Raw genomic sequence first — 57671 nt, 5'->3', positions numbered from 1 at the left:
AACCGGTCGCGAGGATCACCGGCAAGTCCTCGCGCATCTTGCGCGCCTCCGCGATCACGTCGATGCCGTTCATGCCCGGCATCGCGAAATCGACCATCAGCAGATCGGGGTTGTCGTCCTTCAGCCGGTTCAGTCCGGCACGTCCGTCGGCGGCTTCAGTCACGGTGTAGCCGAGCATGCGCAGACACTCGACCAGCATCGCGCGCACTTCGTTGTCGTCTTCCACGACCAGCACGCGCTTTTCGCCCACGGCGTTGGCTTCGACGTCCGAAGCCGTCTCGGCCTCCGGCGCCACCCGCTCGCGCAGCGGCAGCCAGATTTCGACCGTGGTGCCGACACCTTCTTCGCTGACCAGACGCGCGGTGCCGCCCGCCTGTCGCGCGATGCCGTAGACCTGGCTCAGGCCGAGGCCCGTGCCTTTGCCGATCGGCTTGGTGGTGAAGAACGGATCGAAAACGCGCGACACCACGTCGGCCGGAATACCCGTGCCGGTGTCGGCCACTTCGAGCACCACGTAGCGGCCGTCGTCGAGCGTCTGGTCGGGGGCGCTGCGCTCCTTCACGTGAATGCCGAGCTGGCCGCCGTTGGGCATGGCGTCGCGTGCATTGATGGCGAGATTGAGGATGGCCAGTTCGAGCTGGTTGGCGTCGGCCTGGGTCCACATTTCGTCGCGGTCGAATTCGTTGGTGTAGCGGATTCCTGAGCCGAGCGAGACGGTGATGATGTCGCGCATGCCTTGCAGCAGCGCCACGACGTCGACGGCTTTCAGATCCAGATTGCTGTTGCGCGAGAAAGTGAGCAACTGGCCCGTGAGTTTCGCGCCGCGCTCGGTCGCGCGTTTGACGGTGGCCGCCATGGCGCGAATCCGCTCGTCGCTGCCGACCCGCGCGATCAGTTCCGCGTTGACCATGATGACGTTCAGCAGATTGTTGAAGTCATGGGCGATGCCGCCGGTCAACTGGCCGAGCGCTTCCATTTTCTGCGACTGCACCAGCACGGCCTGCACCTTGGCGCGTTCGTGGATCTCCATCATCAGCCGGTTGTTGGCGGCGGCGAGTTCCTGGGTGCGCTCGGCGATGCGGCTTTCGAGCGAATCGTTCAATTGCACCAGCGCGTCTTGTGCCTCGATGCGCTCGGCCAGATGGCGGCGCGATTCGTATTGCCGCGCGCGCGCGCGCAACGACGACGCCACCGCGCGCCGCAGCGTTTCCGAATTGAGCGGACGCTCCAGCACGACCACGTTGCCGAGCCGTTCGAGCACATCGAGGCTGCGTTCGGAGCGCCGGCCGACGCGGTTGCCCGCCAGCAGGGTGAAGGGAAAATCGGACCACGCGGGTTGCTGTTCGAGCCAGTCGAACAGGCGCGAGGCGTGCCCGTTCGCCAACGCTTCTTCGGCGATCAGCGCGGCGCCCGCGCCTTCGTTCAAGGCATCGGTGAGGGCATTGGCGTCGCGGCACACTACACTATGACGGGCGTCTTTGTTCAGGACTTCGGCGATCACCTCGGCGTCGCGGCCGAAGGGCGCCAGGATCAGGACGCGTTGCTCCATATCGTTATTGCCGGGAAGTGTCGATGAGGCGGTCCGTTGCGCCGAACAGCGCCGTGCTGCCGCGATACGAAGGCAGGCCCGAGAGCACGCCTTCGAAATCGCGCAAGGCTTCGCCCACTTCCACGCCGCCGCTGCCCAGGCGGAACTGGCGGATCGAGCGCTCGTGCGCATTGGCGCGGCTCTTGACGGCGGTGACGGCCGTCAGCACTTCGCCGTGGTGCTCGAAATAGCGGAACAGCACGACCACATCGCTCAGGTAGCTGATGTCGATGTCGTTCTGCACTTCGCCGATGATGCCGTGCTGACCCAGCACCAGCATCGTGATCACACCTTGCTGGTTCAGATAGCCGAGCAGTTCGTGCATCTGCAGCAGCAGATAGCGTTCGCCCGGCATGGCTTGCAGATAGGCATTCAGGCTGTCGATGGCGACGTAACGCGCGCCGTCTTTCTCGACGGCGTCGCGCACGTTGCTGGCGAATTCGCCCGGCGAAATTTCGGCCGGATCGATCTGGCGCAAGGTCAGCAGGCCGCTCTCCACATAAGGGGCGAGATGCATGCCGAGCGTCGCACAACGAATCAGCAGCGTGACGAGCGTTTCGTCGAACACGTAGTAGGCGCAGCGCTCGCCGCGCTGCAGTGCGGCCATCAGGCACGACACCACCGTCGTGGTCTTGCCGACACCCGACGGACCGATCATCAATGCATTCGTGCCGGGAATCAGGCCGCCGCCGAGCAGCGCGTCGAGACCCGCCGTGCCGGTGCTCATCGCTTCGGTTTCGAACGGCGTGTGATGCTCCGCCGCGACCAGGCGCGGATACACCTGGATGCCGCCGGTGTCGAGCGTGAAGTCGTGATAGCCCTCGCGGAACTTGATGCCGCGCATCTTAGCGATGCGCGCTCGGCGCCGGTTGCCGCCGTAATCGTGGACGAGGTTGTCGAGGCTCACCACGCCGTGCGCGATGCTGTGCAGTTGCACGTCGGCGGGATCGGCGGAGTTGTCGTCGAGCAGCAGCACCGTGCATTCGCGCGTTGCGAAGTAGCGTTTAAGCGCGAGAATCTGACGCCGGTAGCGCAGCGGATTCTGCGACAGCAGGCGCAATTCCGACAGCGAGTCCAGCACGATGCGCGCCGGTTTCAGCCGTTCCACCTGCTCGATGACGTTACGAACCGTTTCGCCGAGTTCGACTTCCGCCGGATGCAGAACGGTCTGCTCGTATTGCGGGTCGAGGCCTTCGTCGGACAACAGTTCGAGAATCGTGAAGCCACTGATGTCCCAACCGTGGCTGTGGGCGACGGAGATCAGTTCGTCGCGCGTTTCCGACAGCGTGATGTACAAACCGCGCTGGTTTTCGGCCACACCCTTAAGTAAGAATTGCAGGGCGAGCGTAGTTTTACCAGTGCCGGGCGCGCCCTCCACCAGATACATCCGGTGTGGCGTGAAGCCGCCGCCCAGGATGTTGTCGATACCGTCGATGCCGGAGTGTAGGCGGGGCAGGGGGGCCGCTGTGGGTTTGGTTAGCATGGTGTGGAAAGTTAGTCTTACTAGGCCGGTATCGCCGGAATGCAAGTTGCATGCCTGTCGCGGCTCTATGCCGTGGGCCGCAGCCGCAAATGGCGGCGCGACGCCTGTCGGGCATAAGCCGGGCACGAACCGGACACGAGCCGACGTAAAGACGTGAAAAGCGTTATCCCCGAACGCGTTTCATGACGAGTTGGATGAACCGGCTTGCCGCGCTGTTATGAAGTGCGCCGGGATAGGCGAGATGCAGCGGCGCGCTGAGTCTGGCGGGGTTGGCCCGCAACGAGCAATATACCGTACCGACCTGGTCGTAACGCTGCATCGACGCCGGCACCAGCGTCACGCCAAGCCCCGCCGCCACGAGGTTGATGCCCGACACCATGCGCGGCACCTCGCGCGCGATTCGCGGCACGAAACCCGCCTGACGGCATGCCGCCAGAATGTCGGCGTACATGCCGGGCGCGCCCGGCCGGCGCACGAGAATGAAGTCTTCGTGAGCGAGCGCCTTCAGCGAAATCTGCGGGCGCCGCTTGCCCGCCGCTTTCAGCAGCGGATGTCCTACCGGCAAGACCACCACCATCGGCTCGTCGAGCAGCAGTTCGAACGCGACACCTTCGCGCGCCGCGACCGGCTTGCGCAGGAACGCGGCCTGAAGCTGGCCGGCGGCGAGCCGCTCGATGATTTCCGCCGCGTTGAGTTCGGCGAGTTCGACGGCCACCTCCGGACAGATCGCGCGAAAGGCGCGGATAGCCTCGGTGGTGAAGGGATGGAACGCCGCCGAACTCGTCAGGCCGATCGAGATCGTGCCGAGTTCGCCGCGCGCGATGCGGCTCGCGCGATCGACCGAATCCTGCAGGTTCTGCAGCAGACGTTGCGCGTCTTCGGCGAAGGCGTGACCCGCCGGCGTGAGCGTGACGCCGCGCGGCATGCGTATGAACAGCTCGAAGCCGATTTCCTCTTCGAGCGCGCGGATCTGCTGCGACAGCGGCGGTTGCTGCATGGCCAGCCGTTCGGCGGCGCGCGTGAACTGACCTTCTTCGGCAACCGCGAGGAAGTAGCGCAAGTGACGAAGTTCCATCGTGGTGTCTCCGGCAGCGTCGGCCGACGCCTCGCGATACCATATCGAAAAAATATGGATGGTGCGGAAAACAGGTATTTTACATTTACCGCGGGCAGCCCTACGATCCGTTGCATTGATTCAGAAGGCCGCAAAAAGAGGCCACGAAAGAGGCCACGAAAAGAGGCCGCTTAACATGGCCAGTTAGTGAGGCCACATAAGATTCAAGGAGACCTGTGTCGAACAGCCAATCATCCGTCAACGCCCGTGACGTCATGCGCCTGATCGCCGTGACCGCGTTGACGTCGATCCCGCTGCTACTCGCGCAACCTGCGGTCGCGGCGCACACGCACGAGTCGCCTGGGAAATCGCATCTGAAGCCCGTGTCGACGATCGCGCCGGCTCGCATGGTCGTCGAGACGCCGCAAGGCCGCGCGCAATTTCCCCTGTATCTGTCGAAAGACTGGAGCACGGCGCAGCCACAAGTGACGCGCGCGGTGATCGTGATTCACGGCAAGCTGCGCAATGCCGACGTCTACTATCGCACCGCGCAGAACGCGCGCGACGCCGCACATGCCGACTCCGACAGCACATTGCTGATCGCCCCGCAATTCCTTGCCACGCTCGATTTGCGCGGCCACGATTCGCCCGCGCCGGACAGCGCCGATCTGCTGCGCTGGCGCGGCGACGCGTGGATGGGCGGCGAGCCGGCGCGAGCGCCGTTGCCGGTCGGCTCTTACGAGGTGCTCGACCAGATCGTCGCGCGACTCGCCGATCGCAAGCTGTTTCCCAATCTGCAGCATGTGGTGTTCGCCGGACATTCGGGCGGCGGCCAGGTGGTGCAGCGTTATGCCGTGGCGGCACACAATATCGCGGCCTTGACCGACGAAGGCATCGACGTGCGTTACGTCGTGGCGAGCCCGTCCACGTACGCTTATTTCGACGCGCAACGCCCCAACGCGCAAGGCATGCCCGCGCCGTTCGATTCCGCGCAATGTCCCGCTTTCAACGAGTGGAAGTACGGCATGGACAAGCGGCCCGCGTATCTCGACGACCGCACGCCCGCGCAACTCGAAGCCGTCTACGCTGCGCGCCGCATCGATTATCTGGTCGGCGGCGCGGACGACGATCCGCAGCAGAGCGCGCTCGACAGGAGTTGTGCCGCCGAGGCACAAGGACCGCAACGCGTGGCGCGCGCACAGGCGTACTACCGGTACATGCAGCTACGGCATCCCGCCGGCCTGAACCAGCGTTTTCATATCGTGCCGGGCGTGGGGCACGACGGCGCGCGCATGCTGACGTCGGTCTGTGCGCTGTCAGCGATGTTCGACACACGAGGATGCGAGCAATGAGCGAGGCCACCTTGAATCCAGGCAATACCGCCGCTTCCACGGCAAACCCGCAGCATGCGGCGAAGGCGTTGAGTCCGTCGATGGTGCGCCGCGCGATCTTCGCGTCGGTGCTCGGCAACGGGCTCGAGTGGTTCGATTTTCTGATCTACGGCTATTTCGCGAAAATCATCGCGCAAGTGTTCTTTCCGGGCGGCGGCGGTTTCGTGTCGATCATGCTGACGCTCGCCACGTTCGCCGTGGGCTTCATCGTGCGGCCGCTCGGCGGCATTCTGCTCGGCATCTACGCGGACCGCGCGGGGCGGCGCAAGGCGCTTTCGCTGCTGATCATCTCGATGGCGGCCAGCACCTTGCTGATGGGTCTTACGCCGGGCTACGCGAGCATCGGTATCGCCGCGCCGCTTCTGGTCGTGCTCGCGCGGCTCTTGCAAGGACTCTCGGTGGGCGGCCAGTTTGCGACGGCATCGGCGATGCTCGTGGAGTACGCGCCGCCGCACAAGAAAATGTTCTATGGCAGCTTCAATATGTCCGCGCAGGCGTTCGCGCTGCTGCTCTCATCTGGCGTGGGCTATCTGCTGACCACCACGCTCACGCATGAGCAACTCGTGGCGTGGGGCTGGCGCCTGCCGTTCCTGTTCGGCGCGCTGGCCGGGCCGTTCGGTTTTTACATCCGCCATCGGGTCGCGGAGTCGCCCGAATTCGAGGAGTTGCGCGACCAGGGCGACAAGCCGCCGCGTACCGGCGTGCGTCAGTTTTTCCGCGACAACGGCGACGCCGCGATCTGTGCGATGGGCGTGATCATCGTCGGCGCGGCGACGAATTACGTGTGGCACTCGTACCTGTCCGTGTATGTCGAACGGCAACTGCATTTGCCGTTGTCGACGGCCTTGCTCGGTGCGTTCGTCTCCGGCGTGCTGAATCTGTTTCTGTTTCCGCTGTCCGGCAAACTCGCGGACCGTTACGGCGCGTATCGGCTGTTTTATCCGGTCGTGATCGCGTGGATGGTGTGCGTCTATCCGCTGTATCACTTCGTGGTGACGAACCCGACGCCGGGCCATCTGTTCATCGCGCAGATGATCGCCACCGTGTTCCTCGCGGCCATGTCCGGCGCGCATCCCGGCATGCTCGCCACGCTGTTCCCCGTGCGCAGCCGTTCGGCGGGCGTCGCCATCTCGTACAACATTGCGGTGACGCTGTTCGGCGGCATGGCGCCGCTCACCATCACCGGCCTGACACGCGTGACCGGCAGCAGTCTGACGCCGGCGTTTTATCTGATTTTTGCCGGCTTCGTCTCGCTCGCGATGGTGTACTTCACCCGCTCCGGGCGCGAGAGCGGCAAAGCTGCCCACCACGAGTCCCTAGCATGAGCCAGCCCCTGATCGCCGACGACGAACGCGCGCCGAACGAACGTCCCGTCTCCGCCGTTGCCCGCCGTTTTTTCGATGTATCGACGCCGGATGGCAGCGGTCTCGTGCCAGTCTTCGCGAACGGCGACTGGTCGACGCCGAACCCCGGCATCGAGCGTGCCGTGATCCTGATCCACGGACGTCTGCGCAACGCGGACACTTACTTCGACCTGGCAGAACGTGTGTGCGCGCTTGCCGGCGACGACGTTGCCGCGCGCACGCTGTTGATCGTGCCGCAGTTTCTCGCCACCGCCGACCTCGACGCGCATGACCTGCCGCCGTCCACGTTGCACTGGGACTGGGTCAGCTGGATGGGCGGGGAGAACGCCGAAGGTCCTGCGCCGATCAGTTCGTTCAGCGTGCTGGACGCGATCCTGCGGACGCTGGCGTCGCGCGAACAGTTCGCTTCGTTGCGCGAGGTAGTGATCGCGGGGCATTCGGGCGGCGGCCAGGTCGTGCAACGCTACGCCGTGGTGACGCAAGGCGAGGCGGCGCTGGTCGGGCGTGGCCTTGCGCTGCGTTACGTGGTGGCGAATCCGTCGTCGTATGTGTACTTCGATGCGCGCCGGCCGACGAAGTCGGGCGAGTTCGCCGCGTTCGACGCGAAGGCGTGCCCGTCTTTCAACCGCTGGAAATATGGGCTGGAAGACTTGCCGGCTTATCTGCGAAACACGGCTACGGAGATCGACGCCGCCGAACTCGAAGCGGCCTACACGCGACGCCATGTGACCGTGCTGCTTGGCGGCGCGGATTGCGATCCGCGACATCCCGCGCTCGACGTGTCGTGTGCCGCGCAAACGCAAGGCCCGAACCGGCTGGCGCGCGGGCTCGCTTATCAACGTTATATGGCGCAGCGGCATCCGGCGGGACTTGCTGCGCACAGTACGCATGTCATCGACGGGGTGGGACATGATGCACGGGGAATTTTTGCGTCGGAGGCGGGGCTTGCGGCGTTGTTGGGTGGGTCGTGATGGTTTGGTGATTGTGGGTGGGCGCGCGTAGGGTGGTGTTTTGGGGATGTTGTGAAAGGTGTGGCGTGAGTTTGACGCTGGGTGCGCTGGGTATGCCGAATGCGCCGAATGCGCCGAATGCGCCGAATGCGCCGAATGCGCCGAATGCGCCGAATGCGCCGAATGCGCCGAATGCGCCGAATGCGCCGGGCCGCGGGCACGAACCGTGCTGCCGCGCTAGCGTCTCCATTCCCAAGGACCGCGCCGAGATGAACACCATCAGGATGCTGGCCGCCGCCCTCGCGGCCGTGTGGCTCACCGCCATGTTGCCGGGCAAAGCGCATGCCGACGACGCGCCAAGTCCATGCAACTCGCTCAAGCGCATCGTCGCCGCTGCGCCCGACGGCCTCGCCGCGCTGACGCCGCAGGACGGCATGGGCGTCGCCCAACCCTACGGCGACGACGCGCAATGCTCGGCGAGTCATGGCAGCTATCAATGCCTGTGGACGCCGCATCACGACGCGGGTTCGAGCGCGGACGCGCTGCAAGGCGTGGCCGCCGATATCGCATCCTGTCTGCCCGAAGCCACGCATGACCAGAATTCACCCGGACGCCAGCACTTTTACCTCGGCGCGCGTGCGAAGCGGACCGATATCACCTTGACGCCCGCCGGTTCGAACAAGCTGCGACTGGTGGTGTCGGGCAAGTGATTGCGCCGTCGAGCCGGGCGCTTTACGACGCGGGTCGCCAGACCCACCCGCGCGCCGAGTGCCGCAACTCCACGAGTGACAGCGGCGTAATGTCGATGCGCGCAAACACCGTCGGCGACGCGCCGAGCGCATGAATCAGCGCGGCGCGTATCACCGTTGCATGCGTGATGACGAGCCCGACAGTGGCGCGGTCGGTTCCGTGCGCGGACAGATCCGCTGCGTCGAGCCATTGGCCGACGCGTTTCACCAGTTGAGAAAACGACTCGCCTCCATGCGCCGCGCAATCGGGATCGCGCATCCACGCAGCCAGGTCGTGCGGCGCCTCGGCCGCGAGGTCGGCGAGACGGCGGCCGTGCCATGCCGCGTAGTCGATGTCGTTCAGACGGCTTTCGACCGTCGCGTCCACCTCCATACCCAGCGCCGCCGCTGTCTGCCGGGCGCTCCGGGCGGGACTGACGAAAACTGCCGCTGTGCCGCCAAGCGCCGCGTGGACGCGTTCGGCTGCCGCGGCCACTTCAGCGAGGCCGCGTTCGTCGAGCGGGTCGTCAGCGGGAAAGCGGCCCGCGCGCATCGCGGCGGTCGATCCGTGGCTCAGCAGTAACAGCCGTTTGTCCATTCAGTGCATTTCCAGAGCCCGTCTCGAAGCATCATGCCGCGCGCATGTTTTGCCTTGCCGGGAGCCAAAGTTTAGCGCGTAGAATAGCGAGACTGCGAAGCGCGGAAGCCGGTGAGAGCCCGGCGCGGTCGCGCCACTGTAATCGGCAGTCATTAGCCGAAAGCCAGACCTGAACTTCGCACCCTTTCTTTTCAATCGACTATCGGGGCGCGTTACCCCTGGAGATGTCCGTCATGAACGACGCTGTTTTCGATTCCGCCGTCCAACCCGTGGCACAACCCACGCCCATCCCATTGCGCGAACTGCTGCCGTGGGTCGTGTTCGGCGGTTTGCTGTTCCTGCTCGCGCTGTATTTCGTTGGTGCAGAAGAAGGTGCCACTTCGCTGGTGCCCGGCATGTACGTGCATGAGTTCGTGCACGACGGTCGCCATCTGCTCGGCTTTCCCTGCCACTAACGGAGTCGAACATGGTTGGTAAATTGTTGGTACGCGGGATGCTCGCCGGCATCGCTGCGGGACTCCTCACGTTCGGCTTCGCCCGCGTGGCAGGTGAGCCGCAGGTCGATCAGGCCATTTCATTCGAAGAAAAAGCCGACGCCGCCAAGGGCGAAGCGCCCGAGCCGGAACTGGTGAGCCGCGAAACCCAGGCCGGCCTCGGCTTGTTGACCGGCGTGGTGACTTACGGCGCCGCATTTGGCGGATTGTTCTCGCTGGTATTTGCTTACGCGTACGGCCGGGTCGGCGCGCTGGGCGTGCGGGCGCTGTCGGCGTGGCTCGCCTTGGGCGCGTTCATCGCGCTGGTGATCGTGCCGAACATCAAATATCCAGCGAATCCTCCCTCGGTGGGCGACCCCGATACGATCGGCATGCGCACCGGCCTGTTCTTCCTGATGATCGCCATCTCACTCGCGACGTTGGTGTTTTCGCTGAAGGTGCGCCGCCGGCTCGCGTTGAAGCTGGGCGCGTGGAATGCGTCGATCGTGGCGGGCGTGGTGTTCGTCGCGATCATCGCCGCCGTGCAGTTGTCGATGCCGACCATCAACGAAGTACCGGCCGCTTTCCCGGCGACGCTGCTGTGGAAATTTCGCGTGTCGGCACTCGGTATGCAGGTGATCATGTGGACGACGATCGGTCTGCTGTTCGGCGCGCTGGTGGAGCGCAGTCAGCTGATGGGTGCTGCAAAGCGCCCGCCGGTGAAGTCGGCCTATCTTTGATCTGACTGGCAGGCAGGCGCAACCGCGAAACCGGTTGCGCCGACGTGCAGCGCGCAAGAACATAACTACATCAAGTACTTGGCGCGCTTGCTGGAATGTTATCCACAGGGCTATGAACATTTTCTGTGGACAAGTCTTACATCCGAGCTACGCGCTCCTTCCGCGCAACGCCCAATTGAAGATTCGCCGCGTGTCGCTGGCTGGCTGCGTCAAGCGTTCGGCCAGTTGCGCGACGGCGCCGTCGAGCTGAGCGAGCGCCGCGGCGTTGGACGCTGCGTGCGACTGCGTCTCGCGTTCCTTCATCGGCTTGCGTTGCGGCGCCACTGCGCCGCCAAATCGGGCGATCAACGAATCCAGCCGCGCGACGATCGAGTCGATATGCGCCGCGTCGAGCTCCGCGGCATTCAGCGCCATGGCCGACGACGCCGGCAACGACTCCGCGCGCCGCGCCGGGTCGCTCAACATACGCGCCCAATGCAGACAGCACAGCAACGAACCGGTGGCCAGTTCGACATCCGGATTCCAGACGACCACCCGCTGCGTTTGCAGCGGCTTGAGGGCCATGCGCAGTTCGTGCCAACTGCGGTCGAGCTTGCGCATGGCTGCTGCCGATGGGGCGTTCTGGCTTGCGGCTGAGATCGTACCCGCGACGGGCGTCGCCGCCGATGTGTCGGGGCGCACGACATCACGCAAAGCGGCCAGCACCGCGCCGAGTTTTGCTTCGACGTGCCGCGTTGCCGACAGCGGCATCATCAGCATCGCGACTGCGAAGGACACGAGGCAGCCGATCAGCACTTCCTCCATGCGCAACTCGACGAGCGGTCCCATTGCAAAACCCAACTCGCCGTAGACGAGGCCGACCAGCACCGTGATGAAAAACACGCCTGGCGCATAGGCGCTCAGAATGAAGTACGCCCAACCGAACACGCATAGCACCATCGCGGCGACCAGTAGCGCCGGCGAATCTTGCAAGGGCGCAACCAGCAGCACGCTGACGGTCGCGCCGGCCAATGTTCCGACTAGCCGTTGAGCGCCGCGATAGACGGTGTCGGCCCGCGAGCGCGTGCCGAGGAACACGACGAAGGTGGTAATGACCGCCCAGAACCAGCGCTCCGGCGACAACGAATGACCGATCAGCATGGCGAGAAACGCAGCCGTCGTGGCGCGCATCGCCGGCAGCCAGCAGAGTTTGGCGCGCAGTTCGGCGTAGCGGGCGGCCGCGCTCACGGCGAGTGTCGAACCGGGCGCGGACGAAGTGCGCGTTGCCTTTTTCGTGGTGTGGCGATGCGCCATTGCCTTGAGCCGTGCAATGGCATGACGCAGCGTTTGCGCGCTCAACTCGGTGTGGCTGTCTGCGGGATGAGCGCGCCCGGAAAAACCGGCAAACGCATGCTGGCCCGCGGCGACTTCCACCTCGACGATACGTTCGCGCAACGTGTCGGCGTTACCCGCGTCGAGCAGCGCCAGTTGTTCTTCGAGCGCCAGCGCCGCTTCGTTCAGCGCGGACAGATTGACGGTGCCGGGCGCGCGCAGGACGCGCTCGGCTCGCAGCGTAACCGTATGAATCGCGAGCCGCAAACTGGCCGCGACGCGCGCCGGCGCGATGACGCGGCCGACCAGCGTGACCATCAGCGGCCCGACTAGCGAGAGCAGCAGCGACTGCGCGAGATGCGAACTGGAAGGATGCAGGTACAGGCCGAGATAGAACGACACCATGCCGAGCATCGCGCAGCCGAGCGCGCGCGGACCGCAAGCCTGGCACAGCATGCCGACGAACATCACGAGCAGAAAGAAGGCGTCGCCAGCGAGCGGGTAGCGGCTCAGGAAGCTCGCGGCCGCGAAGCACAGACAGGCGCACAGATAGAGCCAGAGCAGCGTGCCGAACCAGGCGGACCGGTTCGGATTGCGCACGAACAGCGGCGCGACCATGGCGAACAGGACACCGAGGGCGGTGAGCGTGATGGGCTGATGATGGAAGACGGTCCACGCGATGCTGGCGATGCCGGTGAGCAGGCAGGCCAGCGCGCTGCGTAGCGCAGTATGGAGCCGGACGAGTCCCGGGTCTGCGACGAGCAGACGGTCGGCGACGCGCGAAAACGCGACAGCAATCATGATCGATGATATCCAGGCTGATTGACCGCTACCGGCTTTTGGCCGATTGCGGCAGGGCGGGCGTGCGGCCCGCCACCTTCGTATCGTCGAACCGGACCGGCTTGCCGGGATCACCGGCTGGCTAGTCCGTTCGACGACGGTCGAACGCTCGAACCCATGAGCCTGGCGCGCCGCGAAGGGTGGTGCGAAGTGCCAGCTGGGTTCGGGTTTTCCCGAATGATACCGGGTCAAAAATATCGCGCACGGATTTTTGCGGCGGCGCAGCAACGGTAAATGGCCGCCTAGCCGGCGCTGCTGACGCGGCGGGACTGGTTTGCGAGTGGGGAAGACCACGCGGCCATGTAATTGGCGCAAGTTAGTGCTTACTCAGCTGGCGTCATGGAAAATGACGCCGAGTGTGTGCCGCTGACCAGAGCGCAGCCGGCTCACGCCATGCCGCAAGTTCACGCGATACGCGCCGCGCGTGCCTTGCACGGGCCGATGGTGAACCGCGAACACAACGGCGTCTCCTTTGCGGAGCGGCACGACTTCGGTCCGGGATTGCATGCGCGGGCGCTGCTCCGTCATGACGAATTCGCCGCCGGTAAAGTCTTCGCCCGGTTCGGACAGCAGGACGGCGATTTGCAGCGGAAAGACGTGCTCGCCGTAGAGGTCTTGGTGCAGACAGTTGTAGTCGTCGGTGGCGTACTGGAGCAACAGTGGCGTGGGGCGTGTCTGACCGGCGGCGTGACAGCGCTCGATAAATTCGGCGTGGTCGCCTGGATAACGGACGGCGATTCCCATTGCCTCGTTCCAGCGATTCGCTACCGGCACGAGGCGCGGATAAATTTCCGCGCGCAGGTCGGCGACGACAGTCGGCAGCGGGTAGGCAAAGTATTTATATTCGCCGCGGCCGAAGCCGTGCCGCGCCATCACCACGCGGCTGCGATAGATGTCGTCGCGCGAATAAAGGGCGGCCAGCGCGTCACATTCGCGCGAGTTCAGCAATTTGGGTAGCGTCGCGCAGCCGTAAGCGTTCAACGCTTCTTCGACGTCGAACCAGTCGATTGCATCGACGCGCTGCGCAAGCGGATGGTGGTTTGCGTCACGCATCGAGCCGCGCGTTTGTTGCGGCGAATCGGCAGGCTTTTCAAGCGTGCTCATGACTGTTTCTCCGTGGGGCAAGGGATAAGCGTTGGTTGAGTGTAATCCTGCAAGTTTTGTCCTTCACCCCGACTCTTGCTGTCTAATTCCACCGTCCGCCGTTCTGGATGAAGGCAAACGCTCGCTTCGCGAATGCGAACTACACGGCGAGTTGCGACCTGAGTCATAGTGGAAGTCACGCGCTGTTGAATCCCGCATTGCAATGGAGATTTTGCCCATGTCCGGACCTTTGGAAAAACTCGACGACTGGTTAGAAAAGCAGGTGGTAACGAAAGACGACATTACCGCCTATCCGCTTGCAGCGATGGCGGCAACACTGGACCGCGACGAGAGCAACGGCACGGTGCCGCCGCTATGGCACTGGCTCTACTTTCTGCCCGTTACGCCGATCTCGGAAGTCGGGCCGGACGGTCACCCCAAGCGCGGCGGATTCTTGCCGCCGGTGCCGCTTCCGCGCCGAATGTGGGCCGGTGGCAGGCTGACTTTTCACGCGCCGCTCAAGGTTGGCGACCGTGCCACGCGCACCTCGACCATCGTCAATATCGAAGACAAAACCGGCCGCTCCGGCCGCCTCGTCTTCGTTACCGTGCAACACACGATCGAGGTGGCAGGCGAACTCAGGATCGAAGAAGAACACGACATCGTCTACCGCGACGAGCCGCAGGAAGGTGCCCGGCCACCGCAAGCGGCGCGCGCACCGGAAGACGCGGCATGGCAGCGCACGATCGATACCGACGCGGTGCTCCTGTTCCGCTACTCCGCGCTTACCTTCAACGGACATCGCATCCATTACGACTATCCCTACGTGACCGAGGTCGAAGGCTACCCGGGCCTCATCGTGCACGGTCCATTGATCGCGACGCTGCTCGTCGACCTGATGCGTCGCGAGCTTCCCGCCGCGACGCTGGAAAGCTTCGCCTTCAAGGCGCTGCGACCGGCTTTCTCCGGCCAACCTCTCACTGTCTGCGGCAAACCATCGGCGGACGGCAAGACCGTTGACTTGTGGGCCAAAGATCACGAAAGTTTCCTCGTCATGCGCGCGACGGCGGCATTGGCTGCCTGATCGATTAGTCACCATCCTGATCGGGCTCCACGGCTGGATACGATGGGTAGGCGCTCGAAATGTTTGCCTTGATGTAAGCGATGCGGGACTGATACGCGGTGAGCAGGCAAGTCTTATTGCTGCATGTGTTCCGCACCGTTTTTAACCAATTGATCTGGTCCACTCGCACGGGATCTTGAAACGAAATCTCTCGCGAGTGGACGAGCTGCATGGCCACGAATCCACGGTTCACGGTTGCATCGAGCTTGACCAGGTTTGCGTCGGCGCAAATGAGATGTTCGACGTTCGACTGGGCTTTCGCGCAGTCGAAACTCTGCTCGGCATCGACAGGCGCGTGAGTTTCGCGCTGAAAGATGTACATCCATGCGCCTGTGAGAAAAATGAGCGAGTCGGGCGACTGATAGACCATGGCATGACGTAGCCCGGAACACAGTGAAACATGGCTCTCCCCCAGCAGATAGGTTTCGTTCAGGGCAGTGGAGTTGGTGTGGAATTTATCGACGAGATAATGACCAAACTGATCTCGTGATCCGAAAGCGTTTGAGATGACCGGGTCGAAATAGAAGGCCATCTTCTTTTCCACATTCACGGAACAGTTGTCGCCCTCGTAGTGAAAGGCGACTGCTTTCCCGTCGAACGTCAGCGCGGCAGAGTTGACCGGATTGACCGGAAACGGCAGCGCGTGGGCGTCTGTGCTGGACGAATCGGGGAACTGGGCGGCGCCCGTCATGAGATACCGGTTCTCGGCATAAGCATGGGGTGAGTGGATGGCCACGATCGCCACCAATAACGCAAAAATCAAAAGTAGAAACTTGTTGTTCTTCATGTGACTTAGTGTGTCGAGTTATAGATGGCATGGCAAAACATGTCGTGTTCCCGCTGCCGACGGGTTCTGTTTTCAATGTCGAGAAACTCACCCGGTGCGCCTTCGTAGTCGCATCGATTAAGGCGGTCACATAGGTTCGGCGTTTTGCGCAGGCTGCCGAGATTGAAGGCGAGCGACATCAATGCGTCGAATTCGTGTTGAAACAGCGATGCGGTGATCGCATTTCGCACACGCCCTTCTATGATCGAGAGGTCGTTATCGAATAGCGTCTGAGATTCTTCGATAGGCATCTTGCTCGACATCGCAATGTGTCCACATTCCGCGCAGGATGCTTTGCGCACCAGATGTCCCCAACCGACGGTGCAATAGCCTTTGCTGTCGTCGTAGTAGTAGGTATGCGTTCGGGTTTCATCGAGGTGAACGCCTTCCCAACCCTTGATAAATACTTTGCCCCGTTCTGACGTACTCAACTGGTTGATCGGGATTCGCTGGCCAGTAGATACAAGTGGTGGGGCGTCGAGAAATGTTGCGCGGTAACCTTCCTGCAGGACGGCAAGCGAGTCGATCAGGTCTGCACGCCGCTGAAAGGGACCACCCAAAGATGGACCGTTCAGCTTCGCGCTTGCGTCGTACCGGTGGTCGCCACGATAGACTTCAAAATGCAGCATGGACACGTTGCTGGTTCCGACGACATGAAGTGGCGTACCACTGTCTTTCATGAGTACGCCGCTCCTGGCTAGCGTCTGACCTTGGCTTACCGTGTCGCCGATCTTTACTGTGATCGACGATGGGTCGACCTCTCCATACAACGCGATGAACTCCCGCCCGTCCGTGGTTTTATGACGAACGCTGATTTGCCATGTCTTGCAATAGAAAAATTCACATTTGATAACGACGCCCGGTGCAACAGCGACGATAGGCGTATACGTCTTGACATACAGATCGCGTGCCGCGTGCAGTCTGCCTCCCCCGCGAGTTGCGCCGAATCGCGCCTGATTGTGACCGCCTGAGCCCAAAGCCTTAACCCAGGTGTAATCAGACGAAGGCGTGCCATATGTGCCGCCTTCGTCATTCAGCGGACGGGTCAATAGAGGAAAAATGATCGGTGCGATCGCTTTGCGGAGAACCGTTGTGGGTGCGCCTCGTTCGTTGCTGCCGTGATCGGTCTTCGGTGGCGTCTTTGCTAGAGCGGGTCGCGCCGGCACGGGAGAATCCGTTTTCCTTGACTCGACCGGTGGCACTTTCAGCGTTTGGCCTACGAGAATCAAGTCGGAATCGAGGTGATTAAGGTGCTTAAGAACGTCGACGGTTGTGTGGTATTTCCTCGCAATGCCAGTGAGGTTGTCATGGCGTTTAACTGTATACCTGCCGCGCCAATAGCTTCCACGCTCCGGACTGTCGACTTTGGTCGGCAAATGGTGCAACGTCTTAGGGCTGGTGAGATGAAATGCAATCTCTGACGACGACGCGATCAATCGCGCGACCTCTTTCATTTCATCGCTGGTCCAGCGCTTTACATGCACGGAGAGTGCCGTGTCGGTATCGACTGAAAACTGAAGCGCACCCAGCGTGTCAGTTGCTGCGGCATGATATTTTCGTTTCGATGACAAATCGGTCCCCCGGATTTCAACCTGCAGATTTTGAATCGGCTCGCCGAAGTGATCTTTGAGATAAAGCGTCACGGATGAGCGCATGGTCTCGGAGTTATATCCATTGTTTGAACTGGCCATATCTTTTTGCGTAGCGCGCTGATCAATAGTCAAGCGCTTTGATAGACATAGTGACTTTCCTGATCGGAGGGCATATCGTCGTCGGGTTCATCGCGTTTATCTCGTGCGTTATCTGCATCCGTTTCAACGAGCCAGGCGCCTCGCGTGCCGACCAGAACCTGAATCGCTTCTTCCTGGTCTGTATAGACGCGCGCCGTTCTGCCGTCGTTATCGAGCGTTCCGTGCGTGAGGATTTCGCCATCGGATCTTCGGGCGATGTATTCGACCTCTTCAAACGCTCTCGGCCAGTAAATGTCGTAGACGTCGAGTCGATTGCTGAAGGCTTTTGGCATGTCGATGCCCGGCACCGACGCGGGCAATGATTTAGGACCAGGCAGCGCATGACTGCCTGCGTAGGCGACCCACTTTGCCGGTGTGCCGTGTTCGATACCAGCGCCGTTGATGCGGACATAGCTGCCGCGTGCCTGCAGCAGGATTTCTTCCGCTGCGGTGATTTCGATTCTTTTCTTTGCGCTGATCAGTTTGAGCACCTGATCCGCAATAATCTCGACGTTGTCGCTTTGCGCATGCAGTTCGACTTTGCCTCCATCCGAAAAAAGCCGAATGCCTGATCGCACGGCAAAGAGCGAAATGGCGTCTCGCACGGTCGCAAACAGGGAGCGCCCACCGGACATGCTGATGTCACGCCCGGCGGTTACTGCATGATCGTGTTGGCTTGCCTGATGCGTGCTTTCACGCGCCGTGGTCGCAATGCCAGCCGCGCTTGCTAAAACCATGTCTGCTCGAGTCATTTCCGGCGACGGGTTGCCGGACGCGTTTTGTGCCCCCTTGATTGCGTCGTTCTGGGTTCTTATGCTCAGCGTGACGTCGCTTTGACTGCGTTCTTGCGACTGTGCATCATGTTTCTGCGCGAGGTGGCATAGGTCGGCATGCTGGTCGTGCGCCTGAGTTAATCGCTGTACCGTCTCGACCATGTCGTTGGCGGGCGACGCAGTTCCCGTGCGCGCTTCGGTTGTCACCAGAAGGCCACGGTTGGAGCGCACGACGCCATGCGCTTCCGTTGCAAGTTCAAATCCCTCGCCACGGGCTTTGTCGCGACCATGATGCCCATCCAGACGCGTGTTATAGCCCAGCACAAGCCGGGACTGCGCGTGGTCGCTCGAGATCTGCACTTGCAATTGTCCCGGCGTGTCGTCAGTGACGACGCTATTCGACGACTGCCCCCGTAACTCCTGACTCCGCCAACCTGACAGTGCCTCGTTTTTCGGCAACTGCCAAGGTGCCTGATGCTCCTCCGTGGTGTGCTCTGAAATAATGTACGGGCGATCGGGGTCGCCATCGAGATATCCGACGAGCACGTGATGGCCGACGCGCGGTAACCATATCGCGCCGTGCGCGGCGCCATGCCACGGTGACGCAACGCGTAGCCAGCAACTGGCATTTTCATCTTTCGTGCTCAAGCGGTCCCAGACGAAATGGGCTTTAACGCGTCCATACTGGTCGCAATAGACTGGCTCGTCACCGTAGCCGGTGACTATCGCTGTCTCCGGGTGCGCGCGTGGCTTGCGTGCTTTTTGTGGCGTGCGATAGAAGGAATTCGCCGGTATTGCGGAAAATCGGGTTTTACAGCTGGACTGCGTTTTGGCCGCGTCGTCCTGCGTGGCTGTGTCGTTGTTGACGATCTCGATGTCGGTTGACACGACGAGATATTCTCCGTCACCGGGCGTCAGCGGATAGCCATCTAACGCAAAGATATAACCTACCATCAGGCCGCGCAGATTGCCTTTTCCCTTTGCACGGACGCTTTTGGCTCGGTGTGCTTCTACCTTTACTCGAGCAAGATGCTCTCCCTCGGACTGGGTATCGTTACGCGTGCCGCTGACGCCCATGGGTCCCTCCAGCGGTTGCGAGTAGTCGCCCCATGCGTATTCTTCTGCATTGTCGAACGTGCGCTCGTTATGGTCCTGCTGTGCGACTGCGAGATTGCCGTTGGACTGTGTGTAGTCGTAGTCCGTTAGTGAGACCTTGCCTGTCGTGATCTGTTTCCCGACCCGAAACTTGTGGATATGCTCTTCATCAATTCGTTGCCCGTTTCGATCGAGGTAACGCAACGTTGCGTACGCGGGATCATGCTTTCTATAGGCACCCGGCGAGTCGCACAGTACCAACGTGCTGCGTTCGAAGAAAAACGTAATGCCCCATTCCTGCCAGATACGGCTGAGGTATGAATAATCCGATTCCCACCATTGCCGCTGGTAACTTCGTTTTGGATACGCGTGACGTTGCATGCCAGGACCTGCCAGGCGTAGTTCAAGCGGGAACGGATATTTTCGGAGAATGTCCTCGCTTATCTCGACGATGCTCCGGCCCTGCCATATCTGGCTATTACGGTTCAACGTTGCGAGCCAAAGCCACGGACGAACTTTCAGGCGATAAAACGCGTGTCGATCGTCCGCGTTCAAGCATTGCACTGCTGCGATCAAGCCGGTGATCTTACGGATATCGGCGCCAATATTCGCACCGCCCGCGTCGCCTTGTACGCTGGGAATCAATGTTCCTTTCCCTTCGACCGCAACACGGATAGTTATCTCCTTGCCGATCAGTGCATCGACGTCTACTTGAGATTGCGCGTTCCATGCATCCAGATCGGGGTGATCGATTGTGCTGATATCAACATCGTATTCGTACAGGTAGCCGAGTTTTTCTCTTCCCCGCAAACGTGAGACGAGGAAGATCGGCTCGTCGCGCCACCGAGGTAGTGCTTCGCCCGTGATATCGAGTACACGTGCTTGCGTGTTCCATGAGTCGATAGGTGGCATTGGGTAACTAGCTCCTACTTTGTTCAAGTGACTCAGACCGCGCTTCGTGTGCCGGCCCGAGGCGGCCATTGCGCGATGCGTCCACGTTGTTTCGACTCAAGAACCGCTGTCGTGAACGAGTGTGCAGATACGTGGCGGGCGAGATAGCGTTCCAGCACAAGGCCGAACGTATAAGGACTGACGCCGTCGAACATGCTTTCGTCGAAGTTCAGCGTGCATTCGACGCCGCGACCGAAGGGCTGTGAAAATGAAGTGGGAAGCCGGCGGTTGACAGCCTTGGACGACGCGTCCAGCAACCCTTCGACATGGCGGTGCGGCACGCCTATATCGTCGGCAAGGTTAAGGCGCAAGAGTTTGCGCAGACCTTCACCGGATGTGGAGCAGTGTGAGTCGCTATCGAAAGCAGCTCGATCGATACTGAGTTGGCCGAGCAACCTCCACGCCCGGTCGCCCGATGCGAGCGGTGGCTGCGGAGTGGTAGGTGCGCGCAACAGGCCAATCGAGTCGACCGGCGCCGATCTTTGCACTGAAAGATCGGCACGTCCATTGCAACTAAGGAGGCAGGGAAGGTCCCGGTTTGTCAGCAACGTCTCGAACGACAGATAACGAATTTTTTCGTCGAGTGGCTGCTCATCCTGATCGACCAGAGAAATGAACGTGTCTGTTTCCGTAAAGGGGCGGCGACTGTTGCGGTGACGAGTCGCGCTGTTCGTGCGTTTCAGTTCCCGCTTGACGGTGTAGTAGCGTGCGCGGTGGCCGCCGCTTTCCACTGTATGTGCGTGGAGCGGATCAAAGTGCAACACCTCCGATTCATCCGACACCTGACCCCACACCGATTGGACGGAGTGCACTTCATAGTCGTGGGGCGCGGCTGGCACTGCTTCGAGTCGATGTGCCCGTTTGGCGGGATCAAGGTAGAGCCGCCCGCTACGCTTCGGAAAAAGGTTGATGACCGGGGTGCAAAACAGCGCGAACTGTGATGCATCGACACGCCCGGCCAACTCGCCTGCCGGGCGCTCAAGTAACACAACGATTTCGGCTTCACTCCCGGCAATCGATGCAAATCCCTGTTCAAGATTAGTCAGTGTAAAAAACCAGAAGCGCGACGGACAGGCAAAGTATTCTTGCAGCAAACTATGCCCGTGGAGATGGCCAGGTGCCATGGGCAGCACGCTCTGTTCCGGCTCAAGCGCGCCATGAGTTATCGCGTTTTCTGTGACGGCGTGTAGTTCGGTGGTTGCAAACTTGTTCGGCACACCAACGATGCTCGCAACGGCTGAGACGTGGATGAGCTCGAACAGGTGAGAGGCGACTGCTTCGTCGCCAGCGAGATATACCGGCAACTCGCCCAATGCGAGGCTCGACATGGAAGCACCGTTCGTAGTGCGGAGTCGCAGCCGCACTGCGGATCGTGCAGTTGTGCCGGGCCGAAGATAGCGGTCGAGTGCAGGGATGTCGGGCGGAGCACCCGTCAGACTTGCCTGAATGACTTCCAGCGGAAACAGCGTTACATCCTGGCTACTACGAAACTCGCAGGCTGTTGTTTCACCGTCTGGAATGTCAGAGATAAACGAGGTACCCCTTGGTACGAGCGTGCCACCATGGGCATGTTTGCTTTGTGCTCGTGGAAACAGGCGCGCGACGGCCATAGAAGGCGTTGGGCAAGTGTAGTTGGGATAGATCATCTGCAATAGCGGTGACGTCAGTTCAGGGAATGCTGCGTCGAGGCGCATCTGCGTGCGTGCTGTGACCAGCGCCGACGATTGGAGCAAGCTGTTCACGTAAGGATCGCCAATTTCTCCTGCTCTCATTCCTAGCCGTCGCCCGATCTTGGGATGAGCAACCGAAAATTCCAGTGCCAATTCCCGGATATAGAAAAGTTCGCGGTTGTAGTAGTCGAGAAGTTCGGGATTCAAGTTCCTGCCTCCGGCGTCAGGTAAAGTCACGCAAACCGGATCGTCCAATTTTTTGGAATCTCACGGCTTATAAAATATGATTGGTGTGCTAATCAATATTGACAGGGATTGTCATCGTAAAAAAGCAGATAATTTTTAATTTTTACGAAGCCGGAGGGAACTGAAGTTCGGCTTCCCAATCCGCAAGCAAGTCTGGAGGAATAGCTTTCACGACGTCGGAAAATCGCTTGCCGACAAACTTTTCGGCGCGATACAAAAGAACAGGAACAGGGCTGCTTGGTTCGTTCTGTTCGAACCAGTGGCGCGCTTCGCGGATGCGGCACAGCGCTGCATCTCGCGTAGCAGTTTCTGCGGGAAGAGAACTTATCGCTGTGCGATATACGTCGAGGTCACATTTGAGTGGCAAGAACTGAGTCGTCGAATTTTCGGCAACAGCATCGGCACCGGGTGAGGTTAATTCGACGGACAACGCAGTGACTGGTCTCGCGGAGAACTGTGTATCACCGTAGGCGAGTCGACCAAACAATCGCTCCAGAGATGAGAAATCTGGCTGATAAGCGCCCAGTCGATCTTCGCACCAGCTTTTAACCGAAATCAGGCTGGCAAGTGCGCTGTCGAAACCAGCGAACGCCTCGGGCTCGTGGCGTCGCAGATCTTCCAGTTGCTGCGCGACTGATTCGGGCGCGAGCGCGTCGTTCGGTCGAGGATAGGCAAAAGCCCGTTCCACGTCGCGGATCTGAAGCCGTGTCGGCGCGGAACGTGTGAGCCAGATTTCGCGTATGTCGGACAGCAACCCATCTGGGTCGATCAATGCCTGGATTGCGTTCATGCGGATTTCTAACGCGGCTTCCCGTTCTTCATCTCTGTGAGGCTGTGGGTGAAGCGTGTCGGGAAATGCAGTTAGCCATGCTGCCAACAATCCGATTCCCTCCGCGAGTCCGAGAGCCGCGGCGAGCTTCGTTCTGCAACGCGTGAAAAGGATGGCAAGGCGCATATCTTTACTGCGCGTCATCAGACGTTGGCAATCGCGCTCGACTTCGGTCCAGTTGACTGGCTCGGGCACGCCTACAAAATCACCGTACTGAGCATCGAGTTTTGCGGCCATCTGCGCGGACAGCACGACGAATTCCGGATCATATTCAAGGTCGTCTCCGCATGGAGCATTGGTGTCGATAGGTGACATCCAGTCGGATAATGATGCTATGAATTGCGGCTCGGCTTTAGAACCGCCCGGTGTGCGTTTTTCGCCATTCATATTTTGCCCCCGTTGTGATTGTGAAGCGGCATTTCCGCTGCCGACTGATTCGCGTGTTCTGGCGACGTTTTCACGAGCGGGTTGAAGTAGCTTTCGGGTTGGAAGCGCATGCCGGAGATGGATGCGCTTCCGGACGCATGGCCGAGCCAGCCTGACCAGCCCAATTTTTGCAAATCACCTACCACCGCGGCCGGCGCACTTCCAGGGTGAATGCGTAATTCCAATTCCCATTCGAATTCATATCCAACGAAGTTACGGACCGAATCCACCAGTCGAGGCAGATCGGCGCCTCCGGGCGTAAAACGCAAGTATTCGTTCATGCCGATAGGGCCAATCACGATGCGAAAACAGTGTTGACGATCAGGCACCTGTTCACCGAGCATTGCGCCATCGCTCATCGTTGCCGCCGCGCCTGGTTTGCCGAGAAGGCTTCGATCCTTGCCGTCGATTGCCATCCAGTGAAATACGAACTGTTCGACCGCAACCGGCACGTGAAAATAGTGAGCAAGCGTGTTGCGCAAGCTATCGGCATTGCGAGCTTCGCCGAGAAAATGGGGCGATGCTGCGAGTTGTGCATGGACCGGCAGCACGGATTTCGCAAGCTCACGCGTGTCTCGACCAGTCAGACTCGCAACGTAGTGGGCGAAATGCTCGGTTTCGGGGCCGGCCCGGTCCAGTGCGACAGTATCTTGCGCACTCGCCCATGCACGGTAAAACAGCGTCAGGTAGCGGTGGTGAAAAATATCGAAGAAATCGACAAGCGTGCGGTCGCGAGCGCTCTCTTCGCGCTCTCGTGCAGTTTCGGTAAGGTGGATAGGCAGTGGCCCGTTTGGTCCGAGCATGCCAAGCGAAAAGAGGCGAATGTATAGGCGGCTGTCCTTTTCGTCAGCGCTGGCGATTTCGCATGGAGCAAAGGCCAGACTCGGTTTCTGCCCGATCCGAAACGGCTCTGCGGATGGACGCTGCGCGGTACCGATGGAATGATTACGCTCGTCGGCGCCGACTCGGCGCATCAGTGGCAGAAATCCATACAACCATGGCCGCGCTTGCAGCTTGTCGATTCCGCTAATCATGATGCAGCTTTGCCTGAAGGCGTACGCACGGACCATCGTTTTAGATGGCCGCGCTGCATTGACCGCAGTTCTGTTTCGATAAACGAGTTGATGCAAACACGTTGCGCCAGATAGCGATCGAGAACGAGCCCGAACAGATACGGACTCACTCCGGAAAACCGGGTCTCGTCGACTGTCAGCCGGCACTCGATGCCACGTCCAGTCACCAGCGGACCTCGATCGGCCATTTTGCGTGTCACCGGACGCGTTGTTACGTCGACCAGACCTTCGACCTGGCACAAGAGTCCGGCATCGACGTCGGTCAAATAGAGGCGCAGCATGTCACGCATAGTTTTCGCCCCTGAACGACCATCCAGACAGTCGAGAGGCAAACTGTTGAAATTCAGATGGCCAATGAGCCGCCTCGCGGTTTCGGTTTGGGAGAAAGATGTGCGTGGCGTTGTTGGCCGTCGGATCAAGCCGATGCTTTCGATGGGCAATGAGTGGTCGGCATCAAGGTCGCTCACTCCGTTGCGTTCCAGCAGGGTCGGCAGGTCACGATTAGTCAACCAGGCTTCAACGGACAGATACCGCAAACCGTCGCGATACGGAGCGTCGTGCTGGTCCACCAGTGACACGAATGCTTCAGTGCCGACATAAGATGAACGTGTGCCGTGTCGGAGCGTTGTGCTCGATAGAACGCGGGGTTCGCGACGCAAAGAAAAATAACGCCCGTGATTTGCCGTGTCCTTATTTAAAGTGTGAAATAGTGGACGGAACTGGTAAGCGGTTGAGTCGCCGTCGATCATCCCGGTGAGTGAATCGACGGAATAGACCTCATAGTCTGACGGTGCATGTCGTTTGGGGACGAGGTGAAACTCCGTCCGGGCTTCGTTCAGTTCGATCCGCTCGATTCGACTCGGAAACAGATTGATGACAGGTGTGCAGAACAAGGCGAACTGCGCTGCATCGATAATTTCCGCTAGCCACTCAGGATGCCTGTCGAGCAGAACGATGACTTCAACCTCTTGACCTTTTACCCGGCTCAAACCTTCGGATAACCCTGTCAGGTTGAAAAAATAAAAGCGACTCGGACATGCAAAGTATTCGCGAATGAGATTGTGCCCGTGCAAATTCGACCACGCGATTGGCAATAGCGCCTGATTTTCATCAAGGCCTTCGTGTGTAATCGCATCTTGGGTGACCACAGAAAACGATCGCTCACAATCATGGCATGCGCCTGGCGCGCCGGTAATCGTGGCGATGGTCGCCGTATGTAGCAATTCGAACAGGTGAGAGGCAACCTGATCGTCGCCGGTGAGGTACAACGGCAGACAGGTCAATCCACGTAGACTTGCGATTCCGGCTTCACCCGTTGCGCGCAGCCGCAGGCGCAGTGCTCCCCGCACCTGCCTATCTGGCGGAACGTAGCGGTCGAGCATAGGAATGTCCACAGGTACACCGGTAAGCTGGGCGTGAACAATTTCAAGCGGATAGAGCGTGACGTCCTGGCTGCTGCGGAATTCACAGGCTGTCTTGTCACCCAGCGTTGGCCGGCTTACGAATCTGGTGCCGCGTGGGACATGGAAACCTTCGGTGAGACTGCCTTGCTGTGTGCGAGGATAAAGCCGTGCCACTGTCATCGATGGAATCGGCGCCATATAGCCGGGGTAGAGCACATCGAGGATCCGACCTGCGAAACGGGGAAACTCCGTGTCGAGTTTGAGATTCGTGCGTGCACTCATGAAGGCAAATGAGTCGACCAGACGTTCGACATAAGGGTCTGCCTCCTCATCCGGTTTCGGACCGAGTCGATCGGCGAATCGGGGATGTGCCTGTGCAAACTCATCCTCCAACTCGTGCATATGCGCTAGTTCTCGGTGGTAGTAATCGAGCAGTCGCGAGTCCATCAAAATGTCCTATTGGTCAGCGCGGGTAGGTATGCAGACGACTCGCGTCGAGATCAAGCGAGCTTTGCACCCTGAACTCGAGCGGATAGGGGGCCACGCGGATCATTCCGGAAATTTCGAAAACAAGCTGGTTGTAGCGAGTCACGCCACTTTTAGCGGAAAGTGGCACAACGCGAATTGTTTCGGAAATCAGACGCGGCTCGAACTCCCGTATCGCGCGCCGAACGAGCACTTCAAATTCCGACCATTTGCGCGTGGCCGAAAAGCTGCCGGCGAGCGCTGGAATCCCAAAATTGAGCGTGGAAGTGGCCGCGTGCGGATATTGTTTGCGACTGATCTGGTCTTCGAGACTGCTGGCATTGAGCAGGAAGGTTAGATCGCGCTGAACAATGTCGCGCATTTGTGCGCGCGTCACTGCGTAATCTGCGGAAGTTTCGGTCTGCCGAGCCGGGGCGTCATCACGTAGGCGGTCGATCAAACAGGGCAGGAAGTACTCGTTAGTTCCGAGCGGTGTGCCTGACGTCCGAATCGATTCAGGGTGTTGTCGGCGCATCGGAATTCCTCTCAGCGTTTGTCGTAGCGCTGTTCAAAGCGGCGAGCGGACTGTCAATTGCAAGCGTGTGATGATCTCGCCTGACAATGAAAGACGGCGCAGCAGCCAAGCCTGTTTCAGCCCTCACGCTGTATTCGGGCGGAGCGAACAGGCTGAGAATTTCCTCAGCCGGGACTCGCTCCATTTCCCCGCAAAACCCATTCGTGTGCAGCGGGCCGAACGCTTCCTCCACCATCTCCACATCTGAAAGTAGGTGGTGGATGGAGTGAGAACCATCCTTAGTACCGTCATGCGCTTCGAGCGACTGGCTAGTCGATCTGTGCTCGACCGTGTTCTGCGAACCTATCCAATCCGACCGCGAAAATAGGTAATTAGATCCAAGTGCCTGGTAATACTGACCATCGAGGTCGGAGAGAAGATCGTCATAATTGTTGCGGATCAACGCACAAAAAATTTCTTCACCGGCCGCGCCGCTATATGCAGTGGGACGGTCCGCGTGATAGTTCCGGTGAACATCGAGACCATTGAACATATGCATTCCGAATCCATTGAGCGGCAACTAAATCAACTAGCTGGCTTTTGCTCGATTTCGTGTAAAGGCTTTGATTAACGCACGGCTTACGTTTGCATGTCTACCGTAATTTTTAATATCAAAAATAAGAAACTATCCGAGGAGAAAAAATATTTTAGAAATAGAAGATCGTGATGAAGTTTTTGGAAGGATGTCAGTCAGAATTTCCCTACCGAGATGCGCGGATTTCTCGCAATAAGCGTAGTGGATGTATGAAAAGCCAATTTTGTGTGTGGATGGATTTTATAAAAATAATCAATGGTATGTGTGCGAATTTAGCGCATTCAAGATAACGAAGTTCCCGACCTGAAAATTCGAGTTAGGTATTGCGCATAAAGTTGAGTAGGCAATACGCATTAAATCACGGTTGACTCGGCGGAATGCTGGCTTGGATAATTAAAAAAACGCCAGATGCCGGGCTATAGAAATCGAGTCCGTCGATTTATAAGAGCTGCGCTTCTTATCTAGGTGTTCATCTCGCAAATATATGCCGGTTGCGTAAGGGATCATTCTGATCGGATTGGTTTCCCATTTTTAGGCGAATTTAAAACATCCGGAGTCACGCATGACCGCATTTTCAGGTAGCGCGCAGAAATTCATTGGGCGTAACCGCGCACCACGCGTTCAGATTGAATACGACGTGGAAATCTACGGTTCAGAAAAGAAGGTGGAACTTCCATTTGTCATGGGAGTACTGGCGGATTTATCGGGTAAGCCTGTCGAGCCTCCGCCGGCGGTCTCTGACCGACGCTTTCTCGACATCGACGTCGACAACTTCGATGAACGCATGAAGGCGCTCAGTCCACGCGTTGCGTTCACCGTGCCGAACGCACTGACTGGTGAATCAGCGTTAGCGATCGACATGACGTTCGATCGCATGGACGACTTCTCGCCGGCTGCCGTGGCGCGCAAGGTAGAGCCCCTACGTCGTTTGCTCGACGCGCGCACCCAGCTGGCCAACCTCCAAACCTATATGGACGGTAAGTCGGGTGCGGAAGCGCTTGTCCACAAATTGCTGGCCGATCCCTCGTTGCTGAAATCGCTTGCTGTTCCGCCGAGAACACTTCCGATTGACGATGCTCCCGCCGGCCATGCGGATGAATCGCGCGAGTGAGCGCGGCATCTCGGGCGTATGGCGGATGATCGACCAGAACAATATTCAAATCAGTAAAGACAGGGGCAGACTATGACGACATTGCAATCCAGTGCATTCACCGCCATCGGCCGTGCTGAGCCGGCTTTCTCGCAGTTACTCGCGCAGGAGTTTCGCACCAGGACTGAGGCGGCGCGTGACGCCGTCGAACGTGCGGTTCAAACACTGGCCGAACATGCGCTGCAACAATCAGGTGTGTTTAGCGACGATGCTTACAAAAGCATCGAAGCCATCATCGCTCAGATTGATCGCAAGATATCCGAGCAGATCAATCTGATCTTGCACCACGACGAGTTCCAGAGGCTTGAATCGGCTTGGCGCGGCTTGCATCATCTGGTTTCGAATACCGAAACTGACGAGCGGCAGAAAATTCGGTTTATGGATATTTCGAAGGACGAACTGCGCCGCACGTTGAAACGTTATAAAGGCCTGGCGTGGGACCAAAGTCCGCTTTTCAAGCAACTCTACGAGGAGGAGTACGGTCAGTTGGGCGGTGAACCGTATGGATGTCTGATTGCGGATTACTACTTCGATCACACACCTCCCGACGTCGATCTGCTGGGTTCGATCGCGAAGATATCGGCGGCCGCGCACATGCCGTTCATCTCGGGCGCGTCTCCGTCCGTGTTGCAAATGGAATCGTGGCAGGAACTCGCCAATCCTCGTGACCTCACAAGGATTTTCACGCAAAACCTCGAGTATGCGCCGTGGAATTCGCTGCGCAACACCGAAGACGCTCGCTATATTGGGCTTGTCATGCCGCGCTTTCTGTCGCGCTTGCCATATGGCGTACAAACAAATCCCGTCGACGAGTTTGTTTTCGAAGAGGACACGAGTGGTCCCGATCACCGCCGCTATGCATGGGCTAACGCGGCCTATGCAATGGGTGTCAACATCAACCGGTCGTTCAAATTGTACGGCTGGTGCTCGCTGATACGGGGCGTCGAGTCGGGCGGCACAGTGGAGGGCTTGCCGTGCCACGCATTCCCAACGGACGACGGCGGTATCGACATGAAGTGCCCGACGGAAATCGCCATATCCGATCGGCGAGAGGCGGAATTATCGAGGAATGGGTTTATCCCGCTCGTACATCGAAAGAACACCGGTGATGCGACTTTCGTTGGCGCGCAGTCGCTGCAGAAGCCCGTTGAATATCAGGATGCCGATGCGACCGCTAACGCGAGCCTGTCTGCCCGTTTGCCGTATCTATTCGCCTGTTCGCGCTTCGCGCATTACCTGAAGTGCATTGTGCGAGACAAGATTGGAATGTTTCGAGAGCGCGAAGATATGCAGCGCTGGCTCAACGAATGGATCATGAATTATGTCGACGCGGATCCCGCCAACTCGTCGCAGGAGACGAAGGCGCGTCGGCCGCTGGCTGCTGCCGAGGTGCTCGTCGAAGACGTCGAGGGCAATCCAGGTTACTACCAGGCGAAGTTCTTCTTGCGCCCACATTATCAACTCGAAGGTTTGACCGTTTCGTTACGGTTGGTGGCGCGCTTGCCTTCGATAGAGAAAGCCGCCTGAGCGCCAAGGTATTCAATTGATATATAGCCTGCCGACAACGCAGGCCGACCGGTTTTCCCTGTTTCGGAGCTTCATATGGCGCAAGATATTTTTATCAGAATTAGCGGTATCGACGGCGAGTCACAAGATTCCTCGCATAAAAATGAAATCGAAGCGACTAGTTGGAGCTGGCAAATTCTCCAGCAATCGGACATGCATGTCGGCTCGGGCGGCGGTGCGGGAAAAGCGACTGTAGAAGATCTCGCGTTCGAGCATTTCGTCGACCGAGCGAGCCCAAATCTCATGAAGTATTGCCTGACTGGAAAACACATTGAGGAGGCCGTGCTTACCGTGCGTAAAGCAGGCGGTAGTCCGCTCGAATACCTCAAGCTCACCATGAGCGACGTGCTCGTCACACGCGTTCATCCGTCGGGCAGCAACACAGACAACGGTATTCGGGAGCGCGTGCGTCTTTCCTTCGCGAAGGTCAAGCAGGAGTATGTCGTGCAGAACGCGCAGGGCGGTAGCGGTGGAGCGGTGACAGCGGCCTACGACATCAAGCTTAATAAAGAGGTTTGAGCGCGGTGCGTCGGAATGTGCTTTGCGAATGCTGGGGCAATGCGATGCGCTGTCCGTCTCGATCACCGTCTATACGTTCAATCGTAATTGTCCCGGTACTTGCAGTCTTGCTTGCGCTCGGGGCATGTGTGAGCGGCGAAACCAAGGCCCTTCGAGAGCCTGTGAAGATGGATTTGTTAGTACGCGCGTCGTCAGCAGTCAACCCGGATGAGCAGAAGCGCGCTGCACCAATCGTCGTGCGCATCTACGAACTGAAGAACGCCGACACTTTTGCCGCGGCGGATTTTTTCTCCTTGCAAGAGAAGGATAAGACGCTGCTGGCGGACGATCTTATCGCACGCGACCAGACGCAGCTTCGTCCGGGCGAAAGCAGAATCTTCCGGCGCACCGTCGACGCGGCTACTACCACGATCGGCGTGATTGCCGCCTACCGGGATCTGCCGAATTCCGTATGGCGTGTGACCTGGCCGGTGCCTACATTGCCGTCTGGCACGTGGTTCCGGAGCGCGCCGACACTGAAATTAACCGTCGACCTCGACGCCACCGCGATCCGGATTACAGAAGCTCCGCAACAGAAAAGGTAATGGGCCACACGAATGAGTTGGTACAACAAGGTCATCTGGAGCGAGGGCCTCTTTTTGCGTCCTCAGCTTTTTCAGCAGCAAGAGCGCTATCTGGAGCAGTTTGCGCACAAACGCGCGGCGCCGCTGTCGCCGTTCTTCTTTGGGTTCTCTCAGTATGCGATCGATTCCGAAGCGCTGGCGCTCGGTAAGGTCGTTGCAAAATCGGCAACCGGCGTGTTCGCCGATGGTACGCCGTTCGATTTCCCCGGCAGTACGCCGCCGCCTGCGCCGCTGACGATCCGACCGGAACATCTGGATCAGGTTATCCATGTCGCCGTGCCCATTCGGGTGCCCAATGCGGAAGAAACCACGTTTGACGAGTCGCTTCATTCCCTTGCGCGTCATACGGTGTTCGATGCCGAGTTACGCGACACCAATTCGATCGGTCAAGGGTCGAAGACCGTGCAGCTTTCTCATTTGCGCTTGCGTCTGGTTCCTCAGAAGGAGTTGACGGACGAACAGATCGGCTTGCCGCTCACGCGAGTCAAAGCGCTTCGTGCGGATGGAAGCATTGAACTCGACGACACGCTGGTCCCGCCCGTGTCAGGTTACGGCGCAAGCGGATTGCTCGTGACATGGCTGGCGAAGGTGCACGATCTCACCCGGCTGCGCGCGAGCGCGCTTGCCAAACGCTTGACGGGTGGCGATGGTCAGGCCGGCACGGTCGCGGAAGTGTCCGATTATCTGCTTCTGCAAACACTCAATCGCTATGAGCCGATGCTGCAGCATTTGCGTCGTGTTCCGACAACGTCTCCCGCTGACGTTTATGCGTTGCTGCTTGGTATGGCGGGTGAACTGTCGACCTATGTACGCCCGGAAACGCGACGCCCTCTGGAAACTCATCCGCCGTATCGGCATACCGAGCCGCATCTATGTCTGAAGCCCGTCGTCGACGACACGCATTCTCTGCTCAATGCAGTTCTCGTACGCAGCGCGCAAAGCATCCCGTTGGCAGACGCGGGTTACGGAATGCGCAATGCGGTGGTCGATCCTGGCGAAATGCGCAGTTTCAGTTCGCTCGTACTCGCCGTGGCAGCGCAAATGCCGGCAGACACGTTAGTTCAGCACTTCGCGACGCAAGTCAAGGTTGGACCTTCCGAGCGCCTGCCCGATCTTGTGCGTTCGCACTTGCCTGGCCTGGTTCTTCAGGCGCTTCCTGTTCCGCCGCGACAGATTCCATTCAACGCAGGATACATGTACTACGAACTCCTACGCTCTGGATCGCTGTGGGACGCCGTTGCGCAGCACGGGGGCATCGCTCTGCACGTGGCCGGCGATTTTCCCGGTCTTAAGTTGGAGCTTTGGGGCATACGCGGTTAAAGCATAGTTCGTGATGGAGCCAGGGCGCTTGAGTTAAAGCCCATTCAATTTCACATTAGGTTAGCGCATTGAATCGAGACCGCGGAACGCCTTATTTCAGCACGGCATTCGTGTCGGACGCGCAGTCCGACCGTACCGGCATGCCGGAAAGAACTGGCGAGCCGTCGCCGCCTATCGCTTATGGGTCGATTGGAGAATCTCAGGCGGCGCGTCTTCACGCTGTCGGAGAAGCTCCAAATCCTCTGCTTGAAGCAGCTCGTGCCTTGCTTCGGGCCTTGGCCGACATGCCCGACGAACTCGGTGCGGAAGCCGTCGAAAAGCTGCACCTATTGCTCAAGCAGGAAATGCACCTCTTTCAACGCCTGTGCGAGAAGCTGAATATCCGGCGAGAACACATGATCGGGGCTCGCTACTGTCTGGCCACAGCGCTCGACGAGTGCGCGGCAAAAACTGCATGGGGGCGCCGTGAAACCGGCGTCGAATGGCTCCGAAAAGGGCTGGCAACGGAATTCCACGAGGACCGTCAAGGCGGTGACAAAGTTTATCTGCTGATCGGGCGCTTGATGAGCGAGCCGCACGAGCATTTTGACCTGCTCGAAGTTATTTATCGGATATTGAGTCTCGGATTTATGGGCCGTTATCGGCATGAAGCTGACGGCGCGCGCAAGCATGACGCCATTCGTCAACGGCTTTATAACGTGCTGCAGACGCAGCAAGGTGTCGTGCCCAATATGCTGTCGCCGAGCGTCCAGTCCGACGCACGCGGGCAACGTATGTCCTTCCATCAAGTTCCGGTCTGGATCACTTTTTTTGTCTTTGGGTTCGTGCTGCTTGGCGTGTTCGTATGGTTTAAATATAAGTTGCTAGAGCATGGTGGAAATGTTGAGGCGCAGATTGTTGAAATTGGGCGTATGACTCCGCCTCCTCGACAATCGCTACATCTAGAAGAACTACTAAAAAGAGAGATTGTCGACGGCATGTTGAGCGTCGACGAAGATGCACATCACAGTGCGCTGACTTTTCATGGCGACACGATGTTTCCGCCGGGCGCGGCCACGGTGCACGCGTCCATGGACCCGTTGATCTCAAAGGTCGCGAGCGAACTCAGTAAGCTGCCAGGCAAGATCACGATTGCTGGTTATACCGATAACGTGCCGATCCGCAGTCGCCAGTTCGCGTCGAACGACGCGCTATCGGAGGCGCGAGCTATTCAGGTCATGCAACTGCTGCAATCGGCAGGCATACCAGGTGCGCGGCTCGAGGCCATCGGGCGGGGAGAGGAGAACCCGATCGGCGATAACGCGAATGCGCAAGGCCGTGCGAAGAATCGTCGCGTCGAAATTACGGTCACGCGGTGACCTGTCTTATGCTCGCCGGAACTCATAGATGAAGATGTTGTCGTTTTTACTTTCGCGCTGGTTCCTCGCGTTTCTCGGGCTCGCGGTCCTAGGGTTCGCAATCTGGTTTCTGGGGCCCGCTATCGCGCTGGGCGGCCTGAGGCCGTTGTTCAGTGCGGGCGCGCGCATGTTGCTAATCACACTCGTATTTGTCTGCGTACTGCTTTGGCTGAACGGGCGCTCGACAAGCGTGGTGTTCGGGGTGGTTCTCTGCCTCGTCGTCTGGTACGCCGGACCGCTTTTGAGCATCGGAAGCGTCGAGCCACTGGCAAGTGTCGCGGCGCGCGTCATTGCTATCTTGTTTGTATTTGTGGTTTTTGCAGCATGTGGTCTGTTCTGGTTGTGGCAGCGAATGCGTAACGACGCCGCTTTCCTTGAGAAAGCGCTGAGATTCGGCGGCAGGGCGCCGATATCACCCGCCGCTGATAGGCTCAGGGAAGTGGAAACAATTGCGGAGGGCGCGCTCGCACGTTTGAAATCCATGAGAAGTGGCGCAGGACGCGTTGCGAGAATTTTCCAGAGCACACGGTATCTATACGAGTTGCCGTGGTTTATTGCTCTCGGCTCGACGTCATCGGGAAAGACAGGTGTGTTGCTGAACGCCGGGCTCGATTTCCCGGGTGGCGGTGCCGTGTTGCGCATGGCTACGCCAAATCTGGCGAATGCGGCGGGCGGCACTAGAAACGCAGACTGGTGGCTGTCGAACGAAGCCGTGTTGATCGACACGGCGGGTTATTACACGCGACACGGCGCATCGACTCAATCTCTGCATCCAGTCGCGGCGGAACGTAACGACGAACATGCGACGCTAGATGAACGTTGCGACCCAAATGCGCAAACAGTCCTGGACACGCTGATTAACGAAGCCGAACGGCGCCGACGTATCGATAAGGAGGAATGGCACGGGTTTCTCGATCTGCTCCGCCGCTACCGTCCGCGCGCGCCGATCAATGGTGCCGTGCTTGCCGTGAGTCTCGATACGCTGGTTGCTTGCGACCCGACGGTACGCCTGTCGGAAGCAGAGGCATTGCGTGACCGACTGCTAGACATGCGTGCGAGACTCGGTATCCGTTTTCCCGTCTACGTGACGATTACGCAGATGGACCGGCTTGCTGGATTTATCGACTACTTCAGTTCGCTGACCGAGGCGCATCGCGCACAGATGTGGGGTTTTACGCTGCCGTCGAGCGATAAGGCTGCTATCGGACAACTTGCTCCGCATTGCGACGTCGAATTCCGCCAACTTGTCGGGCGGCTGGCCGCCGGTCTGAACACGCGTCTGGAAGACGAATACGACAATGAGCGTCGTCGGCGCCTCGTTGCTTTGCCGGACGCATTTGCCGCGCTGCGCGTTCCATTGATCGAACTGCTTGCGCATCTGTTCGCCGATTCGCGCTTCGACAATACCCAATATCGCGCAACATTGCGCGGCGTGTATTTTACGAGTTCACGGCAGGGAGGATGCGCAGCGATTGCGGAGCCGCACACCGTCGTGCAGCGACTGATGTCGGATCATCCGATTACTGCGCATGGAGCGCAGGCTGTGGGAAACCAGAGTTATTTCTTGCGGGACCTCTTTACGCAAGTCGTGTTTCGGGAAGAGCATCTGGTTCGTCCTAATCTGCGGTGGGAATACCGCTTTCGCTTGCTTCGCCTGCTCGGCCATACACTGGCTCTCGTGTTGTTCGTCTGGTTGGCGGCCGGTATGCGCGTGAGTTTCGGCAACAACAGCGACTATCTCGACGCCGTCGCGCGCAAGACGCAGGCATTGGCTACGAAGGTCGCACGACTCTACCGTGAACCGAAGCCGGAATCCGTACCCGACACGCTTGGCGACGCACGCTCCCTTCCCACGTGGGCCGGCCTTGATCTATCGAATCCAGATGGCCGGTTTCGTTACGGTTTCTATAGTGCGCCGGGTGTTGTCGATGCGAGTCGCGAAACTTATCTCGCGCTTCAGAATACGCTGCTGTTACCTGAAATCGTGCGTCGATTAGAGGCAGTCATTGCACAGTCGACTGCAAACAGAAACGCCAAAGCGACATACGATGCGTTGCGCGTTTATCTGATGCTCTACGACAAGTCGAAATTCAGCGCGGCCGACGTGAAAGCCTGGGTCCTCGAAGACTGGGCCAATAGCGACAGTGCGGCGATTTTCGGTGGACGTGCTTCGATGATCGAACATGTCGAACAACTCTTTTCTGGAGAGCGTGTCGTCCAGTCGCCGCTAATCCGTAACGACGCGCTGGTCGGACAGGCTCGCGCCTTGCTCGACGGCAGCAATGCGACCGAGCGTTTATACGAGCGCACAAAAGCTGAGTTGCAGAAAGAGGCACCCGACGAGTTCACGCTGCTTCGCGCAATCGGCCCTCAGGCCGGGACGATATTTACGCGAGCGAGTGGCGCGCCGCTATCACGCGGGATACCCGGTCTCTTTACATTCGATGGTTACCGTAAGCTGTTCGATAAGCGGTTGCCAACGTTCGCGCGTGCGGCGTGTGAAGACGACGCGTGGGTGATGGGACACACCGGTTCCAACGATGCTCAAAAAAAAACGGCTGAGCTGGCGCGTGAGGCCAAGGGTATCGATGATCCGATCACGGACGCAATCCGACAACTCTACCTCGCTGAATATGCGAGGCAGTGGGACGATTTTCTCAGCGACGTTCGTCCCGTGACGGGTACGAGCCTGGCGTTCGACCTTCAGGTGCTGCGCCAGTTCGCTGCGCCGGATTCGCCGCTCGAGAGGCTTGCACGTGCGGCGGTGCACGAAACATCGCTAGCACGGTCTTTCGTGACTGAGGCTTCGCTACTGCAGAAAACAATCGGGCAACTCGACGAGAAAGCGGGTCTGACGCAAAGCGTCCGTGCATCGGAGCGCGTCGAGCGCGAAATGGTGGATAGTCGTTTTGCTGCGTTACGTGAAATGGTCACAGGCAGCGCTGATTCCGCTATGGGCAGTGAGCGTGAAAACGTTCAGCGTGGCAAGACGGGGCTCGACGGCGTGACGAGTTTGCTCAACGACTACTACACCGCTCTAACCGTCGCAGACAATGCGATTTCGAACAACAGCATGCCGCCTGCCAGCGACGCCGCAGCGAAGCTGAAAATCGCGGCCAACGCCATGCCGGCCCCTTTTCGGGAGGTACTGCTCGGGTTGTCGGGGCAGGGCTCGCGCGAAGTCAATCAAGGCATCGGACAACTGCTTTCACGCCAGATGCAAGCGGTGGTCGGTGACACTTGCCGAATGACCGTCGAAGGCAATTATCCGTTCGCGTCGGAAAGTGCTCGCGATCTGAGCATCGAAGACTTCACTCGCGTATTTGCTCAAGGCGGTCTGATGGACGACTTTTTCACGAAGAACCTCGCGCCGTTCGTCGACACATCGGCGAGACCCTGGCGCTATAAGACCTTGCCGGGCTCGACCGAGCCGGTACGTGGTCCCGAACTCGAACCGTTCCAGCATGCGCGACAGATACGCGACATGTTCTTCGGCGAGCAAGGCAAGCAACTTCAGTGGCGAAGCGAGATTCGAATAGCTGAACTGGACCCCACGGTGACGACGCTGACCATGGACGTCGACGGTCAGGGTATGCAGTATCAGCACGGGCCGGTGGTGCCGTTCCTCGTCAACTGGCCGGGTCTGCGCGGCGGTGCGCATGCGGAAATGAGCGCCAGCCCGCGCATCCGTCCGGAGACGTCCACGATTGCCGCAGAGGGTCCCTGGGCGCTCATGCGTTTGTTGCGCAGAGGCGAGGTGTTTCGAACAGCGACGCCCGGTCATACACGCATCGAGTTTGACTTCGACGGCCGCAAGGCCGTGCTCGATATTGCCAATGCGGGGAGTGTCGCGAATCCGCTGACCAGCAATGTGCTGGCTAGCTTTCACTGCCCGAGTTCAGCGCCTATGTCCGGATTGCCCGATAGTGGTCCGCCACCGGGCTTGCCCGCCGCAGGTGGATAGGAGCACCTGGTGGCCGGATAAAAGACGACTGGCAGCGTGAGCGAAGATGAACGAAGGCGGCAGCCATGCATCACAAACGCGCAATGAGTCACTGTGTCTGCCCCGCTTCTGTGCAGAACAGAAGCGCGGAAGTTCGAGATCGAAGGACAGAAATGGAGCGCAAAGTGCCAATGCTTGCAGTGATCCGTGTCACCGCGTGAGTGAACGACCTAGCAAACAGCCGGCGCGGGGCGCGGGCTTTCGCACTCTGCCAGCAAGCTCAGAAGCTTGTCGAGTGCAAATGGTTTGCGCAGAAAACCTTTGACGGGAAACGCGGGCGCATCGCCGCTGCCGCTGGTCAGAATCACCGGCACCGATGCCAGCTCGGTTCTGGATTGCATGGATTCGATCAATTCGGCGCCGTCCATATTGGGCATGCGCCAATCGCACACCACTGCGCTTACGCGCGTGCGCTGCAGTCGTTCGAATGCCTCGGCGCCGTCCGCCGCCGTGGCGACCGTGTACCCACGGCCGACCAGCACGGCGCGCAGCGCGGACAATGCCTCGGGTTGGTCGTCTACCAGTAAAACGCGACTCATAATGCTTATGCCTGAATTGATGTTTGCCAGTGGAGAAAATGTCGTCGTTAGCGTTCCACGATGGCTGAAGCGGACGCGGCTGGATATCCTGACGCGGTCCGTCGAGCCGCTTGTATAAGCAAGACGTATGCCAAACAATGATGAGCGTAGGATGGAGACGGATACGGCGAAGAGAGAAAGGCTTGGACGCGCAAGCGCGCGGGCGATATAGGCGGCTGTCAGGACGACATGTTCACCGAGGTCCGGGCGCCAACAGCGCTTGGGTCGCAACGGATGCGGTCGGCGCCATCAGCGCTGAAGCGGCCGCGGCGGTAAGCGGTTCAATCCTTACCGGTAAAGGGTGGCTCCGCCAGTCTTCCATCGCACGGTCGGCTTTATCCCACATCCGTCGTCATGATGGCCAACATTTCCAATAAGAAACGAATTGCTTAAGACTCAGCGAGTCTCTGGTTCGTCGCCACACAGGCGCGCTCGGCCACATGCGCAAACTGTTTTTATGCTGGAATCACGCCCGAAAACCACTTCAATGCGCTACATCAACGTCCCTTGGCAAATACGCTTGCCGCCATGAAGGCCCCCGTGTATAGTTTTTCTATACCGCTTTTGTTTCGTATCGGAAATTGAAGGATTCTCATGGACGTATCCACCATCCTCGCCGACCTCGGCATTGCCAAGGCGGCGCAAGCCGGCGACATCGCTGTTCATTCGCCCATCACCGGCGAACTCATCGGCCGTGTGGCCAGCAACACGGTGGAAGAAGTGGATGCGGCGCTCGCGCAGGCGAAAGACGCCTACACGGCGTGGCGCAACGTGCCCGCTCCGCGCCGCGGCGAACTGGTGCGTCTGCTCGGCAACCGTCTACGTGAGAAGAAGCAGGCGCTCGGCAGCATCATCACGCTGGAAACCGGCAAGATCCTGCAGGAAGGCATGGGCGAAGTGCAGGAAATGATCGACATCTGCGATTTCGCCGTCGGTCTGTCGCGTCAGTTGTACGGTCTGACGATCGCTTCGGAGCGTCCGGGACATCGCATGGCGGAGACGTGGCATCCCATGGGCACGTGCGTCGTGATCTCCGCGTTCAACTTCCCGGCGGCAGTGTGGTCGTGGAACGCAGCGCTCGCGCTCGTGTGCGGCAATGCGGTGATCTGGAAGCCGTCGGAGAAAACTCCACTTACGGCGCTCGCCGTCAATCAGATTTTGAACGAAGCCCTCGCGGAATTCGGCGACGCGCCGGCCGGCCTCACGGCGCTCGTTAACGGTGGGCGCGATGTCGGCGCAAAGCTCGTAGCCGATTCGCGCGCGTCGGTCGTCAGCGCGACGGGCAGCACGGAAATGGGTCGTACGGTGGGTGTGGAAGTGGCGAAGCGCTTCGGCCGCTCGCTGCTCGAACTCGGCGGCAACAACGCGGGCATCGTCACGCAAACGGCGGATCACGAGCTTGCCATGCGCGGCATTCTGTTCTCGGCGGTCGGCACGGCGGGGCAACGCTGCACGTCGCTACGGCGTCTATTCGTGCACGAAAGCGTGTACGACAAAACCATCGAACGTCTCAAGCAACTGTACGGCAAAGTGCCGATCGGCAATCCGCTTGAGAAAGGCACGCTGATGGGCCCGCTGATCGACAAGCAATCGTACGGCCGCATGCAGGAAGCGTTGCAGCAGGCGACCGCCGAAGGCGGCAAGGTGTTCGGTGGCGAGCGCGTCGAAGTGAAGGGTTACGAAGGCGGTTATTACGTGCGTCCTGCCATCGTCGAAATGCCGTCGCAGACGTCAGTGGTATTGAAAGAGACGTTCGCGCCCATTTTGTACGTGTTGAGTTACTCGGACTTCGCCGAGGCCGTGGAAGCCAACAACGCGGCCGTGCATGGCCTGTCGTCGTGCGTGTTCACGACCGATCTGCGTGAAGCCGAGCGTTTCCTGTCGGACTCGGGCAGCGATTGCGGCATTGCCAACGTGAACATCGGACCGAGCGGCGCGGAAATCGGCGGTGCATTCGGCGGCGAAAAAGAAACGGGCGGCGGTCGCGAATCCGGTTCGGATGCGTGGAAGGCCTACATGCGCCGTGCGACCAACACGGTTAACTATTCGTCGGCGTTGCCGCTCGCGCAAGGTATCGATTTCAATATCGACTAAGCGCGTCACAGAACCCTCGTCGCATGTGGCGCGGCCGCGACCCGGATGCAGTCCGGCCGTGGTCGAGCCGCTCAGTTACGGCAGTACAGAGCAATGGCAATGCGTTCGCGTGCCAGTCGCGCCAACGTGTTTTCAACAATCCGTTTAGGCCGGCCGTCGTTGCAGAGCGGCCACCGTACTCGTGGAGTAGCGCGTGAGTTCGAGAGTCGTGATTGTCGGCGGTGGAGTGATTGGCAGTTCGATTGCGTATTTTCTGCGGGCGTCGGACCCGACGGTCGCCGTCACGGTCATCGAGCGCGATCCGACTTACGCGCGGTCGTCGTCGGCGCTTTCGGCGGCTTCGATTCGCCAGCAGTTTTCCACGCCGCTCTCCATTCAGATGTCGCTATACGGCATCGAGTTTCTGCGCTCGATCGGCGATCGCCTGGAAGTGAACGGCGCAAAACCTTCGATCGATCTGCACGAGGGCGGTTACCTGTTTCTGGCCACGCTGCCCGGCGAGGGCACGCTGCGTGAAAATCACGCGCTGCAAACTAGCCTCGGCGCAGATATCAGTCTGCTCGACAGAAGCACTTTGCAGGCGCGTTTCCCCTGGCTGAATACCGAAGACCTCGTGGCCGGTGCCTACGGCGAAAGTGGTGAAGGCTGGTTCGACGGCTACGGTCTCGTGCAGGCGTTGCGCAAAAAAGCGCAGGCACTCGGCGCACACTACGTGGCCGATGAGGTGACTGCGTTGGAGCGCCTGGGCGCGCGCGTCACGCACGTTCGGACTGGGAGCGGCGAGTCTTACGCGTGCGACGTGATGGTGAACGCGGCGGGCGCGTGGTCGCGCCACGTGGCGCAGATGGCCGGCATCGACATCCCGGTCTTCGCGCGGCGCCGCAGTATCTTCAACGTCTCGTCTCCCGCGCGGCTCGAACGCTGTCCGCTGCTTATCGATCCGAGTGGCGTGTACTTTCGTCCCGAGGGAAAGTCGTTTATTTGCGGCACGTCGCCGTCGGCGGATAACGACCCGGACGATTTGCCGCTCGATGAAGTCGATCATGCGCTGTTCGACGACGTGATCTGGCCTACGCTTGCGCATCGCGTGCCGCAATTCGAAGCGTTGCGCGTGCAGAATTGCTGGTCCGGTTATTACGAATACAACGTACTAGACCAGAACGCGATCATTGGCCATCACCCCGACGTCGACAATTGCATTTTCGCCAACGGTTTTAGCGGTCATGGTTTGCAACAGGGTCCGGCCACTGGTCGTGGTATCAGCGAACTGATTCTGAATGGACGCTATACGACGCTCGATCTGGGTTCGCTCAGTTTCGAACGTGTGCTTGAAAATCGGCCAATCGTAGAAAAGAACGTGGTGTAGACGAGTTGCCTAGGCGCGCAGTGTTGGATTTTATTATGCGCGCGCCTTTGGACATAACATCATGTCCGGGTCGTGCGTTCTAAATGCCAACGCTTATTCGTGATATCTGCCCGCAGCAGCATAAAAACCGGTTCCACCGCTTACGGTGAACCGGTTTTTTTGCGTGCGCGTTAATCGTGACCATTTCAAGAAAATTTAAATTTTCCACGTAGACGGGACGTTCACGCGTAACGCCTTGCCTTAGGCGGTCTCTGTGCAAACATACCTAAAGAAAAAGCGCCACAGAATAATGCACGCTGAAGTACTCAAATCAAAGACTGGAGTAAATCAGGTGTTACATGCCGATCACAACCGGTTTCAGCCTAAAAATATCGGTTATCATCGCTGCCTCGAAAGAGTGATTCCGGCGAACGATCCCAGCTAGTTAATCCGCGGACGTCTTCGTTAATACCATCGCATCGAACCAGAAAAAATCAGATGAAGATGTCGCGCAAAAAGATTGCAATTTTGGTGGTCGGTCTTCTGGTGGTGGCCGGCGTAATCGTTCAGGGGATATGGCGGCCATTCGCGCATCGCAAAGCCGCCGATTCGGGCGAAGTCGTGCTCGACATTCATCATCCTGACGCAGTGATCGACAGCGAAGCGCTCTCGCGCCTGCCGCGCGACATTTTGCGCGTGCCTTTGCTGCACGACGTGCTCACGCAAGACTTCGTCGACTACTACGAATCGAACAATACGCGGCTCTCGGCAGAAGGCGCGTTGCGGCGCCTCGCCTTCGAACATCAACTCGATTGGCGCGACGAACTGATTCGCCGCGTGTTCGACGAGCCGGCGCACGTGCTGTTGTGGCGCTCGCCGGACGGCCGCCTCGGCTACTGGCTGATGTCGATCCATCGCAACGGCCTCGCCAAATTGCTGCAAGGCTTCGGCAATGTCGCCGCGAGCGACGCGCAGTTGAGCCAGGTGGCGAAACTGTCCGGCGACGTGCCGGTTTATGCGCTGAAGCTGGCAGTCGGCCGTACTGTGCTGTTCGCCACAAAAGACGACCGCCTCGTCGTGATGTCCGCGCCCGGTGTGCTGCTCGACGCCAAGGGCGGCTTGCTCGGCGAGCGCGCCGACGCGGTGTCGGAGATGTTGTCCTCGGGGCGCGACGACGCCGCGCGCGCCTATCGGCTCGACGCAGCCGGCGACGCGCCGAAGGGGCACCGGTTGGTGGTGTCGGCGAATTATCTGTCGTTCGGCTATCAGGCGTTTTTCTCGGGCATCGACGCCCTGCGTTTCGACTTCGCGCCGAACGGAACGTCGGCCGCGAGCTGGCAAACCGCCGCGCTGATCGAGCCAGGCAAGTTGCCGCAGCAGTGGAACAGCGCTGACTTGTGGCGCGCGTTGCCGGCTAATCCTGCGGCCTGCGCGAGCTTGCCGGCGGACTGGAAGGAAGCGTCGGCGCTGCTTGCGAAGGTGGCGGACTCGGGGGCGGACAGCGCCTCGGCCATCGGCGATCAACTAAGCGGAGCGGCCGCCGTTTGCTGGTACGCGAAATCCACGCTGGTCGCGCCGGTGTTCGTCGCGCGCGTGAAAACGCAGGACGCCGCCGGCGTTGCCACATTGAAAACGGCGCTGGGCAAGACGTTCGGTCAGGTGATCGGGGCGTACGAGGCCAAAGCCGCCAAAACCGGCGACGCCGACGCGAGCTATCGCCGTCTGCCCGTCACCACGCGCGATCAGGGCGCGGACGTCACCGTGTGGCAGCGTCCGGTCAGCGCGCGTGCCGGCACTGCGCTGGCGAGCAAGGCGGCGTTCGCGTCGCAGTTGTCGGCGGAACGCTATTTTCCGGTGACGCTCGCGCTGGCTCACGGCTATCTGATCTTCTCGCCGGACGCGCGTCTGGTCGACGACACGCTCGCCGTGCTCGACAAGCGCTATCCGGCGCTCGCCGATACGCTCGCGCCGCAGCATTTGCCGCGCACTATTCTCACGTTGACGCCGTCGTCGGCCGCCGCGTTGATCGAGCGCGAAGCGGGCGCGGCGTTGCCGGCGGATCAGGAATCTGTGTTCCGCAATGCGTCGCGCACGCACCTCGTGCCGAAGCTTCACGCACTCGCGCACTATCCGGCGGTGTCGCTGACCTTGCCGCAGAATCTGCCGGGATCGTCCGGCTGGGTGCCGGTCGAATGGTGGTTCGATCGCAGCAAAGGAAGTGCGGGCACCGACGCCGGCACGACTGACGCGCCCGTCGATCAACCCGGCACCGAGGGCGACTGAATGCGCTCCTTCGGCGCCCGTGGCGTGTCGACGTTTGACATCGCGCCCGACATCGCGCGCCGCGCGTTTCTGGCGCGCGCGGTGTCGCTGCTCGCGTTCGCCGGCTTCTCGTCTGCTGCGCACGCGTTGACGAGCACCACGGCCGCGCCCGATCCCGACGCGCTGTCGCCGGCGCAATCGGCGTCGTTTCGCGCGTGGTTCGTGCGTATCGTCGACCAGCAGATGCGGCGCGGCCCGACGCCGCGCTGGACGCAGCGCGATTGCGCGGGGCTCGTGCGCTTCGCCGTCGGCGAGACGCTCCGCTCGCACGACAGCAAGTGGCTGCGCGCGAACGGCATGACGAGTCTCGCGGACACCAGCAGCATGCCGCCTGAACTGCAACTGTCCGCGTCGCAACGTACGCTCGCCAATCGCTGGACTCAACTCGACGGCTCCACCGGCGCTTACGCGTCGGCCATCGCGCTCATTCAACGCAATAGCCGTTTCGTCTCGAAAGACGTGAATCAGGCGCTGCCCGGCGACCTGCTGTTTTTCGATCAGGGCGACGACCAGCATCTGATGATCTGGCTGGATCGCTACATCGCTTATCACACAGGCACCGTTACGCCGACCGATACCGGTCTGCGCGCCGTCGCCGTCTCCGACCTGATGCAATGGAAAGATTCCCGCTGGCAGCCGCTCGACGGCAATCCGAATTTTGTCGGCGTGTTCCGTTTGGACTTTTTGACACCATGACCCGAATGAACTTCGTCACCGTATCGAGCCGTGGGCTTCGCAGTCTGCAACGTCGCGCGGGTCTTGCCTTGCTCAGTCTGTTCGCCGTCCTGATGCTGTCCGTCGCACCGGCTTACGCGGAAGACGACGCGTCGTCCGCCGCCGACGCCAACATCGCCATCAACCCGACGTTGCAAACGGCTCCGCCGAGCAACTTTGCATCGCAGAAGGTGGACGGCCAGCCGTTCTTTCTGCTTTCAGACGCGAGCTTCGGCAGCGATCAACTCGCGCAGGTTCGTCTCGAGGCGCCCGGCCGCGATTTCAAGGACGCCTTGCAGGCGTACGGCGGCGCGGACATCGTGGTGTATCGCGTACCGAAGCCGCTCGAGTTTCTGAAGGCGCAAAAGAATTTGCATCGTCTGAACGTCGCGCCGAATTATCAGGGCGAAGGGCTCGCGAACACGCTGGCTTATCTGTGGGACCGCTGGCTGACCGACGCGCGCCGCGCCTGGCAACGCGTGCTGTCGTTCGCGACGCGCAGCAAGGCGACCGAGGCCGAGCCGCAACTTCGGCTCGGCGAGCAGACCGGCAAGCAGACGCAGTTCGAGCCGAACGCGCAGTTCGCGCCGCTCAAGGGCTACGACATGATCGCGCGTTTTCGCTATCCGATCTGGGACGCGAAGGTGATCGAGCCGCCGAAGGGCGTCAATCTCGCGGGCAGCAGCAGTAACTTCATCGAAGCCAGTTCGGGCAACGTGATGATTCCGGTCGGCAAGCTGCCGCCGGGTCTGTATATCGTGGAAGCGGTGATCGGCAACTATCGCGCGCATACGTTGCTGTTCGTGTCGGACACGGTGGCGGTCGTGAAGGCCGCGTCGAGCGGCATGCTGGTGTGGACCACGCGGCGCGACAACGGCAAACCGGTGGCGAATACCGACATCAGCTGGACTGACGGCGTCGGCGTTTTGCAGAGCGGTTCGACCGGCGGCGACGGCGCGCTGGTGCTGCAACACGTGAGTCCCGAACGCAGCTACGTGCTGGGCACCGACCCGCAGGGCGGCGTGTTCGTTTCGGAAAATTTCTATTACGACAGCGAGATCTACAACACCAAGATCTACGCCGTGACGGACCGCCCGATGTATCGGCCGGGCGATCCCGTGCATGTCAAATTCATCGGACGCACGTTCCAGAACGCGACGCAATCGAGCGCGCCGGCCGAGGCCGACATCAAGCTCGACGTACTCGATCCGAACGGCGCGCCGGTTGCCACGAGCAAGGTGCACTTCGCGTCCGACACCGGCGCGGACACCTCGTTCACCTTGCCCGCCGACGCCACCGCCGGTGGCTACACGCTGCGCTTCGACTACAACGGCGACGTGTACGGCAGCGCGTTTCGCGTCGCCGAATACGTGAAGCCGCACTTCGACCTGAACCTCTCGATGGACAAAGCGGACTATGCGACCGGCGAGCCGCTCAAGGGCAAGATCCAGTTGCGCTATCCGGACGGGAAGCCGGTGCGCAACAGCACGGTGTCGGTCACGTTGCGCGCGCAGAAGGTGACGATCGTCGACGGCGAACTGCGCTATGCCGGTCTCTTTCCGGTCAAGCTGGAACAGCAGGAACTGAAAACCGATAGCGACGGCAACGCGAGCCTCACGTTGCCCGCCGCGAAGGAACCGAGCCGCTATGCGTTGACGCTGTTCGCGCAGGACGGCGCGGCGTACAAGGTTCGCGTGACGCGCGAGGTGCTGATCGCGCGCGGCGCGACGCCGTACCGCCTGTCCACGGCCAAATCGTTTTCGCAGCCGAAGGAATCCGTCAGCTTCGATCTGCAGGCGCTCGGCGCGCTCGACCCTGGCTCACGCGGGCCAGCCAAATGGGAGTGGACGCGTCTCGAATCGCAAACTCACGGCGAAGGTGCGCTCAAACTTGCGACCCAGGCCGCTGGGGCAAAGCTGAGCTTCCCGGTGCAGTTCGACCAACCCGGTTCATACATGCTGTCAGTGAAAGACGACGCGGGCAATCTGCTCGCGGCCACCAGTCATTGGGTGGCGGGCGACGGTCTCAAAGCCATTCCGGGCAGTGTCGAGATCGTGTTCGATCGCGACAGGTACAGGATCGGCGACACGGCCGAAGCCCTGATTACTTTCCCGATGCCGATGGACGACGCGCTGCTGACGCTGGAGCGCGACAACGTCGAGCGTCGCGCGTTGCTGAGCGCGGGCGGCGACTGGCTGCAACTGCAACGCGTGGCGCCGTCGCAATGGAAAGCGCGCATCAAGGTCAACGAAGATTTCGCGCCGAACATGACGTTCTCGGTGCTTTACGTGCACGCGGGCGAATTCGTCTTCCAGAACGCGGGCATCGTGGTCGCGCAGCCGCAGATCGACCTGAACGTGAAGAGCGACAAGCCGGTGTACGGTCCCGGCGACACGGTCACGCTGAACTTCGACAGCACGCTGAACGGCAAGCCGGAGGCGGCGAATCTGACGGTGAGCGTGGTCGACGAAATGGTTTATGTGTTGCAGCCGGAAATCGCGCCGAACATCGTCGACTTTTTCTATCATCCGCGCCGTAACAACGTGCGGACGTCGTCGAGTTTGTCGTTCATCACGTACGACCTCGCGCGGTCGCCGCTCAAGGGCGCGCCGGGCGGCCCGCAGCGTGCGAACTATAACGAGCGCGGCGTGAAGGTGCTGGAACGGCCGCGCCGCGACGATCAGGACACGGCGGCATGGCAAGGCAGCCTCAAGACCGACGCGAACGGTCACGCCACGATGAGCTTCCGGATGCCCGACTCGCTGGCACGCTGGCGCATCACCGTGCGGGCCGCGGCGCCCGACGGCATGGTCGGCCAGCGCACCGCTTACGTGCGATCGGACAAGGCGCTGTATCTGAAGTGGAGCGGGCCGTCGCATTTCCGCGTCAACGATCAGCCGGCCATCGACATGATCGCCTTCAATCAGACCGATGCCGACATGGACGCGCAATGGCTGGTGAACGGCGGCGGCTTGTCGTTGAACCAGAAGGTCACGCTCAAACGCGGCACGAATTATCTGCGGCTGCCGAGCGGCGCGCTGAAGGCGGGGGTGATCGACGCCACGTTGCGTAGCGGCGGCAAGGATGTCGATCGTTTGCAGACCACCATCCAGCTCGACGCGAGCGGTTGGCTCGACCTGCATCAGAACACGGTCGCGCTCGACGGCGCGAACAAGCCGCTCAACCTGCCGCAGGATGCGCAGGACGTGAACGTGCGCTTCCTCGGCAGCGCCGCGACTGAATTTGCGCGTGTCGCCGACGATCTGATCGACTACCCGTACGGTTGCGCGGAACAGACTTCGAGCCGGCTGATTCCTCTCGCGCTCGCGCACGATGTCATGGGGCGTGCCGACAACGCGGGTTCGACGCAAAGTCTCGAAACGCTGCTGCGCAATCAGCGGCAACGTCTGGCAATGCTGGCGGGTGTCGGCGGCACGTTCGGCTGGTGGGGCGACACCACGGGCGGCAGCGCATTGATGACGGCTTACGCGTATTACGCCGACTGGCTGGCGAGCCGCAGCCTCGGTATTTCGCTACCCGCGGACAACTGGCAGCACGCCATGGACGTCTATCGCGACGCCGGCGCAAAAGAGCCGATGTTGCATCGCGCGTTGGCGTTGTGGCTGATGCAGCAGATGGGTCTGCCGGTCGCCACGCCGGTCTCGGGCGTGGCCGGCGATCTGTTGAGCGATGCGGCGGCGAGTGCGGCGGCCGGTGCGGCCAACAAGGCGACGCGCAGCGCCACCTACGGTCCGACCGACAGCATTGTTTTCGCGCAGGCCGACACGCCACGCGGCAAGCAGATGGCGACCTTGCTGATCGCGAGCCTCGCGCGCAATACGAACGCGCAGTTGCCCGACGGCTTTGACGCCGCCGCGATCGCGGCGCGTGTGGCGCTGGCGAACGATCCCGCGCCGCTGGTGCAAAGCCTCGTCGCGATGACGGGCGACGGCGGCGCGAGTGCCGACGCGCCTGCTCTGCTGGCGAAGAGCAGCACCGACTATCCGACGCTGGATCGAGCGCTGACGTTGTTGTGGCTGCGCAAGTCGCTCGGTGCCGACCCGGCGCCGGCGGCGCTGCCGACACTGCAAGGCGCGGGCTGGACGCGCGGCGCAACGGCCACCGGCGCGCCGCTGTGGAAATGGAACGCCGCGCAACTGCCCGTCGCGCTCGACGCGGGCGCGCCGCGCACCGACGTCAACGCGCTCGTCTCGTTCCGCAGTCACACCAGCGAGGACAGCCGTCTGAACATCACGATCGAGCGCCGCTTCTACAAGCTCGAACCGCTCGAGGTGAAGACCGATCCGAAGAAGGCCGATGCCGATAGTCAACTGGGACGCTCGGCCTTCACGGCACGGCGCGTCAAGCAGGGCGATCCGATCGACAGCAATGCGCTCTATATCGACGAGGTGACGCTCACGCCGCGCTCCGGCAACGCCTATCACTACGGTCTGCTCGACGTGCCGCTGCCGCCGGGCGGCGACGTGGAGGCGACCAGCTGGGGCGTGTCGATCGACGGGCTGCCGGGCGGCAAGGACGGCGCGAGCGGTCCGCAGCCGTTCCAGCGCGTGGCGTCGTACGAGATGGGTGAACTGGCGTATCACCAGCCGGTGCCGTTGCTGGATCGTCCGGTGACGTTGCGGCAGCTCGTGCGCTTTGCGTTGCCCGGCACCTTCGCGTTGCCGCCCGCCCGCTATTTCCGCATGTATCAGCCGGACGCGAAGGCGTTCGAAGGCGGCAAGAGCGATCGCATGACGACGCTGCGCATCGAGTAAGCGGAACTGCCATGTTTTCCGTCCTTCGGCATGTCGCTATCGCCGTGATCCGTTCGCTGACGAGGCGAGGGCGAGTCGCGCGTGTCGGTGTGTGCTGGCGCATCGTCGTTGGCGTGCTCGTCTGCGTTACGGTTGCGCAGGCGAGTGCGTCGCCGGTGACGTCACAGGCGACGCCTCGCGGCGCGGCGCCTTCGCAGATGCTGCGCTTTGCCTGGCTGCGCGACGGGCAGCCGCAGCTCTGGCAAGGCAGCGCGACCGGCGCCGGCAATGCCGGCAACGCGCCAGGCGCGGACGAACCGTTCACGCCGCAAGCGGCGCGGCCTTTGCCCGCGACACTGGAGACGCCGCTCGGCAGCGTGTGGAAACTGTTCGTCTACGGCTATCTGGTCGACCGCAATATGGTCACGCCGGATTACACCTGTGGCGGCAGCGATCCGGACGAAGTGTATTGCTGCATGACAGGCGGCCACGTCGATCGCGAACATGCGCTGGTGCAGTCGTGCGGACTGTTTTTCGATCCCGCACGTTTGCAACTCAGCGCCGCCGACTGGCGCAAATACTGGACGGACGCCCATGCGCCTGCGTGGCTGCGCGATCTCCATGCCATGACGCCGGCGCGCCGCGTGCCGGTCGCCGATCTGCTCGCGGCTTTGCAGGCGATGCCTGCGCGGCCGCGCGAGGCCGCTTCGGGCACGCTCATCTCGGTGCTGACGAGCGGGCGCGGCGAAGGCACGGTGTCGCTCTACGGCAGCGTGTTGCGCATCAAGACGTGGACGATGCCCGACCCGGCCCGTCCCGGCGCATCGATCGGCGGCGCGGCAGGTTGGCTCGCCGACGGCACGCCGGTCTGGCTGGGCGGCCCCGGCGGCAGCGCGCGCGTGCTGGCGCAGGCCGCGCCACGCATCGCGCCCATGCTCTCGCAAGTCGCCGTGCCGGACAGCAACGCCTGCGTGCTCGTCGATCTGTTCAGCCGTTATCCGATACGTCAGGTGTTGGGCGACAGCGGCTCGGCGACCGTGCCGGACGGACCTTTGCTTGGCAATTTCCGCGTCGGTTTCGTCAACGGCAACTGGGCGCGTGTACAGAGCCGCGGCGAACTGCGGCTCGATCGCGATGCGGCGGCCGCGCCGCAACTGGTCGGCCGATTCGGCATGAACGATTACGTGGCGCGCGTGGTGGAGCGCGAAGGCGACACGAGCCAGCCGGAGGCTGCCAAGGCGCTGGCGGTGGCGGCGCGCAGCTACGTCGTGCAGCACGGTCAGCACGATCACGGCTGCCTGCGTATCGACGACAGCAGCAGCACCCAGCGCGTCCTGCCGCGTGAGCCGACCGCCGCGGCGCGGCGCGCAGCGGACCTGACCGATGCGCTCGTGCTGACCGGCGTGCCCGTGCAGTATCACCACGACAAGGCCGCACCGGGACAGATGAGCTGGCTCGCGGCCAAGGCGTCGGCGCAGACGGGCCTCGGTTTCGATGCGATTCTGGCGCGCACCTGGCCGCAGGCCACGCTGACTTCGTTCGAGAGTCCGTTGTCGGGCGACTGCGTCGCCGTTGCCGGCGCGCAGGCATGGCTTGCGCGCAACGCGCCCGTTTGGGCTCGCCGGCTCGACGGCGCGGCCGGTTACGAGACGCCCGATTTGCCGGCCGTGTGCGCCGTACGTGAAGGGCGTCCATATGCGGACGCGCAACGCAATCGCGTGTACGTGTACCGGTTACAGACCGAAGAGGATCGTATTGCGCTCGCGCACGAGTACGTTCACCTCGCGTTCCAGCATCACCCGCGCGGCGTCGACGAAGCGTTTGTCGAGCGCACCGCGCGTACGCTGATCCGCAGCGACAACCCGATCCAATGAGAGGCCTTTTGCAATGGGAGCCGTCACAATGAAGGTCAAGACGACAGGATGGGCGAAGGCCGGCTGGATGATGCTCGTCGTCGCCTGCTCGCAGATCGCGCCGGCCGCGCATGCGAGCGACATCGAGTTCGGCGCGCCGCTGAACGGCTGGCGCAACACGGGCGGCGACAGCGAACGCTATACGCAGGACGTGCACTATCCGGCGGTCACGGTGTCGACGCCGGAAGGGCAGTCGAAATTTGCGTTGATCGAAGGGCAGATCCGCAACGCGCCGAAAAAGAAGGGCACGACGGTCGGCACGCTGGTGGTCGACGGCACGCCTTTACCCCAGCGTATCGAAGATGACGGCAAGTTCTCGCGGCCGTATGCGTTCCCGTCGGGCAGTAACGGCGTGGAACTGCGCGCGCCGGACGGTTCGAAAAAACGCGTGCAGTTTTACGACGCTTACAGCGGCAAGACGCAGCCGCGTCTGCGAGTCATTCTGGCCTGGGACACCGACGGCACCGATCTCGACCTGCATGTCGTCTCGCCCGATGGCGCCCATGCCTGGTACGGCGACCGCGTCACGCCGAACGGCGGCGCGCTCGACGTGGACGTGACGACCGGTTACGGGCCGGAGATTTATTCCTCGGCGGCACCGCTCAAGGGCACCTATCTGGTCTACGTGAACTACTACGGAAGCGGCAGCGGAAACAGCGACATGACGGTTGCGCAGGTCACGATCATCACCAACGAGAACACGCCCGACGAAAAGAGCGAAACCATCCGCGTGCCGATGCGCAAGGCGGGCGAACTGACGCTGGTGAAAACCTTCGTGATGCCTTGAGCGCGAGAGCGCCGCCTTATGCCTTCAGCTATCCGGGAATCGGTCGTTAACCTGATGAAGGTGGTGAGCGCACGTCCAGTACCGTGCGTGCAACGTGTACGGAATGCAGGGCAAAAATTCGTTCAGGACGGCGCCACACAAAGTTAAATACGCCATTTGATGATCTCAATCGACCTCCGCACCGTCATTCTGATGTCATCCGTCATGCCCGGCTTGATGTCGATGGTGTTGTTCTCGCTGAACCGCAGTTTTCCTTCCAGCATACGCGGGCTCAACTACTGGGCTGCGTCGGCGGTGTGTATTGCCGTGACGGCGGTGCTGTTCGCGTTGCGCGGCGCCGTTCCCGACGGCGTGTCCGTGATCGTCGCCAATACGAGCATGCTGGTCGGCATCGGACTTTCGCTGATCGGCACCGAGCTTTTTTTCGGGCGGCAGCCGTCGTGGCGCTTCGTGATCGTCACGATCCTGTTCGGCAGCGCATCCATTTCGTGGATGCTGTGGGTGCATCCCAATTATTTCGGCCGTCTGAGCTGCATTACCGCGCTGCTTGCCGTGCTGTACGCGGCGCACGCGCGACTGCTGCTCTTTTTCGGCGGACGCAATTTCAATACGCTGTTCCTCGGCCTGATGTTTCTCGCGTTGACCATCGCGTCCGCGATTCGCTGCGCCACGAGCATGTCGCCGGGCGACGTCGCGCCGGACATCTTCGCGCGCGATCCCGTTCAGCTGGTGTATCTGGCCATCAACAATTTCATGGCGCTGCTCGTCACCGTCGGATTCGTGATGGTCGCGACCAACCGTCTGCACGCGCAGCTCGAACGGCAATCGGCAACCGACCCGCTGACCGGTCTGCTCAACCGCCGGGCGTTCGCGGTTCTGCACGCCAAGGCGCAGGAGCGCGCGCGGCGGCTCGGCCGGTCGCTGACCATGCTGATCGTCGACCTGGACCACTTCAAAACGATCAACGATCGCTACGGTCACGACACCGGCGATCGTGTGCTGGTGGATTTTGCCGAGCGCGTGGCGTCGGTGCTGGGTCCGTACGATTACCTGGCGCGGTTCGGCGGGGAAGAATTCGCGATCCTGCTGGCTGACGCGAGCGCGCAGGAGGCGTTTGGGCGCGCCAGCGCGATTCGTCAACTGGTGCAGGTGCAAGTGGACTGCGATCTGCCGACCTACACGTGCAGCATCGGCGTGGCATGTCTCGACGCCGCCGACGCGACGCTCGCGCGCCTGAGTAGTGTCGCCGACCGCGCGCTGTATCGCGCCAAATCGGGCGGCCGCAACCGGGTTGAGTTGACCGACGAGGCGCTCGCCACCGGCTGACGCCGCGATGCGGCGCGGCTTCTAGAAGGCGGAGTCCGGGGCTGGTTTTTGCGTCCGGGTTTGCGTTTGCGCGGGGTCTTGCGTGGCGTTCCAGTACGGCGTGCGGTCGTAGTACGCGTGGACAGCCGTACTCCACTGCAGATCGGCCATCGACGGCCAATGATCCTTGTCGAAGCCCGGCGCGCTTCTAAGCCGCTCGGCGGGCACGTGCAGAATGAAGCATTTGTCGTCGGTGTCGAGTGTCAGCACACTCCACGGCAAAGCATGCAAGGTGTCGCCAATGCCGAAAACACCACCGTTCGACAGCACCGCATACGCGACCTGACCGCTGCGCACGTCCAGCATGATGTCGACGATCTTGCCGATCGGCTCGCCATCCGCCGAAAACACCTTGTTGCCGTCTAGCGACGAAGCGGCCATCACGTCCGCCCCTGGTCCTGCCCCGCTACCTACGCCGGTTCCGACGATATTTGCGCCCGGCATGGCGGTCGGGTCGCTATCGAGTGTGGTCATGATGTCCTCCTCGTTCAAAGGTGTTCACCGGATCGCGCAACGGGCGTGCCCAACTTTCCTCTTACTTTGTCTTACCTTCACTCAAGTTTTCCGGAAACAGGGTCGATAGGTCTTGTAACCGGCCGTGCGCAGGATTGCGGTTTCGGGAATGCACCGTAGGTGCGAGCCTTAGTTGCCGCCGGAGTTTGGCGGCGTACGCCTTGAGCGAAATAAAGAGGTTGCCATGCAGATCGACAGTGCCGTGCGCTCAGCGGTATCAGACCCGGCCCGCGCAGCGACGCCGAACGGGGCGAGTAACAACGACGTCGCAGTTGCCGGAACGAACAGCGCCGTGGATTCACCGAATTCGGGTTCGACGGGTTCAGCGGCCTCAATGCAGGACGACGCGGTCCGCATTTCCGCGGAAGGCGCCGCTGCGGCCGCGGCCGCGCAGGACGCCGACACGAGCCAGAATCAGACGGCGAGCGACGCGTCGGACACCGGCACGCCGGTCATCAATGCGTCGGCGGTGAAGTCGTTTGCCTACGGAACGCTCGGTCTCGAACGACCCGACCAGCCGCAGGAACAGCACAACGCGTTCTATACCGCCGGACGTTGGCTGGCTGCAGGGATTACGCTGGGTGGAATTATTTCGCTGCTTGCCTGAGGTTCAGGCGCGAGCGGCGACAGCACACGAGAATTGGCGCTGCGAAGGACGGGGGGAGGCGATTGGTCGATAGCGGCTCGTGAGCGAGCCGTATCCTGAGGCGGGATGCGCTTGCCGTGCGTGGCGCACGGCAAGCGACTTGTTGCTGCTTAACGGTCGAGGAAGGACTTCAGACGGTCGGCACGGCTCGGATGCATCAGCTTGCGCATGGCTTTGCTTTCGATCTGGCGAATCCGCTCACGCGTGACGTCGAACTGCTTGCCGACTTCTTCCAGCGTGTGGTCCGACTTCGTGTTGATGCCGTAACGCATACGCAGCACCTTGGCTTCGCGCGGCGAGAGCGAATCGAGCGCGTCGTCGATGGCGGCGCGCAAGTCGGCTTGCATCGCAGCGTCAGCCGGCGACGATGCTGCCGAGTCTTCGATCATGTCGCCGAGCGTGGCGTCGCCGTCGTCGCCCACCGGCGTTTCCATCGACACCGGCTGCTTCGCGATCTTCAGAATGCCGCGCACCTTCTCTTCCGACAGTTCCATGCGTTCTGCCAGCACCGACGGGTGAGCTTCCTGCCCGGTCTGCTGCAGGATTTCACGCGAAATGCGGTTGAGCTTGTTGATCGTTTCGATCATGTGCACCGGCACGCGGATCGTGCGCGCCTGGTCGGCGAGCGAACGCGTGACAGCCTGGCGAACCCACCACGTGGCGTACGTCGAAAACTTCCAGCCGCGACGGTATTCGAACTTGTCCACGGCCTTCATCAGGCCGATGTTGCCTTCCTGGATCAGATCGAGGAACAGCATGCCGCGGTTCACGTATTTCTTCGCGATCGAGATGACGAGACGCAAATTCGCCTCGATCATTTCGCTCTTGGCCTTGCGCATCTTCGACTCGGCCGCAACCATCTGACGGTTGATTTCCTTCAGATGCTTGAGCGGCAGCGAAACCGTAGCCTCGATGTCGATCAGCTTCTGCTGTTCCGACTGGATGGCCGGCAGATGACGCTCGAGCGCCGCGCCGAACGACGACGAACCGCGCGCCGCGCGCTCCGTCCAACCGAGATCGGCCTCGTGACCCTTGAACGATTCGATGAACTGTTCGCGCGGCATGCCGCTCTTGGTCACGACGATCTGCAGAATGTTGCGCTCGATGGCACGAACTTGCGCCACCTGGCTTTGCACGTCGCCGCACAGACGGTCGATCGTGCGTGCCGTGAAGCGGATTTTCGCCAGATGCTGCTGGATTTCTTCGCGTGCGCGCTGATAAGCCTTCGACGTTACGTCGCCGCGCGTGTGCGAGGCGTTCAGCTGATCGGACAGAATGCCGACCTGCGCGAAAATCTCGAGGCAGTCGCTGGTGAGCTGCTTCAGACGTGCTTCGTCTGCCGCCGACGAGTCGGCCGGGCCGGCGTCGTCTTCATCTTCGTCGTCGCTGTCTTCGTCGTCGGTTGCATCGGCGTCGACATCTGCAGCGGTGTCCGCGCTGGCGGTGTCTTCTGCGGCAGCGGTTTCTTCGTTCAGGCCGTCGACCAGTTCGTCGATGCGCAGTTCGCCGTCAGCCACTTGCTGGGCGCTTGCCAGAATTGCGGAGATTGCGAGCGGGCAGGCAGCGATGGCTTGCACCATTTCGTGCAGGCCGTCTTCGATCCGCTTGGCGATCGCGATTTCGCCGGCGCGCGTCAGCAGTTCGGTCGCGCCCATTTCGCGCATGTACATACGCACGGGGTCGGTCGTGCGGCCGAATTCAGAGTCGACCGTGGACAGCGCGACTTCGGTTTCCTCGTCGGCCTGGTCGTCCGACACGACGGCAGGTGCGTTCGAGTTCAACAGCAGGGTTTCCGCGTCGGGAGCCTGCTCATAGACCTGCACGCCCATGTCGTTGAACGCGCTGACAATGCTGTCGATCGCAGCCGTTTGCGCGAAGTTGTCGGGCAAATGGTCGTTGATCTGGGCGTGGGTCAGGTAGCCTTGCTCCTTACCCAGCTGGATCAGCGCGCGCATCTGGCGCTGACGCTCTTCAGCCTGTTGCGGCGGCAGTTCGGCCGCTACGGGGATCGCTTTACCGGCGCCCTTGCCCTTGGCAGTGCGACCGGGTGCCTTGGCGGTGAAGCCGGCGGTTTCGTGTTGCGAATCTTCGCGATCAAAAGGGTTCACGTATTCTCCTCTAGAGGCTTCGCTATGAGACGCAAGACGCGACCGTCAGGCGTTTCGAGCATGGCTCAACATCACCTGAGTGACTCAACGCGGGTTGTTTGGCTGTGCTCTGGGGAGCAAAAAAGATGAGCCCGCTTGAAGCGGGCCGATAGAAATGTGCGAAATTCGCGCGGCTCGCATTATATACGAGCTTGCGCCTTCGCGCGCATTGCGAGCCAACGAATTATTGGTGCATTTCTGTCGCAGGCCTTGCGTCGCCTGTCAGCCGTGGCTTTCAGATGGGGACTGGCGGCAAAACTTCAACTGCCGATCGGCGGCCTGATCTTAACTATAGACGATGTTGTGCGCTCGCACACGCGGGGTCGGACCGATCCCGCTGGTTCAACTTGTGGTTGCGTCATATAGCAGGGGGTGTGTTTGGGCGCGGCTTCTCGCATGCTTGATGGAAAATTCACAAAAAGGGGTTGACGACCCTTCGATCGTTCTCCATAATCTCGTTTCTCTGCTGCTGATGCAGCGACGCAGAACGAAGCGGTGCCGGGTGGTGAAGTTGAAGTCCTCCGGTGCGGTTTGGGTAGTGACTGCGTAATCGATCTTTAAAAATTAACAGCCGATAAGTGTGGGCGCTTGAT

Annotated in this window: 42 protein-coding genes (1 of these 42 running past the window's edge); 23 read left to right on the top strand and 19 right to left on the bottom strand. The window is 60.7% G+C overall.

Features of this window, described 5'->3' with window-relative positions; genetic code table 11:
• From P3T18_RS36080 to P3T18_RS36070, 3 genes are all read right to left on the bottom strand, one after another.
• A protein-coding gene (locus P3T18_RS36080; RefSeq protein WP_429304729.1) for an ATP-binding protein crosses the window boundary here: on the bottom strand, positions 1 to 1549 show its 5' portion. The gene continues 110 nt to the left of window position 1, outside the view; only the first 1549 of its 1659 coding nucleotides appear in the window; the start codon lies at positions 1547 to 1549; the stop codon falls past the left edge of the window.
• A 4-nt stretch (positions 1550 to 1553) separates the two neighbouring features.
• Positions 1554 to 3071, bottom strand: coding sequence for an ATPase domain-containing protein (locus P3T18_RS36075; RefSeq protein WP_429304728.1), 1518 nt, complete (start codon positions 3069 to 3071; stop codon positions 1554 to 1556).
• Positions 3072 to 3234: 163 nt separating this feature from the next.
• Positions 3235 to 4146: a LysR family transcriptional regulator gene (locus P3T18_RS36070; protein WP_429304727.1), complete on the bottom strand. Its 912-nt coding sequence runs from the start codon at positions 4144 to 4146 to the stop codon at positions 3235 to 3237.
• A gap of 215 nt (positions 4147 to 4361) precedes the next feature.
• Here P3T18_RS36070 and P3T18_RS36065 point away from each other — a divergent pair, with 215 nt between their 5' ends.
• The 4 genes from P3T18_RS36065 (at position 4362) to P3T18_RS36050 (ending at position 8540) form a co-directional block, all read left to right on the top strand.
• On the top strand, positions 4362 to 5477 hold the full coding sequence (locus P3T18_RS36065) for an alpha/beta hydrolase (RefSeq protein WP_429304726.1): 1116 nt from the start codon (positions 4362 to 4364) through the stop codon (positions 5475 to 5477).
• Positions 5474 to 6841 (top strand): MFS transporter, encoded by a 1368-nt coding sequence (locus tag P3T18_RS36060; protein ID WP_429304725.1) that lies wholly within the window; start codon positions 5474 to 5476, stop codon positions 6839 to 6841. The genes P3T18_RS36065 and P3T18_RS36060 overlap by 4 nt, the downstream gene beginning before the upstream one ends.
• Positions 6838 to 7851: an alpha/beta hydrolase gene (locus P3T18_RS36055; RefSeq protein ID WP_429304724.1), complete on the top strand. Its 1014-nt coding sequence runs from the start codon at positions 6838 to 6840 to the stop codon at positions 7849 to 7851. Before P3T18_RS36060 ends, P3T18_RS36055 begins: the two co-directional genes overlap by 4 nt.
• A 248-nt stretch (positions 7852 to 8099) precedes the next feature.
• On the top strand, positions 8100 to 8540 hold the full coding sequence (locus P3T18_RS36050; protein ID WP_429304769.1) for a hypothetical protein: 441 nt from the start codon (positions 8100 to 8102) through the stop codon (positions 8538 to 8540).
• Between the two features lie 22 nt (positions 8541 to 8562).
• Here the strand turns inward: P3T18_RS36050 and P3T18_RS36045 are convergent, their stop codons facing one another.
• A complete protein-coding gene (locus P3T18_RS36045) occupies positions 8563 to 9156 on the bottom strand; it encodes a histidine phosphatase family protein (protein ID WP_429304723.1) in 594 nt (197 codons plus the stop codon).
• A gap of 233 nt (positions 9157 to 9389) precedes the next feature.
• Between P3T18_RS36045 and P3T18_RS36040 the strand changes: the two genes are divergently transcribed.
• Together P3T18_RS36040 and P3T18_RS36035 are read left to right on the top strand one after the other, a co-directional pair.
• Entirely contained in the window at positions 9390 to 9611 is a 222-nt protein-coding gene (locus P3T18_RS36040; RefSeq protein WP_429304722.1) for a CbtB domain-containing protein, read from the top strand.
• An 11-nt stretch (positions 9612 to 9622) separates the two neighbouring features.
• A complete protein-coding gene (locus P3T18_RS36035; RefSeq protein ID WP_429304721.1) occupies positions 9623 to 10369 on the top strand; it encodes a CbtA family protein in 747 nt (248 codons plus the stop codon).
• 147 nt (positions 10370 to 10516) lie between these two features.
• Here the strand turns inward: P3T18_RS36035 and P3T18_RS36030 are convergent, their stop codons facing one another.
• Both P3T18_RS36030 and P3T18_RS36025 read right to left on the bottom strand, forming a co-directional pair.
• Positions 10517 to 12481, bottom strand: coding sequence for an FUSC family protein (locus P3T18_RS36030; RefSeq protein WP_429304720.1), 1965 nt, complete (start codon positions 12479 to 12481; stop codon positions 10517 to 10519).
• Positions 12482 to 12847: 366 nt separating this feature from the next.
• The gene (locus tag P3T18_RS36025) at positions 12848 to 13573 is read right to left on the bottom strand and encodes a 2OG-Fe(II) oxygenase (RefSeq protein WP_429304768.1); all 726 of its coding nucleotides are present in this window, start codon (positions 13571 to 13573) and stop codon (positions 12848 to 12850) included.
• A 268-nt stretch (positions 13574 to 13841) separates the two neighbouring features.
• Between P3T18_RS36025 and P3T18_RS36020 the strand changes: the two genes are divergently transcribed.
• Positions 13842 to 14687: an FAS1-like dehydratase domain-containing protein gene (locus P3T18_RS36020; RefSeq protein WP_429304719.1), complete on the top strand. Its 846-nt coding sequence runs from the start codon at positions 13842 to 13844 to the stop codon at positions 14685 to 14687.
• Between the two features lie 4 nt (positions 14688 to 14691).
• Here the strand turns inward: P3T18_RS36020 and P3T18_RS36015 are convergent, their stop codons facing one another.
• The 9 genes from P3T18_RS36015 to P3T18_RS35975 form a co-directional block, all read right to left on the bottom strand.
• Positions 14692 to 15513 (bottom strand): lysozyme inhibitor LprI family protein, encoded by an 822-nt coding sequence (locus P3T18_RS36015; protein ID WP_429304718.1) that lies wholly within the window; start codon positions 15511 to 15513, stop codon positions 14692 to 14694.
• Between the two features lie 5 nt (positions 15514 to 15518).
• A complete protein-coding gene (locus P3T18_RS36010; protein ID WP_429304717.1) occupies positions 15519 to 17243 on the bottom strand; it encodes a glycoside hydrolase family protein in 1725 nt (574 codons plus the stop codon).
• Between the two features lie 29 nt (positions 17244 to 17272).
• A complete protein-coding gene (locus P3T18_RS36005) occupies positions 17273 to 20062 on the bottom strand; it encodes a type VI secretion system Vgr family protein (RefSeq protein WP_429304716.1) in 2790 nt (929 codons plus the stop codon).
• A 32-nt stretch (positions 20063 to 20094) separates the two neighbouring features.
• Positions 20095 to 21978 carry a type VI secretion system baseplate subunit TssF gene (tssF, locus tag P3T18_RS36000; RefSeq protein WP_429304715.1) on the bottom strand — a complete coding sequence of 628 codons (1884 nt, stop codon included), beginning with the start codon at positions 21976 to 21978 and terminating at the stop codon, positions 20095 to 20097.
• A gap of 142 nt (positions 21979 to 22120) precedes the next feature.
• Positions 22121 to 23161 (bottom strand): ImpA family type VI secretion system protein, encoded by a 1041-nt coding sequence (locus P3T18_RS35995; RefSeq protein ID WP_429304767.1) that lies wholly within the window; start codon positions 23159 to 23161, stop codon positions 22121 to 22123.
• Between the two features lie 68 nt (positions 23162 to 23229).
• Positions 23230 to 24342 (bottom strand): type VI secretion system baseplate subunit TssG, encoded by a 1113-nt coding sequence (gene tssG, locus P3T18_RS35990; RefSeq protein WP_429304714.1) that lies wholly within the window; start codon positions 24340 to 24342, stop codon positions 23230 to 23232.
• Positions 24303 to 26195, bottom strand: coding sequence for a type VI secretion system baseplate subunit TssF (tssF, locus tag P3T18_RS35985; protein WP_429304713.1), 1893 nt, complete (start codon positions 26193 to 26195; stop codon positions 24303 to 24305). Before tssF (P3T18_RS35985) ends, tssG begins: the two co-directional genes overlap by 40 nt.
• A 16-nt stretch (positions 26196 to 26211) precedes the next feature.
• Positions 26212 to 26748 (bottom strand): type VI secretion system baseplate subunit TssE, encoded by a 537-nt coding sequence (gene tssE / locus P3T18_RS35980; protein WP_429304712.1) that lies wholly within the window; start codon positions 26746 to 26748, stop codon positions 26212 to 26214.
• Positions 26729 to 27286: a TagK domain-containing protein gene (locus P3T18_RS35975; RefSeq protein ID WP_429304711.1), complete on the bottom strand. Its 558-nt coding sequence runs from the start codon at positions 27284 to 27286 to the stop codon at positions 26729 to 26731. Before P3T18_RS35975 ends, tssE begins: the two co-directional genes overlap by 20 nt.
• 598 nt (positions 27287 to 27884) lie before the next feature.
• On the opposite strand from P3T18_RS35975, the gene tssB reads away from it, so the two are divergent.
• The 7 genes from tssB (at position 27885) to tssM (ending at position 37861) form a co-directional block, all read left to right on the top strand.
• Positions 27885 to 28433, top strand: a complete 549-nt coding sequence (tssB, locus tag P3T18_RS35970; RefSeq protein ID WP_429304710.1) for a type VI secretion system contractile sheath small subunit — start codon at positions 27885 to 27887, stop codon at positions 28431 to 28433.
• Between the two features lie 72 nt (positions 28434 to 28505).
• Positions 28506 to 29999: a type VI secretion system contractile sheath large subunit gene (gene tssC, locus P3T18_RS35965; RefSeq protein ID WP_429304709.1), complete on the top strand. Its 1494-nt coding sequence runs from the start codon at positions 28506 to 28508 to the stop codon at positions 29997 to 29999.
• Between the two features lie 75 nt (positions 30000 to 30074).
• Positions 30075 to 30557 (top strand): Hcp family type VI secretion system effector, encoded by a 483-nt coding sequence (locus tag P3T18_RS35960; RefSeq protein WP_429304708.1) that lies wholly within the window; start codon positions 30075 to 30077, stop codon positions 30555 to 30557.
• A gap of 71 nt (positions 30558 to 30628) precedes the next feature.
• Positions 30629 to 31141: a type VI secretion system lipoprotein TssJ gene (tssJ, locus tag P3T18_RS35955; RefSeq protein ID WP_429304766.1), complete on the top strand. Its 513-nt coding sequence runs from the start codon at positions 30629 to 30631 to the stop codon at positions 31139 to 31141.
• A gap of 12 nt (positions 31142 to 31153) precedes the next feature.
• Positions 31154 to 32500 carry a type VI secretion system baseplate subunit TssK gene (tssK, locus tag P3T18_RS35950; protein WP_429304707.1) on the top strand — a complete coding sequence of 449 codons (1347 nt, stop codon included), beginning with the start codon at positions 31154 to 31156 and terminating at the stop codon, positions 32498 to 32500.
• Positions 32501 to 32640: 140 nt separating this feature from the next.
• Entirely contained in the window at positions 32641 to 33858 is a 1218-nt protein-coding gene (gene tssL / locus P3T18_RS35945; RefSeq protein ID WP_429304765.1) for a type VI secretion system protein TssL, long form, read from the top strand.
• Between the two features lie 28 nt (positions 33859 to 33886).
• A complete protein-coding gene (tssM, locus tag P3T18_RS35940; RefSeq protein WP_429304706.1) occupies positions 33887 to 37861 on the top strand; it encodes a type VI secretion system membrane subunit TssM in 3975 nt (1324 codons plus the stop codon).
• 209 nt (positions 37862 to 38070) lie between these two features.
• Here tssM and P3T18_RS35935 read toward each other — a convergent pair whose 3' ends face one another.
• Positions 38071 to 38439 carry a response regulator gene (locus P3T18_RS35935; RefSeq protein WP_429304705.1) on the bottom strand — a complete coding sequence of 123 codons (369 nt, stop codon included), beginning with the start codon at positions 38437 to 38439 and terminating at the stop codon, positions 38071 to 38073.
• A gap of 633 nt (positions 38440 to 39072) precedes the next feature.
• Between P3T18_RS35935 and amaB the strand changes: the two genes are divergently transcribed.
• The 8 genes from amaB to P3T18_RS35895 all read left to right on the top strand — a co-directional run bounded on the left by amaB (position 39073) and on the right by P3T18_RS35895 (position 53733).
• Complete coding sequence (gene amaB / locus P3T18_RS35930) at positions 39073 to 40572, top strand: L-piperidine-6-carboxylate dehydrogenase (protein WP_429304704.1); 1500 nt, start codon at positions 39073 to 39075, stop codon at positions 40570 to 40572.
• A gap of 193 nt (positions 40573 to 40765) precedes the next feature.
• Positions 40766 to 41938 carry an NAD(P)/FAD-dependent oxidoreductase gene (locus P3T18_RS35925; RefSeq protein ID WP_429304703.1) on the top strand — a complete coding sequence of 391 codons (1173 nt, stop codon included), beginning with the start codon at positions 40766 to 40768 and terminating at the stop codon, positions 41936 to 41938.
• A 477-nt stretch (positions 41939 to 42415) separates the two neighbouring features.
• Positions 42416 to 44200: a DUF2138 domain-containing protein gene (locus P3T18_RS35920; protein ID WP_429304702.1), complete on the top strand. Its 1785-nt coding sequence runs from the start codon at positions 42416 to 42418 to the stop codon at positions 44198 to 44200.
• A 24-nt stretch (positions 44201 to 44224) separates the two neighbouring features.
• On the top strand, positions 44225 to 44935 hold the full coding sequence (locus P3T18_RS35915) for a DUF1175 domain-containing protein (RefSeq protein ID WP_429304701.1): 711 nt from the start codon (positions 44225 to 44227) through the stop codon (positions 44933 to 44935).
• Positions 44932 to 49728: an alpha-2-macroglobulin family protein gene (locus P3T18_RS35910; protein ID WP_429304700.1), complete on the top strand. Its 4797-nt coding sequence runs from the start codon at positions 44932 to 44934 to the stop codon at positions 49726 to 49728. The genes P3T18_RS35915 and P3T18_RS35910 overlap by 4 nt, the downstream gene beginning before the upstream one ends.
• 197 nt (positions 49729 to 49925) lie before the next feature.
• Positions 49926 to 51581 (top strand): DUF2300 domain-containing protein, encoded by a 1656-nt coding sequence (locus tag P3T18_RS35905; RefSeq protein WP_429304764.1) that lies wholly within the window; start codon positions 49926 to 49928, stop codon positions 51579 to 51581.
• A 28-nt stretch (positions 51582 to 51609) separates the two neighbouring features.
• Positions 51610 to 52407 carry a YfaP family protein gene (locus tag P3T18_RS35900; protein WP_429304763.1) on the top strand — a complete coding sequence of 266 codons (798 nt, stop codon included), beginning with the start codon at positions 51610 to 51612 and terminating at the stop codon, positions 52405 to 52407.
• 192 nt (positions 52408 to 52599) lie between these two features.
• Positions 52600 to 53733: a diguanylate cyclase gene (locus P3T18_RS35895; protein ID WP_429304699.1), complete on the top strand. Its 1134-nt coding sequence runs from the start codon at positions 52600 to 52602 to the stop codon at positions 53731 to 53733.
• 21 nt (positions 53734 to 53754) lie between these two features.
• Here the strand turns inward: P3T18_RS35895 and P3T18_RS35890 are convergent, their stop codons facing one another.
• A complete protein-coding gene (locus P3T18_RS35890; protein ID WP_429304698.1) occupies positions 53755 to 54246 on the bottom strand; it encodes a PRC-barrel domain-containing protein in 492 nt (163 codons plus the stop codon).
• Between the two features lie 331 nt (positions 54247 to 54577).
• Between P3T18_RS35890 and P3T18_RS35885 the strand changes: the two genes are divergently transcribed.
• Entirely contained in the window at positions 54578 to 54892 is a 315-nt protein-coding gene (locus P3T18_RS35885; RefSeq protein ID WP_429304697.1) for a hypothetical protein, read from the top strand.
• Between the two features lie 149 nt (positions 54893 to 55041).
• On the opposite strand, the gene rpoD is transcribed toward P3T18_RS35885, so the two are convergent.
• On the bottom strand, positions 55042 to 57039 hold the full coding sequence (rpoD, locus tag P3T18_RS35880; protein ID WP_429304696.1) for an RNA polymerase sigma factor RpoD: 1998 nt from the start codon (positions 57037 to 57039) through the stop codon (positions 55042 to 55044).
• A 451-nt stretch (positions 57040 to 57490) separates the two neighbouring features.
• Positions 57491 to 57671 (bottom strand): hypothetical protein (locus tag P3T18_RS35875; protein ID WP_429304695.1); only part of this gene is annotated, 181 nt, incomplete at its 5' end.

Source organism: Paraburkholderia sp. GAS199, assembly GCF_050436585.1.
In the GTDB taxonomy this organism is placed as follows: domain Bacteria; phylum Pseudomonadota; class Gammaproteobacteria; order Burkholderiales; family Burkholderiaceae; genus Paraburkholderia.
Note: the sequence above shows the minus strand (reverse complement) of the source record. Positions and strands in the feature narration are given on the sequence as shown.

Excerpts from the sequence above, each read along its gene's own strand:
- P3T18_RS36075 (WP_429304728.1), bottom strand. The coding sequence starts at position 3,071 with ATGCTAACCAAACCCACAGCGGCCCCCCTGCCCCGCCTACACTCCGGC.
- P3T18_RS36070 (WP_429304727.1), bottom strand. The coding sequence starts at position 4,146 with ATGGAACTTCGTCACTTGCGCTACTTCCTCGCGGTTGCCGAAGAAGGT.
- P3T18_RS36060 (WP_429304725.1), top strand. The coding sequence starts at position 5,474 with ATGAGCGAGGCCACCTTGAATCCAGGCAATACCGCCGCTTCCACGGCA.
- P3T18_RS36055 (WP_429304724.1), top strand. The coding sequence starts at position 6,838 with ATGAGCCAGCCCCTGATCGCCGACGACGAACGCGCGCCGAACGAACGT.
- P3T18_RS36050 (WP_429304769.1), top strand. The coding sequence starts at position 8,100 with ATGAACACCATCAGGATGCTGGCCGCCGCCCTCGCGGCCGTGTGGCTC.
- P3T18_RS36045 (WP_429304723.1), bottom strand. The coding sequence starts at position 9,156 with ATGGACAAACGGCTGTTACTGCTGAGCCACGGATCGACCGCCGCGATG.
- P3T18_RS36040 (WP_429304722.1), top strand. The coding sequence starts at position 9,390 with ATGAACGACGCTGTTTTCGATTCCGCCGTCCAACCCGTGGCACAACCC.
- P3T18_RS36035 (WP_429304721.1), top strand. The coding sequence starts at position 9,623 with ATGGTTGGTAAATTGTTGGTACGCGGGATGCTCGCCGGCATCGCTGCG.
- P3T18_RS36030 (WP_429304720.1), bottom strand. The coding sequence starts at position 12,481 with ATGATTGCTGTCGCGTTTTCGCGCGTCGCCGACCGTCTGCTCGTCGCA.
- P3T18_RS36025 (WP_429304768.1), bottom strand. The coding sequence starts at position 13,573 with ATGCGTGACGCAAACCACCATCCGCTTGCGCAGCGCGTCGATGCAATC.
- P3T18_RS36020 (WP_429304719.1), top strand. The coding sequence starts at position 13,842 with ATGTCCGGACCTTTGGAAAAACTCGACGACTGGTTAGAAAAGCAGGTG.
- P3T18_RS36015 (WP_429304718.1), bottom strand. The coding sequence starts at position 15,513 with ATGAAGAACAACAAGTTTCTACTTTTGATTTTTGCGTTATTGGTGGCG.
- P3T18_RS36010 (WP_429304717.1), bottom strand. The coding sequence starts at position 17,243 with ATGGCCAGTTCAAACAATGGATATAACTCCGAGACCATGCGCTCATCC.
- P3T18_RS36005 (WP_429304716.1), bottom strand. The coding sequence starts at position 20,062 with ATGCCACCTATCGACTCATGGAACACGCAAGCACGTGTACTCGATATC.
- P3T18_RS35995 (WP_429304767.1), bottom strand. The coding sequence starts at position 23,161 with ATGTCACCTATCGACACCAATGCTCCATGCGGAGACGACCTTGAATAT.
- tssG (WP_429304714.1), bottom strand. The coding sequence starts at position 24,342 with ATGGTCCGTGCGTACGCCTTCAGGCAAAGCTGCATCATGATTAGCGGA.
- tssF (WP_429304713.1), bottom strand. The coding sequence starts at position 26,195 with ATGGACTCGCGACTGCTCGATTACTACCACCGAGAACTAGCGCATATG.
- tssE (WP_429304712.1), bottom strand. The coding sequence starts at position 26,748 with ATGCGCCGACAACACCCTGAATCGATTCGGACGTCAGGCACACCGCTC.
- P3T18_RS35975 (WP_429304711.1), bottom strand. The coding sequence starts at position 27,286 with ATGCATATGTTCAATGGTCTCGATGTTCACCGGAACTATCACGCGGAC.
- tssB (WP_429304710.1), top strand. The coding sequence starts at position 27,885 with ATGACCGCATTTTCAGGTAGCGCGCAGAAATTCATTGGGCGTAACCGC.
- tssC (WP_429304709.1), top strand. The coding sequence starts at position 28,506 with ATGACGACATTGCAATCCAGTGCATTCACCGCCATCGGCCGTGCTGAG.
- P3T18_RS35960 (WP_429304708.1), top strand. The coding sequence starts at position 30,075 with ATGGCGCAAGATATTTTTATCAGAATTAGCGGTATCGACGGCGAGTCA.
- tssK (WP_429304707.1), top strand. The coding sequence starts at position 31,154 with ATGAGTTGGTACAACAAGGTCATCTGGAGCGAGGGCCTCTTTTTGCGT.
- tssL (WP_429304765.1), top strand. The coding sequence starts at position 32,641 with ATGCCGGAAAGAACTGGCGAGCCGTCGCCGCCTATCGCTTATGGGTCG.
- tssM (WP_429304706.1), top strand. The coding sequence starts at position 33,887 with ATGAAGATGTTGTCGTTTTTACTTTCGCGCTGGTTCCTCGCGTTTCTC.
- P3T18_RS35935 (WP_429304705.1), bottom strand. The coding sequence starts at position 38,439 with ATGAGTCGCGTTTTACTGGTAGACGACCAACCCGAGGCATTGTCCGCG.
- amaB (WP_429304704.1), top strand. The coding sequence starts at position 39,073 with ATGGACGTATCCACCATCCTCGCCGACCTCGGCATTGCCAAGGCGGCG.
- P3T18_RS35920 (WP_429304702.1), top strand. The coding sequence starts at position 42,416 with ATGAAGATGTCGCGCAAAAAGATTGCAATTTTGGTGGTCGGTCTTCTG.
- P3T18_RS35910 (WP_429304700.1), top strand. The coding sequence starts at position 44,932 with ATGACCCGAATGAACTTCGTCACCGTATCGAGCCGTGGGCTTCGCAGT.
- P3T18_RS35905 (WP_429304764.1), top strand. The coding sequence starts at position 49,926 with ATGCTGCGCTTTGCCTGGCTGCGCGACGGGCAGCCGCAGCTCTGGCAA.
- P3T18_RS35900 (WP_429304763.1), top strand. The coding sequence starts at position 51,610 with ATGAAGGTCAAGACGACAGGATGGGCGAAGGCCGGCTGGATGATGCTC.
- P3T18_RS35895 (WP_429304699.1), top strand. The coding sequence starts at position 52,600 with ATGTCATCCGTCATGCCCGGCTTGATGTCGATGGTGTTGTTCTCGCTG.
- P3T18_RS35890 (WP_429304698.1), bottom strand. The coding sequence starts at position 54,246 with ATGACCACACTCGATAGCGACCCGACCGCCATGCCGGGCGCAAATATC.